This window comes from Mesorhizobium sp. WSM4814, from assembly GCF_055811595.1.
This window is the reverse complement of sequence record NZ_JBVVQT010000001.1, coordinates 57,672-115,071: the sequence shown is the minus strand read 5'-3', so window position 1 is coordinate 115,071 and position 57,400 is coordinate 57,672. Positions and strand designations below refer to the sequence as shown.

The 57,400-nt window shown below is 63.2% G+C and carries 47 protein-coding genes and 1 pseudogene (2 of these 48 only partly in view); 15 read left to right on the top strand and 33 right to left on the bottom strand.

Going from position 1 to position 57,400, the window contains the following annotated elements; all coding sequences use genetic code 11:
- The 8 genes from amaB to AC0L2V_RS00440 all read right to left on the bottom strand — a co-directional run.
- On the bottom strand, positions 1-679 hold the 5' portion of the coding sequence (gene amaB / locus AC0L2V_RS00475; protein WP_473491036.1) for an L-piperidine-6-carboxylate dehydrogenase. 833 nt of this gene lie to the left of the window's left edge; the window shows 679 of its 1,512 coding nt (coding positions 1-679); it begins with the start codon at positions 677-679; its stop codon lies beyond the left edge, outside the window.
- Between the two features lie 232 nt (positions 680-911).
- The gene (locus AC0L2V_RS00470; protein WP_091594781.1) at positions 912-2,183 is read right to left on the bottom strand and encodes an RNA polymerase sigma factor; all 1,272 of its coding nucleotides are present in this window, start codon (positions 2,181-2,183) and stop codon (positions 912-914) included.
- A complete protein-coding gene (locus tag AC0L2V_RS00465) occupies positions 2,180-2,554 on the bottom strand; it encodes a YciI family protein (RefSeq protein WP_473508169.1) in 375 nt (124 codons plus the stop codon). The genes AC0L2V_RS00470 and AC0L2V_RS00465 overlap by 4 nt, the downstream gene beginning before the upstream one ends.
- A gap of 116 nt (positions 2,555-2,670) precedes the next feature.
- Positions 2,671-3,777, bottom strand: a complete 1,107-nt coding sequence (locus AC0L2V_RS00460; RefSeq protein WP_473508168.1) for a DNA topoisomerase IB — start codon at positions 3,775-3,777, stop codon at positions 2,671-2,673.
- A gap of 157 nt (positions 3,778-3,934) precedes the next feature.
- Complete coding sequence (locus AC0L2V_RS00455) at positions 3,935-4,819, bottom strand: transglutaminase family protein (RefSeq protein WP_091594789.1); 885 nt, start codon at positions 4,817-4,819, stop codon at positions 3,935-3,937.
- Positions 4,820-4,840: 21 nt separating this feature from the next.
- Positions 4,841-7,246 (bottom strand): circularly permuted type 2 ATP-grasp protein, encoded by a 2,406-nt coding sequence (locus AC0L2V_RS00450; protein WP_473519146.1) that lies wholly within the window; start codon positions 7,244-7,246, stop codon positions 4,841-4,843.
- Between the two features lie 6 nt (positions 7,247-7,252).
- On the bottom strand, positions 7,253-10,648 hold the full coding sequence (locus AC0L2V_RS00445) for a transglutaminase family protein (RefSeq protein WP_473519145.1): 3,396 nt from the start codon (positions 10,646-10,648) through the stop codon (positions 7,253-7,255).
- A gap of 123 nt (positions 10,649-10,771) precedes the next feature.
- The gene (locus AC0L2V_RS00440; protein WP_023798013.1) at positions 10,772-11,977 is read right to left on the bottom strand and encodes an acyl-CoA dehydrogenase; all 1,206 of its coding nucleotides are present in this window, start codon (positions 11,975-11,977) and stop codon (positions 10,772-10,774) included.
- Between the two features lie 185 nt (positions 11,978-12,162).
- On the opposite strand from AC0L2V_RS00440, the gene AC0L2V_RS00435 reads away from it, so the two are divergent.
- Positions 12,163-13,059: a LysR family transcriptional regulator gene (locus AC0L2V_RS00435; protein ID WP_473519144.1), complete on the top strand. Its 897-nt coding sequence runs from the start codon at positions 12,163-12,165 to the stop codon at positions 13,057-13,059.
- On the opposite strand, the gene AC0L2V_RS00430 is transcribed toward AC0L2V_RS00435, so the two are convergent.
- From AC0L2V_RS00430 to AC0L2V_RS00395, 8 genes are all read right to left on the bottom strand, one after another.
- Positions 13,060-15,366, bottom strand: coding sequence for a Tex family protein (locus AC0L2V_RS00430; protein ID WP_473519143.1), 2,307 nt, complete (start codon positions 15,364-15,366; stop codon positions 13,060-13,062).
- A 233-nt stretch (positions 15,367-15,599) separates the two neighbouring features.
- Positions 15,600-16,781: a serine hydrolase domain-containing protein gene (locus tag AC0L2V_RS00425; protein ID WP_473519142.1), complete on the bottom strand. Its 1,182-nt coding sequence runs from the start codon at positions 16,779-16,781 to the stop codon at positions 15,600-15,602.
- Positions 16,778-17,983 carry a serine hydrolase domain-containing protein gene (locus tag AC0L2V_RS00420; RefSeq protein ID WP_473519141.1) on the bottom strand — a complete coding sequence of 402 codons (1,206 nt, stop codon included), beginning with the start codon at positions 17,981-17,983 and terminating at the stop codon, positions 16,778-16,780. Before AC0L2V_RS00420 ends, AC0L2V_RS00425 begins: the two co-directional genes overlap by 4 nt.
- Before the next feature lie 237 nt (positions 17,984-18,220).
- On the bottom strand, positions 18,221-19,255 hold the full coding sequence (locus AC0L2V_RS00415) for an ABC transporter substrate-binding protein (RefSeq protein WP_091594805.1): 1,035 nt from the start codon (positions 19,253-19,255) through the stop codon (positions 18,221-18,223).
- A gap of 29 nt (positions 19,256-19,284) precedes the next feature.
- Positions 19,285-20,088, bottom strand: coding sequence for an ABC transporter permease (locus tag AC0L2V_RS00410; protein ID WP_473519140.1), 804 nt, complete (start codon positions 20,086-20,088; stop codon positions 19,285-19,287).
- Positions 20,081-21,001 carry an ABC transporter permease gene (locus AC0L2V_RS00405; protein WP_091594809.1) on the bottom strand — a complete coding sequence of 307 codons (921 nt, stop codon included), beginning with the start codon at positions 20,999-21,001 and terminating at the stop codon, positions 20,081-20,083. Before AC0L2V_RS00405 ends, AC0L2V_RS00410 begins: the two co-directional genes overlap by 8 nt.
- A complete protein-coding gene (locus tag AC0L2V_RS00400) occupies positions 21,001-22,095 on the bottom strand; it encodes an ABC transporter ATP-binding protein (RefSeq protein ID WP_287240468.1) in 1,095 nt (364 codons plus the stop codon). The genes AC0L2V_RS00405 and AC0L2V_RS00400 overlap by 1 nt, the downstream gene beginning before the upstream one ends.
- 144 nt (positions 22,096-22,239) lie before the next feature.
- Positions 22,240-23,907 carry an amidohydrolase gene (locus AC0L2V_RS00395; RefSeq protein ID WP_473519139.1) on the bottom strand — a complete coding sequence of 556 codons (1,668 nt, stop codon included), beginning with the start codon at positions 23,905-23,907 and terminating at the stop codon, positions 22,240-22,242.
- A 169-nt stretch (positions 23,908-24,076) separates the two neighbouring features.
- On the opposite strand from AC0L2V_RS00395, the gene AC0L2V_RS00390 reads away from it, so the two are divergent.
- Positions 24,077-25,108, top strand: coding sequence for a histone deacetylase family protein (locus AC0L2V_RS00390; RefSeq protein WP_473519138.1), 1,032 nt, complete (start codon positions 24,077-24,079; stop codon positions 25,106-25,108).
- A 117-nt stretch (positions 25,109-25,225) separates the two neighbouring features.
- Here the strand turns inward: AC0L2V_RS00390 and AC0L2V_RS00385 are convergent, their stop codons facing one another.
- The 3 genes from AC0L2V_RS00385 to AC0L2V_RS00375 form a co-directional block, all read right to left on the bottom strand.
- The gene (locus tag AC0L2V_RS00385; protein ID WP_473519137.1) at positions 25,226-25,774 is read right to left on the bottom strand and encodes a dihydrofolate reductase family protein; all 549 of its coding nucleotides are present in this window, start codon (positions 25,772-25,774) and stop codon (positions 25,226-25,228) included.
- Positions 25,775-25,994: 220 nt separating this feature from the next.
- A complete protein-coding gene (locus AC0L2V_RS00380) occupies positions 25,995-26,921 on the bottom strand; it encodes an SRPBCC family protein (RefSeq protein WP_473519136.1) in 927 nt (308 codons plus the stop codon).
- Positions 26,918-27,262 carry an ArsR/SmtB family transcription factor gene (locus AC0L2V_RS00375; RefSeq protein ID WP_128183512.1) on the bottom strand — a complete coding sequence of 115 codons (345 nt, stop codon included), beginning with the start codon at positions 27,260-27,262 and terminating at the stop codon, positions 26,918-26,920. Before AC0L2V_RS00375 ends, AC0L2V_RS00380 begins: the two co-directional genes overlap by 4 nt.
- A gap of 408 nt (positions 27,263-27,670) precedes the next feature.
- Here AC0L2V_RS00375 and AC0L2V_RS00370 point away from each other — a divergent pair, with 408 nt between their 5' ends.
- Positions 27,671-29,314, top strand: a complete 1,644-nt coding sequence (locus tag AC0L2V_RS00370; protein WP_473519135.1) for an MFS transporter — start codon at positions 27,671-27,673, stop codon at positions 29,312-29,314.
- A 68-nt stretch (positions 29,315-29,382) separates the two neighbouring features.
- On the opposite strand, the gene AC0L2V_RS00365 is transcribed toward AC0L2V_RS00370, so the two are convergent.
- The gene (locus tag AC0L2V_RS00365; RefSeq protein WP_473519134.1) at positions 29,383-30,384 is read right to left on the bottom strand and encodes an NADP-dependent oxidoreductase; all 1,002 of its coding nucleotides are present in this window, start codon (positions 30,382-30,384) and stop codon (positions 29,383-29,385) included.
- A gap of 108 nt (positions 30,385-30,492) precedes the next feature.
- Between AC0L2V_RS00365 and AC0L2V_RS00360 the strand changes: the two genes are divergently transcribed.
- Both AC0L2V_RS00360 and AC0L2V_RS00355 read left to right on the top strand, forming a co-directional pair.
- Positions 30,493-31,095 carry a TetR/AcrR family transcriptional regulator gene (locus AC0L2V_RS00360; RefSeq protein ID WP_473519133.1) on the top strand — a complete coding sequence of 201 codons (603 nt, stop codon included), beginning with the start codon at positions 30,493-30,495 and terminating at the stop codon, positions 31,093-31,095.
- 2 nt (positions 31,096-31,097) lie between these two features.
- Positions 31,098-31,958, top strand: a complete 861-nt coding sequence (locus AC0L2V_RS00355) for an alpha/beta fold hydrolase (RefSeq protein ID WP_473519132.1) — start codon at positions 31,098-31,100, stop codon at positions 31,956-31,958.
- Positions 31,959-32,151: 193 nt separating this feature from the next.
- Here the strand turns inward: AC0L2V_RS00355 and AC0L2V_RS00350 are convergent, their stop codons facing one another.
- Both AC0L2V_RS00350 and AC0L2V_RS00345 read right to left on the bottom strand, forming a co-directional pair.
- On the bottom strand, positions 32,152-33,573 hold the full coding sequence (locus AC0L2V_RS00350; RefSeq protein ID WP_473519388.1) for a coiled-coil domain-containing protein: 1,422 nt from the start codon (positions 33,571-33,573) through the stop codon (positions 32,152-32,154).
- A 273-nt stretch (positions 33,574-33,846) separates the two neighbouring features.
- A pseudogene (locus AC0L2V_RS00345) lies at positions 33,847-34,949 on the bottom strand (TauD/TfdA family dioxygenase).
- 482 nt (positions 34,950-35,431) lie between these two features.
- Between AC0L2V_RS00345 and AC0L2V_RS00340 the strand changes: the two are divergent.
- Positions 35,432-35,716 (top strand): SCP2 sterol-binding domain-containing protein, encoded by a 285-nt coding sequence (locus AC0L2V_RS00340; RefSeq protein WP_473517363.1) that lies wholly within the window; start codon positions 35,432-35,434, stop codon positions 35,714-35,716.
- 62 nt (positions 35,717-35,778) lie between these two features.
- Here the strand turns inward: AC0L2V_RS00340 and AC0L2V_RS00335 are convergent, their stop codons facing one another.
- Together AC0L2V_RS00335 and odc2 are read right to left on the bottom strand one after the other, a co-directional pair.
- Positions 35,779-36,453 (bottom strand): GNAT family N-acetyltransferase, encoded by a 675-nt coding sequence (locus AC0L2V_RS00335; RefSeq protein WP_473519131.1) that lies wholly within the window; start codon positions 36,451-36,453, stop codon positions 35,779-35,781.
- A gap of 157 nt (positions 36,454-36,610) precedes the next feature.
- On the bottom strand, positions 36,611-37,744 hold the full coding sequence (odc2, locus tag AC0L2V_RS00330; protein ID WP_091594841.1) for an ornithine/lysine decarboxylase: 1,134 nt from the start codon (positions 37,742-37,744) through the stop codon (positions 36,611-36,613).
- 544 nt (positions 37,745-38,288) lie between these two features.
- Here odc2 and AC0L2V_RS00325 point away from each other — a divergent pair.
- From AC0L2V_RS00325 to AC0L2V_RS00310, 4 genes are all read left to right on the top strand, one after another.
- Positions 38,289-39,488, top strand: coding sequence for an amidase (locus tag AC0L2V_RS00325; RefSeq protein WP_473519130.1), 1,200 nt, complete (start codon positions 38,289-38,291; stop codon positions 39,486-39,488).
- Position 39,489: 1 nt separating this feature from the next.
- Entirely contained in the window at positions 39,490-40,389 is a 900-nt protein-coding gene (locus AC0L2V_RS00320) for a LysR family transcriptional regulator (protein ID WP_473519129.1), read from the top strand.
- 84 nt (positions 40,390-40,473) lie between these two features.
- Complete coding sequence (locus AC0L2V_RS00315) at positions 40,474-41,142, top strand: DUF1007 family protein (protein ID WP_473519128.1); 669 nt, start codon at positions 40,474-40,476, stop codon at positions 41,140-41,142.
- A gap of 4 nt (positions 41,143-41,146) precedes the next feature.
- Positions 41,147-42,295, top strand: a complete 1,149-nt coding sequence (locus tag AC0L2V_RS00310; protein ID WP_473519127.1) for a nickel/cobalt transporter — start codon at positions 41,147-41,149, stop codon at positions 42,293-42,295.
- A 264-nt stretch (positions 42,296-42,559) separates the two neighbouring features.
- On the opposite strand, the gene denD is transcribed toward AC0L2V_RS00310, so the two are convergent.
- From denD to AC0L2V_RS00290, 4 genes are all read right to left on the bottom strand, one after another.
- The gene (denD, locus tag AC0L2V_RS00305; protein ID WP_473508141.1) at positions 42,560-43,531 is read right to left on the bottom strand and encodes a D-erythronate dehydrogenase; all 972 of its coding nucleotides are present in this window, start codon (positions 43,529-43,531) and stop codon (positions 42,560-42,562) included.
- A gap of 1 nt (position 43,532) precedes the next feature.
- Positions 43,533-43,739: a hypothetical protein gene (locus AC0L2V_RS00300; protein ID WP_027153224.1), complete on the bottom strand. Its 207-nt coding sequence runs from the start codon at positions 43,737-43,739 to the stop codon at positions 43,533-43,535.
- Positions 43,740-43,802: 63 nt separating this feature from the next.
- The gene (locus AC0L2V_RS00295; RefSeq protein WP_473519126.1) at positions 43,803-44,780 is read right to left on the bottom strand and encodes a cation diffusion facilitator family transporter; all 978 of its coding nucleotides are present in this window, start codon (positions 44,778-44,780) and stop codon (positions 43,803-43,805) included.
- A 114-nt stretch (positions 44,781-44,894) separates the two neighbouring features.
- Entirely contained in the window at positions 44,895-45,581 is a 687-nt protein-coding gene (locus AC0L2V_RS00290; protein ID WP_473519125.1) for a GNAT family N-acetyltransferase, read from the bottom strand.
- An 83-nt stretch (positions 45,582-45,664) separates the two neighbouring features.
- On the opposite strand from AC0L2V_RS00290, the gene AC0L2V_RS00285 reads away from it, so the two are divergent.
- Together AC0L2V_RS00285 and AC0L2V_RS00280 are read left to right on the top strand one after the other, a co-directional pair.
- On the top strand, positions 45,665-46,849 hold the full coding sequence (locus tag AC0L2V_RS00285; RefSeq protein ID WP_473519124.1) for a pyridoxal phosphate-dependent aminotransferase: 1,185 nt from the start codon (positions 45,665-45,667) through the stop codon (positions 46,847-46,849).
- A gap of 34 nt (positions 46,850-46,883) precedes the next feature.
- On the top strand, positions 46,884-47,264 hold the full coding sequence (locus tag AC0L2V_RS00280; RefSeq protein ID WP_023798044.1) for a YciI family protein: 381 nt from the start codon (positions 46,884-46,886) through the stop codon (positions 47,262-47,264).
- Positions 47,265-47,456: 192 nt separating this feature from the next.
- Here the strand turns inward: AC0L2V_RS00280 and AC0L2V_RS00275 are convergent, their stop codons facing one another.
- From AC0L2V_RS00275 to trhO, 3 genes are all read right to left on the bottom strand, one after another.
- Positions 47,457-48,212 (bottom strand): SDR family oxidoreductase, encoded by a 756-nt coding sequence (locus tag AC0L2V_RS00275; protein WP_091594856.1) that lies wholly within the window; start codon positions 48,210-48,212, stop codon positions 47,457-47,459.
- A 278-nt stretch (positions 48,213-48,490) separates the two neighbouring features.
- Entirely contained in the window at positions 48,491-49,243 is a 753-nt protein-coding gene (locus tag AC0L2V_RS00270) for a tellurite resistance TerB family protein (RefSeq protein WP_473508137.1), read from the bottom strand.
- Between the two features lie 247 nt (positions 49,244-49,490).
- Positions 49,491-50,414, bottom strand: a complete 924-nt coding sequence (trhO, locus tag AC0L2V_RS00265) for an oxygen-dependent tRNA uridine(34) hydroxylase TrhO (RefSeq protein ID WP_473519123.1) — start codon at positions 50,412-50,414, stop codon at positions 49,491-49,493.
- 192 nt (positions 50,415-50,606) lie between these two features.
- Between trhO and AC0L2V_RS00260 the strand changes: the two genes are divergently transcribed.
- Both AC0L2V_RS00260 and AC0L2V_RS00255 read left to right on the top strand, forming a co-directional pair.
- Positions 50,607-51,245, top strand: coding sequence for a 2-dehydro-3-deoxy-phosphogluconate aldolase (locus AC0L2V_RS00260; RefSeq protein WP_473519122.1), 639 nt, complete (start codon positions 50,607-50,609; stop codon positions 51,243-51,245).
- A gap of 233 nt (positions 51,246-51,478) precedes the next feature.
- Positions 51,479-51,634 carry a GIY-YIG nuclease family protein gene (locus tag AC0L2V_RS00255; RefSeq protein ID WP_473519121.1) on the top strand — a complete coding sequence of 52 codons (156 nt, stop codon included), beginning with the start codon at positions 51,479-51,481 and terminating at the stop codon, positions 51,632-51,634.
- A gap of 274 nt (positions 51,635-51,908) precedes the next feature.
- On the opposite strand, the gene mepK is transcribed toward AC0L2V_RS00255, so the two are convergent.
- Entirely contained in the window at positions 51,909-53,792 is a 1,884-nt protein-coding gene (mepK, locus tag AC0L2V_RS00250; RefSeq protein ID WP_473519120.1) for a peptidoglycan L,D-endopeptidase MepK, read from the bottom strand.
- 376 nt (positions 53,793-54,168) lie between these two features.
- Positions 54,169-55,698, bottom strand: a complete 1,530-nt coding sequence (locus AC0L2V_RS00245) for a sigma-54-dependent transcriptional regulator (protein ID WP_473519119.1) — start codon at positions 55,696-55,698, stop codon at positions 54,169-54,171.
- A 191-nt stretch (positions 55,699-55,889) separates the two neighbouring features.
- Here AC0L2V_RS00245 and AC0L2V_RS00240 point away from each other — a divergent pair, with 191 nt between their 5' ends.
- A protein-coding gene (locus AC0L2V_RS00240) for a M3 family oligoendopeptidase (RefSeq protein WP_473519118.1) crosses the window boundary here: on the top strand, positions 55,890-57,400 show its 5' portion. 328 nt of this gene lie beyond the right edge of the window; 1,511 of the gene's 1,839 nt are visible here — the first part of the coding sequence; the start codon lies at positions 55,890-55,892; its stop codon lies off the right edge, out of view.

Below are 57,400 nucleotides of genomic sequence, written 5' to 3'. Positions count from 1 at the left end.
CAGGATGATCGACCAGAATTTCGCCGACGGCGCGATCGCCGATCAGCACCGAAATCAAGCCTTCCGGAGCATCGCCGAAACGTTCTGCCGCACGCTTGAAGATCGCCTCGCAGGCGAGCGCCGTCAGCGGTGTCTTTTCCGACGGCTTCCAAACCACCGCGTCGCCGCAGACCAGCGCCAGCGCGGCGTTCCACGACCACACCGCGACCGGGAAGTTGAAGGCCGAAATCACGCCGACGACGCCCAGCGGGTGCCAGGTTTCCATCATGCGATGACCCGGGCGCTCGGTGGCGATGGTCAGGCCGTACAATTGCCGGGAGAGGCCGACGGCGAAATCGCAGATGTCGATCATCTCCTGCACTTCGCCGAGCCCTTCGGACGGGATCTTGCCGACCTCGATCGACACCAGCCGGCCAAGCTCTGCCTTGTGCGCGCGCAGTTCCTCGCCTAGCAGCCGCACCAATTCGCCGCGCTTCGGCGCCGGCACCAGCCGCCATGCCTGGAAGGCTTTATGCGCCCTGTCGATGGTCTCTGCCGCACCGGCCGGTGAGATCGTCTTCAGCGCGGCGATCTGCTCACCCGTCACCGGGCTGCGCACGATGAGATCGCCGCCTGAAAGCGCAGCCTCGGCAACGCCCAGTTTCGCCAGCAGCCCGGCTGTTTCCTTCGCAATCGTCATTTTCTTTCCCTTTCAGACCCGTCGCTCAACTATGCATGTCGCCCAAAAGCATGCCCTCGGGCCTGACCCCAAAGTGCGCAGCGGTTTTGGGACATGCACCCTTGCACCATGCCGTCCCTGCACCGATCGGCACATCAGGCGCTGTCATGGCGTGGCATTACTCGTTTCAGGGAAAAATCGCCACCCCGGCATGGTCTAAGCCAAAGGCAGACCGTTGAACCAGCGAGTCGTCTCAGCGCGCTGCCTGCGCGCCCCGCACGGCGCCTTCCTTCATCAGGCGGTCGATGTGCATGCGGATATGGGCGGCCTCGGCGGCCGTATTGGCAAGCGCAATGGCGCGGTCGAAGGCGATGCGCGCCTCCTCACCACGACCGAGCTGCATCAGCAGGCCACCCCTAAGGCCGAAGAAGTGGAAATAGCCGGAAAGCCTTTGTTCCAACGGCTCGATCATGGCAAGTGCGGCTTCCGGCCCGCGCACCTTGGCGACCGCGACGGCGCGATTGAGCGTCACCACCGGCGACGGCTGCATCTGCTCGAGCAGGCTGTAGAGCAGCTCGATCTCGTTCCAGTCCGTGTCCTCGGGCCTTTCCGCGCGCGCATGCAGGGCGGCGATCGCCGCCTGCACCTGGTAGGGACCGGGCTTGTGGTGGCGCAGCGCTTTGTCGACCAGCGCCAGCCCCTCGTCGATCATCTTGCGGCTCCACAGGCTGCGGTCCTGGTCTTCGAGCAGCACGATTTCGCCGTTCTCGTCGAAACGCGCCGGCGCACGCGCATGCTGAAGCAGCAAGAGCGCCGTCAGGCCCATGATCTCCGGCTCGGTCTGGAACAGCCTGAGCAGCAGCCGGGCCAGCCGGATCGCCTCTTCGCAGAGCGGCGCGCGCGCCGGCGCCTCGCCGCTGTTGGTCGAATAGCCTTCGTTGAAGATCAGGTAGACCATGGCGGCAACCGCGGCGAGCCGTTCGGAGCGCTCGACCGCGCCGGGCGTCTCGAACGGCACGCCGGCATCGGCGATGCGCGCCTTGGCACGGGTGATGCGCTGCTCCATGGCGCTTTCGCCGACGAGAAAGGCGCGGGCGATCTGCTTGACGCTCAGGCCTGAAACGATGCGCAACGCCACGGCGATCTGCTGCGTCGCCGGCAGGTCGGGATGACAGCAGATGAACAGCAGCCGCAATATGTCGTCGCGGTAGTGCGCGCCGTCCAGCCGTTCGGCGATATCGGTTTCGGCATCTTCCAGATCGGAGATCTGGTGCTCTTCCGGCAGCGGCGCCTGCTTGGCACGCTTGCGCACCGCGTCGATGCCGCTGTTGCGGCCAACGAAGATCAGCCAGGCCGCCGGGTCGCGCGGCGGGCCGTTTGTCGGCCAGTTCTTCAGAGCGCGCAGGCAAGCGTCCTGGAAAGCTTCCTCCGCCGCGTCGAGATCGCGGAAGTAGCGCAGCAGCGCGCCCATCGCCTGTGGGCGGGCGGTGCTGATCGCTGTGCTGATCCAGGTAAGGTCGGTCATGCTGAAACCTTGGCGGGATTGAAGAGCGAAACCGGCCGTATCTCGTAGGAGCCGCCGCTCGGGTTGACCTCGGAAAGCTCGCGCGCAAAGTCGACGGCCTCGTCGAGATCGGCGCATTCGAGCGTGTAGAAGCCGAGGAACTGTTCCTTGGTCTCGGCAAACGGGCCATCGATGACGACCGATTCGCCTTTGACCTTTCTCAGCGTTGTCGCAGCGGTCGTCGGCAGCAGCCGCGCCACCGGGCCAAGCCGGCCGGCCTGAGCGTATTTTTCCTGCACGCCCAGGAGTTTTTCCATGACGGCATCGTCCTGATCCTTGCTCCACGAGCAGACGACGTCTTCGGAGGCATAGCAGAGGATTGCGTAGAGCATGGGTGCGTCCTTTTCTCTGTCAAAGGACGAAACAGTAGGACCGATCCCGACACAACGTCGATAAAAAAAATCACGTGCTGCGAGCACAATGAAGGCCTGTGGCTGCTCTGTTCGGTTCAGCTTTCCTGCACCTTCAGCCATCTCAGAACGACGGCTTCTTCGTCATCAAGGCCGGCTATCGATCGCTTCCGCTTGTTCGCATCCGCCATTTCGCTGAGCAGCCGACCTTCGGACCAGGCTTCGAAAACCTGTGGGTGGATGTAACAGCTGCGGCAGATGGCGCGCGTGTTGCCCAGCCGCTCGGCCACCTTGTCGATGACGCCGTTCATCACCCGCTTCTGTTGTGCCTGGCTTTCGGGTCGTTCGGTTTGCGCAAACAACGACGCCGCATGGATGGTGCCGCCCCAGGTTCGGAAATGCTTCGAGCTGACATCTGCCCCTGCCGTCTCCCTGATATAGCGGTTGACGTCGTCGGAGCGGATTGGTCGCCTGCTTCCGTCCTCGTCGAGATACTGGAACAGCTTCTGGCCCGGCAGATCCTGCGCCCCGCGCACAATCCTGGCGATCCGGCGATCGACGAGCTTCAGCTTCCATTCCTTGCCGGACTTGCCCTTGAAAGCGAAACGCAGACTCGAGCCTTTGATGTCGACATGGCGGTCGCGCAGCGTGGTCAGCCCAAAGCTGTTGTTGTCGCGAGCGTAGGCGGCATTGCCGACGCGAATCATCGTGTTGTCGAGCAGCCAGACCACAGCGGCGACAACGCGTTCCAAGGGCAGGCCGTGACGGCGCAGGTCGGCGTCGATCTGGCGTCGCAGTTCAGGCAGACTCTCTGCAAAGGCAACCAGGCTCGAATATTTGACGCCGTCGCGCTCCTCGGCCCATTGCGGATGATAGCGATACTGCTTGCGTCCGCGCTGGTCTCGGCCGGTCGCCTGGATGTGACCGTCAGCAACGGGCGAAATCCACACATCCGTCCACGCCGGTGGGATGGCGAGCGCCTTGATGCGGGCCATGGTGTTCTCGTCGACGCCCTGCCCGTCAGGTCCTTTGTATGAAAATCCCCTGCCGGTCCTGAAACGGCGGATACCGGGCTCGGTATCGGTGACATAGGTGAGCGAGGCTCGATCGGCCGAGGCCTCTCCGCCATTCTTCGGCGCCCCGTTTTTTGGTGCACCCTCCTTGGCAGCCGACCGGCCAGTCGACGATCCGGATTTGTCCAGCATGTCCTCTCCACGAGAAATTTTCCCGTAGATAAGCGCAGCAACGGCTGCTGGTTCCGCGTGTGGCTTTCAGAATGATGTCAGCGCACCGCAGGTGCGTTCGACGGGCCGTCTCTGTCTACCTTCGGCGCCTACAAATCGATCGCTGCCTCGCTTGCCGTCATGCCTTTTCCAGCACGACCGGAATGACGTCGACCGCCTGCTCGCCGACCTGTCCGCCCGTCGTCTTCAGGACGCCGACGATCGGCGCTACATCCGAATAGTCGCGGCCGTGGCCAACGGTGATGTGGTCGTTGCTTGCCCGCATGCCGTTGGTTGGATCGAATTCCTGCCATCCGGTGTCGCGCCCGCACCACACCTTGACCCAGGCATGCATGGCGTCGGCCCCTTCCAATCGCGGTTTTCCGGGCGGCGGAATGGTGCGCAGGAAGCCGCTGACATAGCCGGCGGGGATACCGAGGCCGCGCAGGCCGGCGATCATGATGTGCGAAAAATCCTGGCAGACGCCCCGCTTCAGGCTGAAAGCATCGCTCGCCCGGGTCTGCACCGTGGTCGCCTCGCCATCGTAGGTGAAATCGCGATGAATGCGGTTGCACAGGTCCATGGCGGTACCGACGACAGAACTGCCGGCACTGCTCCGCGCATACCCCGTGATATCAGCGTCAATGCCGACATGGTCGCTGGCGGCCAGAAAGTGATGCGGTGTATCAGGCGACAGCGACCGCACCGCTTCGAGTTGGCTCCGCAGCCGGCGAATGTCGGGCGACACGTCAAGCCCGGGTTCCGGCCGCGAGACGGCGACGCGCGCGCTCATCCTGATGTCGAGCGCATCATGGGCATCGCGAAAGGCGATCGACGTGACATTGTTGCCGAAGAAATCGGAAAAGTCGGAGCGTTCGCTCGGCGCCGGCGCGAAGGACAGCGAAGCGGCGATCACCCGCTGCACGCCCGATATCGTCGGCGGCAGCACGCGCACCTGATGGCGGCCGCCGCCGGCTGCAGCATCATAGTCGTAACGCAGATTGAGTCTGATGTCGTAGAGCATGCCAGCCTCCGGGTCCCGTCCTTAGCCGAAATAGGCCTTGGCGAGGCTGTTGTAGAGGCCGCCGATCTCGGTGGCGAGATCGTCCAGGGCCTTCGCCGTCATGTCCGAGGGCTCCTTGATGGCGATTGCCGTATTGAGCTGCAGTATCTCTTTCGCCGCCGGCGACATATGCCCCTCGCCACCGACAGCAGGCAACAACGCGATCTCGGCCTTCAGCCGCTCGAGCTGGAACAGGATGGAGCGCGGGTTGAGCGGATCGAGCACCAGGAGGTCGATCACCGTGCGCCTGCCGGCCTGCACCGGATACTGCCGCCGGTGGGTCATCACGCTGTCGCCGATCTCCAGCATCATGTCGAGCGCGCCTTCGGGCGCCGCAGCCCCGGTCAGCCGGGCCAGCGTGCGGGCGATCTGGATGCCGCGTTCCAATCGCCGGCCGATCTCCAGGAAGCGCCAGCCGGTGAAGCGATACATATTCTCATGCAGCAGGCCGGAAAACCCGGCGAGCTTGCGCAGGATGACCGTCATCGCCCGCGTCGCATCATCGCCAGGCGCCACCGTTGTCGCGAATTGATGGATGGTCTTCGACAGATCCTTCAGCGCCAGCCAGCCGTCGGGCGAGAAGCGGTCGCGGATCTGTCCGGCGCTGTAGACGGCGCTGTCCAGCGTGCCGATCAGCCCCGGCGGGATCGCCGCCGCGACGTCGATGCCGAACGGTTCGAGATGGTCTCTGATATCGGCAAGCAGCGGCATGTCCGGGTCGGAGGCCTCGGCCAGCCGCACGTGATAGGCGCGCAGGATGCGCACCGTGCCTTCCGATCGCTCGATATAGCGGCCGAGCCATGTCAGGTTCTCCGCTGCGCGGCTGGGCAGGCTGCCTGGCGAGGTGCGGATGAAGCTGTCGTGCTCCTGGGGCAGCAGCGTCTCGCGTTCCACCGGCCTGTCGCTGACCACCCATACATCCGCAGCCTGGCCGCCGCGCTGCATGGCGATTGCGGTCGGGTCGAGCGAAAAGCCGACGCGGGCAAAACCACCGGGCATCACCGTCCAGCCTTCCGGCGTTCGCGCCAGATAGACGCGCAGCGCTGCCGGCCGCGGCTCAAGCCAGCCGCCGACATAGACCGGCGTGGTCGAAAGCGTCACCGCTTCCTGTCCGACGAAGGCGCCGCCGTCCCGTTCGATCCGGGCTATCAGTTCGGCCCTTTCCCCGGCAACCAGCGCCGAGCCCAGCCTGGTGCAATCGTCATCCTCGAAGGCAAGCCGCGTCGACAGCGCTGGACCGATCACCATGCGGTCGAGGTTGGCCAGCACATGGTCACGGTCCGCGTCCCGCCCGCACCACCATGTCGCGACGCTCGGCAAGAGAAGCTCCTCGCTCCGTAATTCGCGCGAAATTTTTGGCAGGAAGGCGAACAGCGCCCGCGTTTCCATCAGCCCCGAGCCGAGCGCGTTGACGGCTGAGACGGCTCCCCGGCGGATCGCCTCGACCAGCCCTGGCGTGCCGATCTGCGATTCCGGCCGCAACTCCAGCGGATCGGCGAAGGCGGCGTCGAGCCGCCGCCACAGCACGCTGACCGGCATCAGCCCGGAAACCGTGCGCACCATCAATCGACCGCCGGAGACGGTCAGATCCTCGCCTTCGAGCAGCATGATGCCGAGATAGCGGGCGATATAGGCATGCTCGTAATAGGTTTCGTTGAGTGGCCCCGGCGTCAGGATGGCGACACGACCGCCCGATCCCTTGGCCATGCCGTTAAGCGCGTCGCGAAAGCGACGGAAGAAGCCGGCAAGGCGGTGCACATGCATCTCGCCATAAACGTCGGACAGCGCACGGGTGGTGGCGACGCGGTTTTCCAGCGCAAAGCCGGCACCTGACGGGGCCTGGGTGCGGTCGCCCAGCACCCACCAGCGGCCATCCGGTCCACGGCCGAGTTCGAACGCGCAGAAATGCAGGAAATGGCCGCTGGCCGGTCTGGTGCCGACGACGGGGCGCAAATATTCCGGGCTGGCCGCGATCAGCCCCGCCGGCAGGATGCCTTTCTCGACCAGGCGGTTCGGCCCGTAGATATCGGCAATCGTCTCCTCGAACAGCTCGGCCCGCTGGACCAGGCCGGCACTGATCGCGGCCCATTCCTGCTCCTCTATCAGGAGAGGCACATGCGCCAGCGGCCATTCGCGCTCATTGGCGCCGGCCTGATCGTAGAGACGGTAATAGACGCCGGCGTCGCGCAGATACTGGTCGGCGCGGGCGAAGCGCTGGGCGAGCTTTTCAGGCCCCAGATCTTCCAGCGCCTCGATGAACTCCTTCCAGACCGGACGGGGATTGCCTGATGCATCGACCATCTCGTCGAGGACGCCGTCGATCGGCTGGTAGTGCTCCAGCAGGTTATGCGGCCTGCCGCGTATTTCCTGGTGATTCCCCTTTGCCATTGCTGATCAGAGTCTTGCAGGCCGCCGCAGGTCAAGGGTCATCGGGAAATCCTCAGAGGCTTGTTCGTCGCGCAGCACGTAGGCGGACGGCGTATGGCCGCGCGGCTCGAAGCGGGCGAGCCGCCGCGCCTCCGCTTCGTTGCCGTTGACCGGGAAAGTGTCGTAGCTGCGCCCGCCGGGATGCGCGACATGGTAGACGCAGCCGCCGATGGCCCGGCCCGACCAGCGATCGTAGATGTCGAAGACCAGCGGCGTGTTGACCGGCAGTGCTGGATGTAGGCCAGATGACGGCTGCCAGGCCTTGAAGCGGACGCCGGCCACCGCGATCTCTCTGGTGTCGGTCACCTTCATCGGCACGATACGGCCGTTGCAGACGACCGCATGACGCTCCGGATTGAGCCCTTCGGTCTTCACCTGCAGCCGCTCGACCGAGGAATCGACGAAGCGCACGGTGCCGCCGATCGCGCCCTGCTCGCCCATGACATGCCACGGCTCCAGCGCCTGCCGCAGTTCCAGCTTGATGCCGGCATGCTGGACCTCGCCGCAGAACGGGAAGCGGAATTCAAGCTGCGCGTCGAACCATTCGGGACGGAACTCGAAGCCGTTCAGCTTGAGGTCGTCCAGCACGTCGAGAAAGTCAGCCCAGACATAGTGCGGCAGCATGAAGCGGTCATGCAGCGACGTGCCCCAGCGCACGAAGCGGCCATCGAGCGGGTTCTTCCAGGCGCGGGCGATAATGGCGCGCACCAGCAATTGCTGCGCCAGGCTCATGCGCGCATTGGGCGGCATCTCGAAGCCGCGGAACTCGACCAGCCCCAGCCGGCCGGTCGGGCCGTCGGGCGAAAACAGCTTGTCGATGCAGATTTCCGAACGGTGGGTGTTCCCCGTCACGTCGGTCAACAGGTTACGGAACAGCCGGTCGACCAGCCACGGCAACGGGGCGCTGCCACTGTCCGGATGCGGCACCTGCGCCATGGCGATCTCAAGCTCGTACAGCGAATCGTGGCGCGCCTCGTCGAAACGCGGCGCCTGGCTGGTCGGGCCGATGAACAGGCCTGAGAACAGATAGGACAGCGACGGACGGCGCTGCCATTGCAGGACCAGGCTCTTCAGCAAATCGGGGCGGCGCAGGAACGGACTGTCGTTGGGTGTCGCGCCGCCGACGACGACATGGTTGCCGCCGCCGGTGCCGGTATGACGGCCGTCGATCATGAACTTGTCGGCGCCGAGCCGCGTCTGCCGCGCCTCCTCGTAGATCGCTGTGGTCGTCGCCACGCAGTCCTGCCAGTTTGCAGCCGGATGGATGTTCACCTCGATGACGCCGGGATCCGGAGCCACGCGGATGACGTTGAGGCGCGGATCGTGCGGCGGGCCATAGCCCTCGATATGCACCGGCAGGCCGATAACCTTTGCCGCATTCTCGGCCGCCGCGACCAGTTCGAGATAGTCCTCCAGCGCCTCGACCGGCGGCATGAACACACAAAGCCGTCCGTCGCGCGGCTCGACCGACAGCGCGGTGCGTACCGCGCCACCGATCTCGGTAATCTCCTGTTCGACACGGTCCTGCTGGCCGGTCGCTGCGGTGAAGGACGCCGCCTGCTGCCGGCGCGCCATTTCGTCAGCGCCTTCAAGTTCGGCCGGTGCAGCCTCCGGCAAAGGAGCGGCTTCAGGCAAAATAGCCTCGCGCGCCGGCAATGGTCCGCGCGGCAGCGAAGGATCGACCGGCACGATGTAGGGGAACTGCGCCGGCGGCACATGGGGAAGCGTGCCGAGCGGCAGGCGGTAGCCGACCGGTGAATCGCCCGGCACCAGGAACAGCCTGCCGCGCCGCGTCTTCCACTTCTCCGAACGCCAGCGCGGTCCCGACGCCTGGCTGTTCCAGCGCTGGACAGGCAGTACATAGCCCGACGGCTTGGTCAGGCCGCGTTCGAACACCCGCGCCATGCGGCTGCGCTCCTCGGGGTCGTCCAGCTTCGAATTGGACGGATCGACATTCTCCGGCAGCTTGCCTTCCTTGAGCAGCCACTCAGCCGGGTCCTCATAGGCTTCGCTGACCATTGACTTGTCGATGCCGAGTTCATCGGCAATCGCCGTCAGCAGGCTTTCAGCCTGCTTCGGCCCAACATCTGCTTCGCCTGCTTCATCTGCTTCGCTGTTCTCCCGCGCGATCAGCGACGGGTCGCTCCACACCGGCTCGCCGTCGGCGCGCCAGTACAGCGAGAAGGTCCAGCGCGGCAGGCTTTCGCCCGGATACCACTTGCCCTGCCCGTAGTGCAGGAAGCCGCCGGGCGCGAAACGCTCACGCAGCCGGCGGATCAGCGCATCGGCCTTTTCGCGTTTTGTCGGGCCGACGGCGGCGGTGTTCCACTCCTCCGCCTCGAAATCATCGATCGACACGAAGGTCGGCTCGCCACCCATGGTCAGCCGCACGTCCCCGGCTTCGAGTGCGGCGTCGACCTGCCTGCCCAATGCGTCAAGCGCCTGCCAGCTTTCGTCGGAGAATGGCTTGGTGATGCGGGGGTGCTCGGCGATGCGGTCGACCCGCATGTCGAAGCCGAACTCGACATTGGCGAAGCTCGCCATGCCGGAAATAGGCGCGGCGTTGCGGAAATGCGGCGTGGCCGCCAGCGGCACATGGCTTTCGCCGGTGAGCAGGCCGGAGGTCGGGTCGAAGCCGATCCAGCCGGCCCCCGGCAGATAGACCTCGCACCAGGCATGAAGATCGGTGAAGTCGATCGCCGTGCCGGGCGGTCCGTCAAGCGCGACGAGGTCGGGCTTCAGCTGGATCAGGTAGCCGGAAACGAAGCGCGCGGCGATGCCGAGGTTCCTCAGGATCTGCACCAGCAGCCAACTCGTATCGCGGCACGAGCCTTTCTTGGCGGCCAGCGTTTCCTCCGGCGAAAAAACGCCGGTTTCCATGCGCACGATATAGGCGACCTCGCGCTGCAGCCGCGCATTGAGGTCGACGACGAAATTGACGGTGTTGGTTGGGTGGCGATCGATGGTTTGCAGGAACGCCGACAGCAGTGGTCCAGCCGGTTCCGGCGTCCGGTAGATGGCGAGATCGGCGCTGATCTCTTCCGGGTATTCGAACGGAAAGATCTCGGCCGCCGGCTCGACGAAGAAATCGAACGGATTGTAGACCGTCATGTCGGCGACGAGGTCGACCTCGATCTTCAGTTCCGTCACCGGTTCCGGAAACACGAAGCGCGCCAGGAAATTGCCGTAGGGATCCTGCTGCAGATTGACGAAGTGGTTCGCCGGCCCGACCTTCAACGAATGGCTGAGCACCTTGGTGCGGGAATGCGGCGCCGGCTGCAGCCTGATGACCTGCGGGCCGAGGACGACCGGCCGGTCATATTTGTAATGGGTCAGGTGGTAGACGGCTGCCAGAATTGCCATGGGACCCCGAAAGTCGGCGTTTCAAACGAACTCGCCGAACCCTGACACAAATGCTGGCCATTCTCCAAGCAGAGATGTTGCGGTGCAACTAATTTAAGCAGCGTTGCTGGCCTCGGGGCCGGCTTAGAAAAACGCCTGCAATCCGGTCTGCGCTCGTCCGAGGATCAGCGCATGCACGTCATGCGTGCCCTCATAGGTGTTGACCGTTTCCAGGTTCTGCGCATGGCGCATCACGTGGTAGCCGATCTGGATGCCGTTGCCGCCATGCATGTCGCGGGCCTGGCGGGCGATGTCGAGCGCCTTGCCGCAATTGTTGCGCTTGACGATCGAGATCATCTCGGGCGCCATCTTGCCCTCATCCATTAGCCGCCCGACCCGCAAGCTGCCCTGCAGCCCCAGCGCGATCTCGGTTTGCATATCGGCGAGCTTCTTCTGGAACAGCTGCGTGCCGGCCAGCGGCTTGCCGAACTGCTTGCGGTCGAGGCCATATTGGCGGGCCCGGTGCCAGCAATCTTCCGCCGCGCCCATCGCCCCCCAGGAAATGCCGTAGCGCGCCCGGTTGAGGCAGCCGAAAGGCCCCTTCAGGCCCGACACGTCAGGCAGCAGCGCGTCCTCACCGACCTCGACGCCTTCCATCACCACTTCGCCGGTGATCGACGCGCGGAGACTGAGTTTGCCGTCGATCTTTGGCGCCGACAGCCCCTTCATGCCTTTTTCCAGCACGAAGCCGCGAATCTCGCCGTCATGCGCGCCCCCACTCTTGTCGGACAACTTTGCCCAGACGACGAACACGTCGGCGATCGGCGCGTTCGATATCCACATTTTCGAGCCCGAGATCCTGTAGCCGTTCGCCGTCTTCTCGGCCCGCGTCTTCATGCCGCCAGGGTCGGAACCGGCATCCGGCTCGGTCAGCCCGAAGCAGCCGATCCATTCGCCTGACGCCAGCTTCGGCAGGTATTTTTTGCGCTGCGCCTCCGAGCCATAGGCATGGATCGGATACATCACCAGCGACGACTGCACGCTCATCATCGAGCGATAGCCAGAATCGATGCGCTCGACTTCGCGCGCCACCAGGCCATAGGTGACGTAGTTGGCGCCGAGCCCGCCATATTCTTCCGGAATGGTGATGCCGAGCAGACCCGCTTCGCCCATCTCGCGAAAGATCCCGGCATCTGTCTTTTCCTCGAGATAGGCTTCCTCGATCCTGGGGGCGAGCTTGTCGGCGGCGAATGCCGCTGCGCCATCGCGCACCATCCGCTCGTCTTCCGACAGCTGGTCCTCGATCAGGAAAGGATCATCCCAGACGAATGCGTTCTTGTCGGCGGCCATGGCCTCGGTCTCCCAACTCTTGCATGTCGCCCAAAAGCTTGCCCTCGGGCCTGACCCGAAGGTGTCCGGCGGTTTGGGATAACGACATGCACAAACAACAACATGAATTGGGCGGCTTATCGGCTTCCGGTTCGAAAAAATCAAACGAAATTGCTTCGCCAACCAATGAGCGTTAGTAATGAATCATGAACGTGCAGCGCCGCCTTTTGCCTGGTATCAGCGCCCTTGCCGCCTTCGAGGCGGTGGCTCGGCTGGGCAGCTTCACCGCCGCCGCAAGGGAGCTCGATCTGACCCAGGGCGCCGTTAGCCGCCAGATCAGACTTTTGGAGGACCAGTTCGGCCGCCAGCTGTTCGAACGCGACAGCCGCAATGTCAGGCTGTCGACGGCCGGTGAGATCTATGCCGAAGCCGTGCGCGCCGCCTTGGGTCAATTGCGCGACGCAGCGCTTGGATTGATGAGCAATCGGCATAGTGGTATCTTGAACCTTGCGATCCTGCCGACCTTCGGCACACGCTGGCTGATGCCGCTCATCCCGGATTTCGTCGAAAACAACCCTGACATCACCATCAATTTCGTCACCCGCATCGGCCGCTTCGACTTCGCCCGCGAGAGGCTCGACGCCGCCATCCATTACGGCCTGCCCGACTGGCCCGATGCCGACTCGACGCTGCTGGTGCGCGAGACGGTGTTGCCAGTTGTCTCGCCCGAATTTCTGGCCGGCCGCGCCATTGCCACGCCTGCCGATATCGGCCGCCTGCCACTGCTGCATATGGCGACGCGGCCCGGCGCATGGACCGAGTGGTTCGAGCATCAGGGTTTGAGCGCACCGACCGGGCCCGGCATGCAGTTCGAGCAATTCGGCACCGCCGCCCAGGCCTGCATGGCCGGGCTCGGCGTGGCGCTGCTGCCGCAGGTCCTCATCTCAGGCGAATTGCAACGGGGCCAGTTGGTGCCGGCGCCGGGCCGGCCGATGCAGAGCCGCAGCGCCTATTACCTCGTCGTGCCGCATGACAAGCGCGGCCATCCGCCGGTCGCCAGTTTTCGCGACTGGCTGCTACGCCATGTGCCGCCGGAGAAGTAGCTACTTACGCTTCAACGCATCGGCCAATGCGGCGCCGAACGCGCCTTGTTGCACCGGCCTTTCCGCCTGACGCAGCGGCGCCGGCGCTCGCGGCGCCGGTCTGTTGCCATTGTCGCGCGGCTTCGGTGTGCCGCCGTCACCATCCCTGCGCATCGACAGGCCGATGCGCTTGCGCTTGATGTCAATGTCGACGACGCGCACCTTGACCACGTCGCCGGCTTTCACCACCTCATGAGCATCCTTGACGAAACGGTCGGCCAGTTGCGAGACATGCACCAGGCCGTCCTGGTGCACGCCGATATCGACGAAGGCGCCGAACGCGGCGACATTGGTGACAGTGCCTTCCAGCAGCATGCCTGGCTTCAAATCCTTGATGTCGTCGACGCCGTCGGCGAAGGTCGCGGTCTTGAAGCCGGGGCGCGGATCGCGGCCGGGCTTTTCCAGTTCCGCCAGGATATCGCGCACCGTCGGCAGGCCGAACCGCTCATCGACGAAGACACGCGGATCGAGCGCCTTGAGAGCGGCACTGTCGCCCATCAGCGAGCGGAGGTCGCGTCCGCAGGCGGCAACGATTTTTTTCGCCACGCCATAGGCTTCCGGATGCACGGCCGAGGCATCGAGCGGTTCGGTGCCGTTGGCAATGCGCAGGAAGCCGGCGCATTGCTCGAAGGCCCGGGGTCCAAGGCGCGAGACCTTCAACAGGTCACGGCGGCTGGCGAAGGGACCCGCCGCGTCACGGTGCGCAATGATCGCCTCGGCCAGCGATGCGCCAAGACCCGAAACCCGCGCCAGAAGCGGCGCCGAGGCGGTGTTGAGGTCGACGCCGACGGCATTGACCGCGTCCTCGACCACCGCTTCCAGCGAGCGGCCGAGCCGGTACTGGTCGACGTCGTGCTGGTATTGGCCGACGCCGATCGACTTCGGCTCGATCTTGACCAGTTCGGCCAGCGGATCCTGCAGCCGCCGCGCGATCGACACCGCGCCGCGCAGTGACACGTCGAGGCCGGGGAATTCCGCCGCTGCTGTTGCCGAGGCGGAATAGACCGAGGCGCCCGCCTCGCTGACGATCACCTTGAGCGGCTTCGGCCCAGAATCCGACGGCATGTCCGACAGCATGTCGGTCACCAGCCTTTCCGTCTCGCGGCTGCCGGTGCCGTTGCCGATGGAAATCAACTCGACCTTGTGCAGGCGGATGAGTTTTGCCAGTTCGGCCTGCGTGCCGCGTACGTCATTCCTTGGCGGAAACGGATAGACCGTCGTCGTCGCCAGCAGCTTGCCGGTGCCGTCCACCACCGCCACCTTGACGCCGGTGCGGATGCCGGGGTCGAGCCCCATCGTGGCGCGCGAGCCGGCCGGGGCAGCGAGCAGCAAGTCCTTCAGATTGCGGGCGAAGACATGGATCGCCTCCTCCTCGGCCCGCTCGCGCAGATCCCGCATCAAATCGAGCGTCAGATGCAGCGACAGCTTTACGCGCCAGGTCCAGCCCGCCACCTCCATCAGCCAGCGGTCGCCCGGCAACTGGCGGCCGATTGCGTAGGCATCGGCGATCATCCGCTCGACCGGCTTCACCGGCGACGCGTCGTCGGCATCGACTTCGATATCAAGCGACAGCACCTCTTCATTGCGGCCGCGCAGCATCGCCAGGGCGCGATGGCTCGGCACATTGGCCCAGCGCTCGACATGGTCGAAATAGTCGGAGAATTTCGCGCCGGCTTCCTGCTTGCCGTCGACGACGCGCGACCGCATGAAGGCGCGTTCCTTCATGTAGCTCCGCAGCCTGCCGACCAGATCGGCATTCTCGGCGAACTGCTCGGACAGGATGTCGCGCGCGCCCTCGAGCGCCGCCTTGGCGTCGGCCACCTCTTCAGTGATGTAGGCCAGCGCCAGTTCGCTGGGCGCCGCCGCGCGGTCGGCAAGGATGGCCTCGGCCAGCGGTCCCAGCCCACGCTCGCGCGCGATCTCGGCCTTGGTCCGGCGCTTCGGCTTGTAGGGCAGATAGATGTCTTCGAGTTCCGCCTTGGTGACGGCCGCCGCGATCTTGGTTTCAAGCTCTTCGGTCAGCTTGCCCTGCTCGCGGATGGAACCGAGAATGGTGTCGCGGCGCGCATCGAGCTCGCGCAGATAGGCTAGGCGCTCGGCCAGCAGGCGCAGCTGCGTGTCGTCCAGACCGCCGGTGACCTCCTTACGGTAGCGCGCCACGAACGGCACCGTCGCGCCTTCGTCCAGCAGTCCGATCGCCACCGCGGCCTGTTCGGGCCGCGCCGTGATCTCGGCTGCGATGATTGCTGCGATGCGCTCGGATGCCATGTCGTTCCTGCTGTCCAGTCGAAAAGAGCGGCGACCATAGGCGCAGAGCGTCGCCCCGCCAACCTCGCTCTTTTCGACCGATCAAGAGTTCCACAGGAAAGCACGTTGGAAATTCGCATGGCAGAATGCGCCCACGCCTGGATTTGCCCGTGCCCTTCAGACGTGCGCGCTGCCCTCATTGCCCTGCCGATGAGGGGCAGCGCTGACATTGCCAGTCGGATACGATTGCCCTGCTAGACCATCCGGCTCAGCGCATCGAAGAAGGTGACCATATCGACATCGAGCGGCTCGTCGACCGGCTCAGGCTGCGACGACATCTTGGCGATGGCGACCTCCGCCTTGGGATCGACGTAGAGCCACTGGCCGTGGATGCCGATACCGCAAAAAGCGCCGCTGGCCGCGCCGAGCTGGTACCATTTGTTGCGGTAGCGGCCTTGCGGGAAGAGGAACGCCATCGCGCCACGCTGCCAGGCGTCCGTGTCTCCGCCTGTGCTGACAGTGTCGCGCACCCAGGCTTCCGGCACGATGCGGCGGCCATGGGCGATGCCGCCCTGCCGCATCATCTCGCCGACCCGGGCCAGATCGCGCGGCGTCACCGAAATGCCGCCGGCCGTGCGCGCAGTGCCGGCCATATCGACTGTCACCGAGGCTTCGCTCATTGCATCAAGCGGCAGCCACAATTTCTCGTGCATCAACTCGGCGAAGCGCTGGCCGGACGCGCGTTCGAGCAGGATGCCGAGCAGGTCGGAATTGGGCGAGCGGTAGCGGAACGTCCGGCCATGCGGCTCGGCAAGGCGCTGCAGCGTCAGGATGAAGTCGGCCAGGCTTTCCATGCCGCCGCCCGGATTCCACAGCGTCGCGCGGCGATAGCGGGCAAAGGCGCTTTCCGGATCGAGATAGGCTTCTTCGAAGTCGAGGCTGACGCTCATGTCGAGCACATGCCGCACGCTGGCATCGCCATAAGCCGAGCCGGCAGCTTCCGGCAGATAGCGGGTCACCGGCGCCTGCGGGTCGAAAACTCCTTCGCCTTCCAATATGCCGGCCAGAATGGCGGTCAGCGACTTGCTGATCGAGAAGATGATGTGGCGCGCGCCGAACTCCATATGCGGTGCGAACCAGTCGCCGACGAATTTGCCGGCTTTCATGATCGTCAGCGCGTCGGTGTCGGAACGCGTGAGAAAGGCCACAACGGTCTCCGCGCCGCCGGTCAGCGCGACCTTTTCGTCAAGCAGCCCGTCAAGATCCTGTGCCGGCGCCTCACTGCCGCTTGACGCTGCAGCGACACGTGCGCTCGGCACCAACTCGCCGACATTCTGGAACGACCACCGGCTGAACGGGCTTTCGCGCCAGTTGCCGAGCAGCACCTTGTTGCGGGCAAAGCCATGTCTGGTCCCGAACGCGGTCTTGCCGGTCATGGCGTGTTCCTCAACGCGGCAGCGATCGCGTGGACGGCTTTCAGCGTCGCCACCGAAAAGGCGATGCTGGTGAAATCGGGGTAGCTCGAAAGCTTCACCACAACCATTCTCGTGTTCCAGTCGATATGGATCAGCTGCCCGAACACCCCCCGGCACATCAGCGCGCGCGAACGCGGGTCCTCGATCCAGAACTGGTTGCGGTAGCTGCCTTGCGGCAGGCTGGGATTGAAGTCCGGTCCATGCCTGCCGGTGCGCGTCGCCTCGATCCAGTCGGCCGGCACGACGCCGCCGCCATTGTCGAGGATCAACTGGCCGAAACGGCCATAGTCGCGCAGCGTGGCGTTGAAGCCGCCATCGGCGATGGCGTAGCCGGCGCTGTCGACGGTGAAGCAGGCGCTTTCATCCGCGCCGAGCTTTTGCCAGAGTTCTTCCGAAACCAGTTGCGCCAGCCGCTTGCCGGTCACCCGTTCCATGATGAAGGCGAGCACGTCAGTCTCTATCGAACGATATTCGAACGCAGCGCCATGCGGCCGGCTTTTCTTCTTGAGCCGCAGGATCAATTCGAACATATGCGATGGCCACTCGAAGGCCGGGTCGCTGTCCGGCGGCACCGGTTTCCAGCCGCTGGCGACATCGACCTGACCGATATCGGAATAGCGGTCGGTGTATTCCTCGGAAAAACGCACGCCGGACGTCATGTCGAGCACATGCTGCACGCTGGCGCCGGCCCAGCCGGTAGCTTCCAGCTCCGGCAGATAGGTCGTCACTGGCATGGCGGGATCGATCAGGCCGCGCCCGGCGAGTATGCCGAACACCGAGCCCGTGACCGGTTTGGCCATCGACTGCGACAAATGCAGCGTGCGCTCGGTCATGCCGTTGCAATAGCGCTCATAGGCGATCTTGCCATCCTTGAGCACGAGGAACCCATCCGTATAGGTTTCGTCCAGCAGCCCGGCCAGCGTCGTAGGCTTCCCCGTGCTGTCGCTCACCGGCAGCGCGTCGAGATCGACCTCGGTCCGCTCGAAGCGGCGGCGATGGCCATTGCCGCGCCAGACTTCGACGGTCGGCAGAATTTCGCGGATGTGCTGGAATGCCCAGCGATTCCAAGGTCCCCTATCCCAGTCGAGCTTCGGCGGCACCATCTTGGGCGGCGACCCCTGCATGATCGGCGGCCGCGGATCGGAGTTGCGGTAAGACTGCATGAAAATTTCCCTGCCGCCGCATGCCGCTCTTCGGTTCACTTGGATGAGGAGCGGTCTGCACAGCGGACGAAAAGCCCCCGAATGGGCCTTTCGAGTGACGAACGCCCGACGCCATGGCGAAGGGCAGTGCCGGCAGGCCAGGTGAGGGGCGGCGCGAACGCTGCGAATTCAGCGCTACCCCTCATCCGGCCCTTGACCCGCCTTCTTCCCGCTCGCGCGGAAAAAGGCGGAGTGCCGCTATTTCTGAACGTCCGTCCAGATGCGCGTGTAGAGTTGCTGCACATCGGGCGAGCAAGGGGTGAGGAACTCGCCCGCTTTCTCCAGTTCTGGCGGTACCACCAGTTCGGGCGCATCCTTCATGTCGGCTGGCATGAATGTCTTCGAGCCCTTGATGCCATTGGCATATTTGGCGAAGGCGGAGATCATGGCGGCGTTCTCGGGATCCATGATGAAGTTCATGAACAGCTTGGCGTTGTCGACATTCTTGGCATCCTTGAGGATGGCAACACTGTCCATGAAAAAGGGGAAGCCCTCCTTCGGGTAGCCGAACTTGATGTCGGGGTTCTTGATGCGCGAGCGCATGATGGCGCCGTTCCAGTAGTAGACGGCCGAATAGTCGCCGGCCGGTAGCTTCTCGGTCACGCTATAATCCATGGCCAGCCACTTCGGCTTGGCCTCCACCAGCTTGTCGCGCACTTTCTTGAGCAGTTCCTTGTCGTCCGTGCACCAGTCGCCGCCCAGATACTTGATGGTGGCGAACAGCACGTCGTTCATTTCCGGCGCGACATTGATCTTGCCAACCAGTTCCTTCGGCGGATCGAGAAAGATGGCCGAGGTGTTGATGTCGCCGTCATAGACCTTTGTGTTGACGCCGATACCGGTCACGCCCCACTGCCACGGAACCGTATAATGACGGCCCGGATCCCAGGGAACGTTCACCCAGCGCTCGTCGACATTCTTGAAGTTCTCCATCTGGTCGGGCCGGGCCTCAAGCAGAAGCCCTTCCTTCACCCAGATCGGCACGTAGTTGGCCGACGGCACCACAATGTCGAAGCCATGACCACCGGCGCGTACCTTTGCTAGCGCGGTGTCGTTGGAGTCGTAGTCGGTGATCGTCACCTTGACCTTATAGGTATCCTCGAACTTCTTGATCATCTCGGGGCTGGTGTAGTCGCCCCAATTAAAGATGTTGAGTTCGCCTTCCGCATACGCGCTGCCCGCAAAGGCAAACATTGCGAATACCGCCGTGGCAGCCGTGGTCTTCCATTTCATTGCTATTCTCCCGTTTTGGCAATCGTTGGTCATGGCTTGCGCCGATTGACGAAGTAGAACGCGGTTACGAGCACCACCGACAGCGCCAGGAATACCGTGGCGATCGCATTGATTTCCGGGCTCGTTTCGCGCCGCAACTGGCCGAGCATGTAGGTGGGCAGCGTATCCTGGCCGCCGGACTTGACGAATTCGGTGATGACCACATCGTCGAGCGAAATGACGAAGGCGAGCATGAAGCCCGCGATGATGGCCGGCCTCAAGAGCGGCAGCGTCACGAAACGGAAGACTTTCCAGGGCGTGGCGTATAGGTCAGCGGCTGCGCGCTCCAGCGTCAGGTCCATGCTCTCCAGCCGCGCCCGGATCGGCAAGTAAGCGAACGGGATGCAGAAGGCGGTGTGCGCGGCGATCAGGTAACCGAGTCCTGAGTAACCGGTCCAGACCTTGATGCGCGAGAACACGATCAGGAGCGCGACGCCGGTGACTATCTCCGGCACCATCAGCGGCTGGTTGATGAAGGCGTATTTGAAGGTAAGGCCGGGATAGGGCCGCGTGCGGGTCGTGGCCAGCGCAGCCATGGTGGCGGCGATCGTCGACAGCGCGGCGGCCGAGACCGCCAGCACGAGCGAGCGGACGGAGGCGTCCTGCACGGCCGAATTGTGCCAGGCCGAAAAAAACCAGCGCAGTGAGACGCCGTCCCAGCGCGAAAGCGAATCCGCCGTGTTGAACGAATAGGTGACGAGCGCCGCGATCGGCAGATAGAGCGCGAAGAAGGTCAGAAGCGCCATGAACCCGAAGCCGGGTTGCGCCTGGATGTCGAACGGACGCTTAGCCATGGGCGCCCTGCGACCCGGATGCGTTGCGCACGTAGAACAGGAGCGCGATCATCACCAGCACCATGAGCGTAATTGAGATGGCCGCGCCAAGCGGCCAGTTACGGCCCGCGCCGAACTGCAGTTCGATCAGGTTGCCGAGCATCATGTTCTTGCCGCCGCCCAGCACCCGCGGAATGACATAGGCGCCAAGCGAGGGGATGAAGACCAGTATCGAGCCGGCTATGACGCCGGGCTTGATCAACGGGAAGATGATGCGGCGCAGAACCTGCCAGCGACCGGCGTAGAGGTCATATCCGGCCTCGACCAGCCGGAAGTCGAGCTTCTCCATCGAGGCGTAGATCGGCAGCACCATCAGAGGCAGGTAGATATAGATCATGCCGAACAAGATGGCGGCGTCGGTATTCATGATCTGCAGCGGTTGCTTGATGATGCCGAGCGCCATCAGCGCCGTGTTGACCAGCCCTTCGTTGCGGATCACCTGCTGCATGGCGAAGGTGCGGATCAGGAGATTCGTCCAGAACGGAATGGTGACGAGGAAAACCCAGACCTCGCGCGTCTTCGGCGGTCGCGTGGCGATGAAATAGGCTGTGGGGAAGCCGAAGAACAACGTCAGCACGGTGGTGTAGAACGACAGGCTTATCGAACGCCAGAAGATCGACAAATGCGCATCTGCGAAGGCCAGAGTGTCGTCGAAGATGTCACGCTGCATCAACACCGACAGCCAGCCGTCGGTAGAAAATTTCCACACCACGTCGCCATAGGGCCCCGGCGTCAGGAAGGAATAGATCACGACGATCAGCAGCGGTCCGCTCGCGGCGAGAAAGATGATGATCAGCGCCGGCGCCGACAGCAGCCAGCGATCGCGGATCTCTCGGCGCTCGGCCTCCTCAGCGACTTGTTCCGCGCTCGCCATCAGTCCCTCAGCACTTGCGCGGCGTCGTTGCCGATCGAGATGCCGACCTTGTCGCCCCGCTCGAAACCGCAGCCGGCGCTGCGCGTGTTCTGCTGGCGCACGGTGAAGCTCTCGCTGCTGTCCAGGCGAACATGGATGTGGGTGTCGGTGCCGAAATAGACGATGTTTTCGACCGTGCCCGACAGGTCGCCCTTGCCGCTGGTCAGCTTGGCATGTTCGGGCCTGACCACCACGGTGGCATTGTCCTTCGGCTGGAAGCCTTCAGCCACGGTGGCGTCGATGGTCGCGCCGGATTTGAGCGTTGCGCGAGCCTTGCCGTTGCCCATTCCTGATATGGCCGCCGTCAGGAAATTGGTTTCGCCGATAAAGTCGGCGACGAAACGCTCCGCCGGCTTGTCATAGATATCCCAGGGCGTGCCGACCTGCAGGATCTTGCCCGCCGACATCACCGCGATGCGGTCCGACATGGTCAGCGCTTCTTCCTGGTCGTGAGTGACGAAGATGAAGGTGATGCCGGTCTCGTGCTGCAGCCGCTTCAGCTCGATCTGCATCTCCTTGCGCAGCTTGAAGTCGAGCGCCGACAGCGGCTCGTCGAGCAGCAGCACTTTCGGCTGTGGCGCCAGTGCCCGCGCCAGCGCCACGCGCTGCTGCTGGCCGCCGGAAATCTGGCTGGTGCGGCGGTTGCTCAGCGCCTCCATCTTGACCAGCTTCAGCATCTCGGCGACGCGCGCCTTCACTTCGGCCTTGGGCTTGCCGAGCATTTCGAGGCCGAAGCCGATGTTCTCGGCCACCGTCATATGCGGGAACAGCGCATAGTTCTGGAACACGGTATTGACCGGCCGCTTGAACGGCGGCAGCGGCGCGATGTCCTGGCCATGCAGCAGGATCTCGCCGGCGCTGGGGAAATCGAAGCCGGCGATCAGCCGCAAAAGCGTCGTCTTCCCGCAGCCGGACGGACCAAGCAGCGTGAAGAATTCATTTTCGCGGATCGACACCGAAACCGTGTCGAGGGCGGCGACCTGTGACTCCCCGCTACCGAAGACCTTGCGGACGCCACGAACTTCAATTGCACTTTTACCCGGTTGTTCCGGCACGATTACCCCATTCTTGCGTCCGCTCTTCTGGCGGATCCAGTTCCCACTCGATTGTCAGCACACGGCGCATGGCTTGGCAAGCACACATCTGAATGTCGATCATACATCTGAACGTCGATTTAGGACGCAATTCCCGTGCCACCGTCAGGCCTGGTAGGTGATCTTGCCGCCGCAGATCGTCGTCACCGGCCGCACCGTATGCAGCGCTTCCGGCGCGGTCGCCTCGATGTCGTCTGAGAGCACCAACAGATCGGCCATAAAGCCTGGCTTCAGGCGGCCCTTGCGGTGCTCCATGAACTCGGCATAGGCGCCTTCCACCGTGTAGCCCGCTAGCGATTCATGCAACGAAAAGCTCTGGTCGGGATCGCTTTCTGCCCAAGGTTTGCGCAGCACCGCCGCCTGAATGCCCAGGATCGGATCGATCGGCGACACCGGCCAGTCGGAAGCGAAGACGACATGCGCGCCCGCCTGCTTCAGCGTCCGCCAGGCATAGCTCAGCGGCCATCTTTCGCGGCCGATGCGCGAAAGCGTCGGCTCCAGCGGGAAGTCCATGGCGCCGGGCGGGTGCGGCGGCTGCATCGAGGCGATGACGCCAAGCTCTGCGAAGCGCGGTATGTCGGCGGCAGTGACCACCTCGATATGCTCGACCCGGTGCCGGCTGTCGCGCCTGCCGTTCTTCCGCCGCGCCGCCTCATAACCATCGAGGACCGCGCGCACCGCGCCGTCGCCGATCGAATGCACGGCGACCTGCAGCCCGCGCCGGTCGGCCTCCACCGCCACCTCGGCGAGATGCTCCGGCGTAAACAGCGGCTCACCGCGCCAGCCCGGCCGGTCGGCATAGTCGTCGACCATCACCGCGGTCCAGCCTTCCAGCACGCCGTCGTAAAACATCTTGACCATGCCGGACGACAGCCATTCGCCCGCGTATCGCTCAGCCATATCAGAGGCTTTGTCGAGCATGTCGAGCGTCATGAAGTTCTTGTAGTGGAACGGCACCTGCACCCGGCACAGCAAGTCGCCCTCGGCCTCGATCTCGGACAGGAGTTCGAGCTGGTGCAAATTGCCGTCCATGTTCTGGATCGAGGTGATGCCGTGCCTGGCGCACCATTCCAGCCCGCGGCGCATGATCGCCCGGTCGGAGGCCTGCTCCGCCGGCGTCGGCTTCGGGTCCGGCTCGCCGCCGGTGGCCAGGCCGAGCCGCACACGCTCCTCGCCGGCCAGCGCGATCAGCGGCCCAAAGGCCTCGCCCTCGCGCAATTCGCCACCGGCCAACCCGTCGTCGCCCATGACGATCTCGTTGCCGGGACCAAGCCGCTTGCCTCCAAGCAGGCCGGCCAATTCCAGTGCCTTGGTGTTCGCCCACATTGTGTGGTGGTCGGGCGCCGCCATAACGAAGGGCCTGTCCGGAAGGATGCGGTCGAGGTGATGGCGGCTGACCCGTTCCGTCGCCGACAGGATGGTATAGTCGGCGCCTTGCGCCTGCAGGACGGATAGATCCGGCCGCTTTGCGGCATAGTTGCGCACAGCATCGCAAAGCGCATCGAAACCGTGGACGCCCATCAGTTGGAGATGATCGAGTTCGGCCGCGCCGCCGAAAAGATGCATATGCGCTTCGATGAAGCCGGGAACGACGGAGCCGCGCTCGGCGTCTATGACGCGCGTGCCGGATCCCTTGTGCTCCAGCACGGTCGCGCGATCTGCGATCGCAATGATTTCGCCGCCCTTGATCGCTATGGCTTCGGCGCGGGGAGTATCGGGATCCATCGTCAATATGCTGGCGTTCTCGACGATCAGATCGGCCGATGGCGGCATAATTTTCTCCCGTTTGGGCTAAGGCTAGCAGAGTATTGGCGTCTGGCAAGCCGCCGCTGCCACTCGCAACAACGATCCGGGAAAGCCTCTTGGCGGGGCTGAAACTCTCTGTCACAAAGCAATTCGTCAATGACGGATACGCAACCCGAAGAGCGAGCCGGCCGCCAAAATGAAGACTGTTTTCTCCCCTCTTCACGCCGGTCATGCCGGCAATTTCGAGCTCATTTCGGGCGCCATCGTACCGGCCTTCGAGAAGCCCTCGCGCGCCGAGTTCATCAAGGCGAGGGTTGAGAGCGAAAATCTCGGCCCGATCCTGCCATCCGAGACCCACGACCTCGCTGCCGCCAAGCAGGTGCATAGCAGCGACTACATCGATTTCCTGCCGACCGTATGGCCGCTCTGGGAAGCGTCGGGCCGGACCGGCTCGGCCCTCCCCTTCACCTGGCCGACGCGCGGCCTGCGCGGCGATGTGCGCCCGCAAACCATCGATGCGCTGCTTGGCTTTTACTCCTTCGACGGCGGCGCCAGCTTCGTCAAAGGCACCTGGGAGGCGATCAAGTCGTCCTATGACGTAGCGCTGACTGCAGCCGCTCTGGTCAAGGGCGGCGAGATATCAGCCTTCGCGCTCTGCCGCCCGCCCGGCCATCATGCCGGTGCTGGGTTCATGGGCGGCTATTGCTACATCAACAACGCCGCGGTTGCCGCGCAATGGTTCCGCGACCAGGGCGCCAGGCGCGTCTCGATCCTCGATGTCGACTACCATCACGGCAACGGCACGCAGGAGATCTTCTACAGCCGCGACGACGTGCAGGTGCTGAACCTGCATGGCGACCCGATGACCGAATATCCGTTCTTCCTGGGCCACGCCGACGAGCGCGGCACTGGGCCCGGCGAAGGCTTCAATGTCAACTACCCCATGCCGTTCGGCACCACATGGGATGCCTGGAATGCTTCGCTGGAGGACGCCTGCGCGAAACTTGCGGCTTACGCTCCCGATGTCGTTGTCGTCTCGCTTGGCGTCGACACGTTCGAGAAGGACCCGATCAGCAGGTTCAAGTTGAAAAGCGCCGACTATCCCAAGATTGGCCGTCGCATCGCCAAGCTCGGCCTGCCGACGCTGTTCGTCATGGAAGGCGGCTATGCCGTCGAGGAAATCGGCATCAACGCGGTCGGCGTGCTGACCGGATTCGAGGATCGGTAATGCATGTCGCCCAAAGGGCTGCCCCGGGCGTTCGACTCGAGAGCGCAGCGGTGATGGCAGCTACGCCCCTTGGCCGCCGATCGTCTGGAGCGCGCCACTTCCCCAGGCCCTCGATCGTCATTGTCTGCTCTCCGGCGCGTAATGGAGGATGACAACACCTGACTTGAGCGTCCTCGTCTCGAGATGCTTCAGGGGTATCCGATTCGGGCCGCCCTTGAAGAGCGGCGTGCCTCTCCCGAGAATGACGGGGTTGATGCCGAGGTGATACTCGTCGATCAGGCCATGCTCCATCAGGGTCGCCGTGAGGTCGGCGCTGCCGAACACGAAGATGTCTCCGCCGTCCCTGGTCTTCAGCTTGGAGATTTCTTCCGCGACATTGCCGTTGAAGAGCTTCGTATTGTTCCAGTCGGCGCTTTTCAGCGTGCGCGAGAAGACCACCTTCTCGATCTTGTTCATGAAATCTGCGATCCAGCCTTGCTCGAACGGCCAATAGGCCGCCATGAGCTCGTAGGTCACGCGGCCGAAGATCAGCGTGTCGGCCTTTTCCTGGGTCTTACGAATGTAGTCCTCGAGTTCTTCTTCGAAGACGAACCAGCTGATGTCCCTGTCAGGACCTTCGAAAAAGCCGTCGACGCTCACCATGTCCCATATGATCAGTTTTCTCATAGAACCCTCCTCTTCGTGTATCCCTTTGTGAATTCTCGGCCTATCCCGTGAAGCGGAAGCGCATGTTGGTGATCTGCCCCGCTTCCCGAGCCCTCGGTCTTCTCCAGCCTGATCGGCACCATGCCGTTCTGACTGAAGCGGCGGATGCCGACGAGGACAGGCGCGACATGGAGACCTCGTCGACAAGCCCTGATTCGGGCCGACGGGAAGTCGCAGCATTTCAGCGGGATGCGACGAAGCGTTCCAGTTTGCCGAGAGTTTGCAGTCCCAGTTCCACGGCACCGAAGCCCTTCGCCTCCTGGAACTCGGCAGCCGTGCTGAATACCATGCCCAGCGTCACCTTCGTTGCCCCGTCCTGATCCTCGAACGAGGCCCAGGCGTCGGCATGTTTCGGCCCGTTCTCGCCCCAATGCAGCGTATAGCCGATCCTCTCCTCGGGCCGGACCTCGTTATAGAGATGGTGGTTCGGGAAAACCGTGCCGTCAGACGCGATCATGTCGAATACCCACTCGCCGCCCGCTCGCAAGTCGATCCTCTTCGTTCGACAGGAGAAGCCTTCCGGCCCCCACCATTGCGGCAGCGTTTCACGGTTCATCCACGCGCCCCAGACGATGGACCGCGGCGCCTGAATCACCCGCTGCAGCACCATGGTTCGTTCGGCCGCGCCCGCGAGGTTGTCCAGACCGGCACCGAAGCCCGCCCGGTAGCCTGCTTCCATGTCCTGCGCCAGCGAGGAAAGTTGCACCGTCACGACCAGCCGGCTGCGCTCGTGCGTGCCTGAGAGATCTGCCGTCACCAGCGCTGCTGATTGCGTCACGCCTTCGCACGAGATCACCTCGTAGTTCACACTGCACAGCGCTGGCTGCAACACCAGCCAGCCATTCTCGCAGCGGATTTCCGGCTGGCCCTCTACCTTGCAGAGCGAGATCTCGCGACCACCCACCCTGGTGTCGGCCTCCAAAAACTCCACGGTAACCGAGGGTGATGGCGCAGCCCAGATCGCCCGCGCGGCTGGGGCCGTCCATGCCTCCCACAGCACGGCCAATGGCGCGGCCACGTCTCGTTCGAAGGTCAGCGTCGCAAAACGGCCCTTCCTATCATCGGGCACCGCACGGGACGCACTGTTTGTAGCGAGGTTCTGTGTCATTCTGCGCGCTCCTTCTTCATCACGTTCATCACAAATGCGTCCAACCGGTCGAGCCGAGCTTCCCAGATGGCCCGCTGTTCATCGAGCCATGTCCGCGCTGGATCCAGAGCCTCGGGTACGATGGCGCAGGTGCGTATGCGCCCGTCCTTGGACGTGGTGATCAACCCTGCCTCCTCCAGCACGGAAAGGTGCCGCATCACCGTGGGCAGCCGCAGTCCCGTCGGCCCAGCCAGATCCGTTACCCGCGCAGGTGTTTCGGCGAGCCGGGTCAGGATCGACCGGCGGGTCGGATCAGCGAGCGCGTGGAAGAGCAGCGAGAGATCAGGATCATGCTTAGCCATATCGCTAACTATCGCCCAATTTGCCGGTGGCGCAAGCAAAAACTTCGTCAAGTCGCTAAGTATTTTTTGCGCAACGCGCCGAGTTGTTGGAGCAGGCGGATTCTGTTGCTGGCTTGCTGGAGAAAGTCGTTCACAGCGATGCTCGCACAGGCCGATGCCTTCAGTCGAAGACAAAATCCTGAAGCCGCCAGTCCGCTTCCCGGACGGAAGGTCGGACACCTCACCGAAGCGCTTCACGCGGCCTGCAAGAATGGCCACCGACCTGTCGCAGCCACGGCTATCTTGTTGTTGGACCATGATCTTCTTTGAAAAGGCGTTCGCCCTCTGCGAGGTCTTGCTCTACTTCTAGGGACGGCATGAGGGCACCGATTCTGGAAGAACGCAGCATTTGAAATCGGGGAAGCATCGATGATCGACGACGAGCCGGACAGCGAACGCGTCTCGGCGCTGGCGCCGTTCCGACACGGCATTTTCCGCGCCGTATGGTCCGCCAGTCTGGTTTCGAATTTCGGTGGCTTGATCCAGGGCGTCGGCGCCGCCTGGATGATGACCACGATCGCCACCTCGTCCTATCAGGTTGCGCTGGTCCAGGCTTCGACCACCTTGCCGATCATGCTGTTTGCGCTCGTTGCCGGGGCCATCGCCGACAGCTTCAACCGGCGCAAGGTCATGCTGATTGCCCAGATCTTCATGCTGGTCGTCTCGGTTCTGCTGGCCGTGTTCACCTATCTTGGCTTGATGACGCCGTGGACGCTGCTCGCCTTCGCCTTCCTGATCAACAGCGGCACGGCGCTTTACAACCCGTCATGGCAAGCTTCTGTCGGCGACATGGTGCCGCGCGCCAAGCTGCCGGCTGCCGTCGCGCTCAATTCGTTGGGCTTCAACCTAACGCGCAGCGTCGGCCCGGCGATCGGCGGCATCATCGTTGCCGCCGCAGGTGCCGCAGCGGCCTTTGCCGCCAACGCATTGAGCTATGTCGGGCTGATCATCGTGCTGGCCCGCTGGAAGCCGGACCTGCCGGCCTCGACACTGCCGCGCGAGACGCTTGGCGCGGCGATGGGTGCCGGCCTGCGTTACGTCGCCATGTCGCCCAATATCGGCAAGGTGCTGGTCAGGGGTGCGGCCTTCGGCTTCAGCGCCGGCGCGGTCCTGGCGCTGCTGCCGCTGGTGGCGCGCGACGTCGTCAAGGGCGATGCCTTGACCTACGGCATCATGCTAGGTGCTTTCGGTATCGGTGCCGTCGGCGGCGCGCTGATCAGCGTCCGGCTGCGGCAGATCCTGTCGAGCGAGACGATGGTGCGCATGGCATTCGCCGGCTTTGCGCTCTGCGCCTTCAATGCCGCCGTCAGCGACCAGGCTTGGCAAACGTCGCTCGGGCTGCTCATCGGCGGCGCCTGCTGGGTGATCGCGCTGGCGCATTTCAACGTTACCGTGCAGATGTCAACACCGCGCTGGGTGGTCGGCCGGGTGCTCTCGGTCTATCAGACGGCGACCTTCGGCGGAATCGCCCTCGGCAGCTGGATCTGGGGTGTTGTCGCTGATGCGCAAGGCGCCGAATTCGCTCTGACCGCGGCCGCCGTCACGATGCTGGCGGGCGGCGCGATCGGCCTGTTGCTGCCCTTGCCGCAGCAGGCAGTGCTCAACCTCGATCCGCTGAACCGTTTTAAGGAGCCGCATCTTGCGCTCGACCTGAAACTGCGCAGCGGGCCGATCGCCATCATGATCGAGTACATCATCCGCGAGGCGGACGTGCCGGAATTCCTGGCCACCATGGCCGAACGCGGCCGCATCCGCCGCCGCGACGGCGCCCGCAACTGGACGCTGGCCCGCGATCTCGAAAATCCCGCAATATGGATCGAGCACTATCACACGCCGACATGGCTCGAATACATCCGCCACAACAAGCGGGCCACTCATGCCGACGCCGTTGTCGGCGAGCGCCTGCGGGCGCTGCACAGCGGCGACGAGCCGCCGCGCGTCCGCCGCATGATCGAGCGTCCGACAACCGCCGGCACCGCGATCGTCATGCCGAAAGGACCAATCGAGCATTAGGTTGGCGGAAGCCCTGTCGGAGGAAGCACGCGCAAGCTCATTCGCTTGTGCCGCGTTGCGCCGAGAAGCTATTTGACCTTGATGATGACCTTGCCCTTGGCCCGGCCCTGTTCAATGTATGCCAATGCCTCGTTGGTCTGCTCAAGCGGAAAGACGCGATCTATAACCGGGCGGATGACGCCCGTTTCGATGAGCGACGTGATTTTTGCCAACTGCTCGCCATTGGCCGCCATGAACAGGAACGAGTATCGGACATCTGTGCGTTTCGCCCGTCGCCTGATGCCTGCGCTCAAAACGCGCATGACCAGGTTCAGCACCCAGTTCAGCCCTTTCTCCCTGGCAAACCCAGGATCGGGCGGACCGGAGATCGAAACCGCGACGCCACCTGGCTTCAACACACGCAGGGACTTTTCGAGGGTCTTGTTGTCCTGGCTATTCAGGACGACATCGTAGCCCGAAAGGACTTTCTCGAAGTCATCCTTCTTGTAGTCGACAATGACATCGGCGCCCAGCTTCCTGACCATATCCATGTTCGAGGCGCTTGTTGTCGTGGCGACCGTCGCGCCGAGGTGCTTTGCCAATTGGATGGCGAATGTTCCCACTCCGCCGGAGCCGGCCTGAATAAAAACCTTTCGTCCTTTCTTCAGGCTCGCTCTTTCGACCAGCGCCTGCCAGGCAGTCAGCCCCACCAGGGGAATCGACGCAGCCTCTTCCATGCTGAGGTTTTTTGGCTTCAGCGCCACGTCCGCATCATCAATCGCGATGTACTCGGCGAAAGCCCCGATCCGACCGTCGCGCGGTCGCGCATAGACCTCGTCGCCCGGTTTGAACTGTCGGACCTTCGAGCCGACGCGAATGACCGTTCCAGCCACGTCATGGCCTGCAACGAAAGGCCGGCGATAGGGCAGGATGAGCTTGAACTCTCCATCCCTGATCTTGGAGTCCAGCAGATTGACGCTGGCGGCATGGATCTGCACCAGCACGTCCTTCTCCCCGACTTCCGGCTCCGGAACGTCTCGGAGCCGCAGGGGAGCGTTCTTTGCGTATCGATCGATGATGAAGGCCTTCATGGCAGCTTTCCCAAATTGAGGGACCCGGTGTGACGCGCCCCTATTGCATTACGCCCATTTACTGATATTATGATCATAATGCAATAGCTGACCGAAGGAGAAAGCAACATGCGCTACGAGAAGGGCAGGAAGGACGCATCGCGGCAGCGGATCATGGATGTGGCGACCGAACGGTTTCGCTCCGACGGCATCGCTTCATCAGGTATCGCCGGCATCATGGGCGAGGCGGGACTGACCAATGGAGCTTTCTATCCGCATTTTCCATCCAAGGCGGCGCTCGTGCGTGAGAGCGTGGCGGCGGCCCTGGAGATTCAGGCGACCCAGATTCAGGAGGCGGTGGCTGCCGGTGGCCTGCCAATGGCCATCGACGCGTATCTGTCGGCGGAACACCGAGACAATCCAGGCCACGGTTGCGCTTCAGCCGCGCTGTTGCCCGAAATTGCGCGTGAGCCGGTCGAGACGCGCCAGGTTTACGCCGAGCACCTGCTCAAGCTCGTACGTCCAGTGGCGGCCGAACTGACACCCGACGCCCGCGACCCCGAAGATGTCGCGTTCGGCGTCTTCGCGACCCTGATCGGCACGCTTGAGCTATCGCGCGCGGTGAACGGGACCGAACTATCCGATCGGATCCTTGCGGCTGGCGCGGTGGCGGCGAAGGCGCTGCTCCAGCCCCGCGACAACGACAAGCCGGAAGAAAGGAAACCATCATGAACGTGCATCATCTGTCGCGACCTGCCGCGATCGTCAAACACAGGGACGTGCCGACGAAAACGGTCGACGTCGGCGGTACGAAATTCGCCTACCGGGAGCTCGGGCCCACAACCGGGGTACCGGTGATCTTCCTTACTCATCTGAGTGCGGTACTCGACAATTGGGATCCCCGGGTCGTCGATGGCATTGCCGCAAAACGGCACGTTATCACCTTCGATAACCGTGGCGTTGGCGCATCAGGCGGGTCCACTCCCAACACGGTGGAGGCGATGGCCCGTGACGCGATCGCCTTCATCCGGGCCCTCGGCTTCGAGCAGGTCGATCTGCTCGGCCTATCTCTTGGCGGCTTCATCGCCCAGGCGATTGTTCAGCTGGAGCCTGATCTGGTTCGCAAGATCATCCTCGCGGGAACCGGCCCAGCCGGGGGTACCGGCATCGACAGGGTGACATCAGTCACCATCTTCGACATGATCCGCGCCGCGCTGACCATCAGGGACCCAAAGAACTACCTCTTCTTCACCCAAAGCCCCAACGGCAAGAAGGCGGCGCGCGCGTTTCTGCAGCGCTTGAAGGAACGGACCAATGACCGCGACAAGCCCATCGCCCTCGGCGCTTTCAGCCAGCAGCTCAAGGCAGTCCGTGCCTTTGGCCTTGAGCGCCCTGCCGACCTATCGCGTGTCCGGCACCCGGTGCTCGTGGTGAATGGCGATCACGACAGAATGGTGCCCACCAGCAATTCCGTCGACCTGGCACGGCGCTTTCCCAATGCCGAGCTGGTCCTGTACGAGGACGGCGGGCATACGGCCATTTTCCAGTATCACGGCGCCTTCGTGGAAAAGGCCCTGGACTTTCTCGAGGCCTAATCCGGCCGTGCCGGTGTGGCCAGTTGGTCGGCAAATGACGCTTCGATCCATGCGCTAACCTGACGGGCAACACCGTACACTAGATCGGGGAAGCCCTGAGGAAGGAAGCGCACGCAAGCTAATTCGCCGAATCTGCGTTGCTTCGACAACGGACCTTCAGTCTGTTCCCGTAAAGCCAAGTGACACCCGTGCGTCAGGATGCGGCGCGCAGGCTCGTACGGACGCGCCGCCTGCTTGTGGCGCGGGACTTCTCCGCCACGACACCGGTGATCTCGACCACGCCGTTCTCATGCGGTTTGGCGTTTGTGACCTTGTGGAGACGCTCATAGGGCAACAGTTCCTTGACCCGGGCGTCGAGCACCGCGACTTCGGCTCGCAGGTCTTCGCATTCCTGCCTCTGGACATCGAGTTGTATCTGTTCGGATGCCTGCTGCAGGGAAAGCTGCGAAAAATTCGCGCTCACGGTCGAGAGGTGCATCTTGTCGTTTTCGTTCTCCTTTCTGAGAACCGACAACCTTTCCTCCGCAATTTGCTTTTCGGCGACAGCGTCGCTCCATTGAGCCTTGAGTTTGGCGATCTCGCTCGCGGCTTGATTGTTCTCGTTCGAGGCGACTTCAAATCGTGATTGGAGGTTGCGAATTTCAGAACGCAGGCCGCCGATCTCAGCGAAACTACGCGCACGCTCGGCTTCCCTGTCACCTTCCATGATACGGGCCGCTTCCGTCATTTCCGACAGCTTCGCTTGCGCGATATCGAGCGATTTCTGCAGCCGCATCTCCTCTTGTTCGCTCTTGCCGAGCGCAGACAGCAGTTCCGAAAGTCGCGCCGCGTCACTGGCATGAATCGTCGAGAGCTCGTCCAGCCGGTGCCGCGCCTCAGCTTCCCGCTTCAGCGCCTTGTCGAAGTCGATCGACAGGCTGACATGCTTTTCCCGCAATATCTCGTTCTCGCGCGCGCATCGGTTGGCCTCGGCCGTTCTGGCCGAAAGCGTTTTGACGAGGTCGCCGAACTCCGCTTCGCGTTCTGCGCTCGCATTGCCTGCCACGACGAGTTCCAGCTTTGCTGCAGCCAGCGCACTGCGAAGTGCCTCCTTGTCCTCGGCCAGGCTTATCTCGCGCTGCTGCAGGGCCTCGACGGCGCTTTCGCGCTCGCGCTGCTTTCTGGTCGCATCGTGGAACTGCTCCGATAGCACTCTTTGCTGCGTGGTCAGGCTGCCATTTGCCAGTTCCAGTTCGTTTGCGCGAAGAATGTCCCCGTGCAGCAGCTTCAGGAATTCGCCTGTCAGGTGATGCGAGGTCGTGATCTCCGACAGTTTCGTGTTGATCTCCTGCAGATACTCGCGCGCATCGTCAAACAGCCCCTCAACGGCATCTAGCGCAGCCAGGCGGGTTTGTGTGTGGGAGGTCAGCCGCCGTGCGATCTCGGGAGCGTCGGCATCGTCCTCGGGCTGAGAGTTGTCATTCCTTGCCGCGAGATTCTCATCCAGAACGTTGTCCAACGGCGATTGGTCGTCCAGGTTGAGACACTCATCGAACGCATCCGCCAAATCGGCTTCGAGTTCCTTGAATGCCCTGTCCACCGTCTCGGCACGCTTGATCAGACTTCTTATTTTCATGACTGAACATCCCCTACTGTAACGCCATCTGGGGTCTTGATCCTCGCCTCCCGGATACGGGTTCATCCCCTTCCCCCTGATCGCGCGGTGGCGCATGAGGCGAGCCCACGCTAGGGACAGGCTTGGCCACTGTCCTCGTCTGTTTGAATGATGCAAACCTTGTAACTGCCCTGATTGCCGCCGGCTTTCGGGCAAACAACCACCGTCGGAACGTCCGCCGGAGGCCTTGCACCGACAGCAACTGACCGTACGTCAGCGATCATCGTCGTGCCGCTATCGGGAGAGGACGCGAATGCGGCTCTGAAACTCACCCCGATCGACATAGCATCCCCGCAGATGTCTCAGCCCCGTATTTGGGTTGAACGATTGGCGGCCGTGAAGCACCCGGCGATTATCGAAGACCGCCATTTCGCCGGCTTGAGGCGGTAGGCTATTTGAAAACGCGAGCTGCGGATCATCATCATCAGCTTGCGATAAGCCGCATAGAAGGGGGTGCATATCTCGGAGGGAAGGTCGATGACATCGACAAGATGGGCGTTGAACCGCAACTCTGTCACGTCTCCATTGCGTCGAGTTACGATCACAGGAAACCGACCGCGCAGATCGTAGTTTTCGTCGTGAAAACGATAGGGGATATCGACCTCGCACAAGAGACGGTATGCTTCCGGATCTTCCGCCTGTAATGCGGCCACAACCGCAAACCCGTCGGCAAAGACCGATCCACCGCCCTCAGCATCATTCGCGATACAATGCAGGAATTGATAGCCGGGCGGCACCTCCTGGTTCGCGAGATCGGTGTGTAACGGCAAGGCGACAGGGGTGTAGGCCAAGTTGTTCGGGTTCGGCATCGACACGACTTCGAACATAGTGCCGAAATTTGTCTGGCGCAGGAAACCTACCCGATCGGCCGCACGCCGCCCGGCGTCGGGATCATCGCCAAGCCCCTCGACGATGGAGAGCCCGTATGCAGCCGTCGCCCTCAGCCAGGCAAGCAGATCGGCATCGCTTTGAAAAAGGCCCCCGGCAGAGTAGCGCGGTATGGTTTCAAGATCGATCGAGCCGTCCCAGAGTTTCGGAGCGATCTCGGCCGGATCGTCCCGCTTTCTGCCTGGGCGGTAGGATTCAAAGAAATGGCCCGGGATTTCCTCCTCAGCCAGGCCGTTCGGCCAGACAATGCTCACAGCGCCGCGTCTGTCCTGGACGTTGAGGGGTCTGAGCGAGGCGTCAACATTGGTCAGGTCGAATATTCGTTCTTGGGTCTGTGGGTGAAACGCCGATGGCGCATTATCCTTTAGCCAAAGCCAGGGATAGCAGACTGTTTCGCCTGACGAGAACGTCACGGCAAGCTCGGTCTCCCGGGCTTCCACGGAAAGCATGGTATTCATGATTGTGTCTCTGAACACGAAATTAAATCTTCAGATTGGATCGGGCCCGCAAGCCATCAACCCAGAGGTGGTGGCCACCACAAGCTCGGCTTCCCATAACGATGGGATCCGGGTTTTCTGTTCGGTTCTTCGAGCACTCGATCTCCAGGTTAAACCTGGCTCCAGCTGAAATCTGGTGCACACAGCGATGGTAGCGGTCATTTGCCGGCGGTGTCCAGCTAAATGCAATGGGATCGCCATCCCCCTCTGGGCTGCCCTCGCCGACAACCCAGCTTCACTGCGGCGATAAAACCATCATCATATCGGGAACCGCGTTGACGTAAACGTCAACCCGAAGCTATATGCGCCGGCGACCTTGATCGCGAAATGCGCAAGACGGCGACTTCGGGCCGGATCAAAGTGCCCCAGACCGAAGTGCCCCAGACCGAAGTGCAATGGGGTGCGACAAACGCAACGAGACGAGGAGAACGGCCATGGGCGTTCAGGAAATTGCCGACAAGATCAGCGCGCGCGTGGCGAGTGCCGGGTTCGATCGTTCCGTGAAATTCGACACCGGAGGCGACGGCGTCATCGTCATCGACGGCGCTCAAGTCTCGACCACCGACGCGCCGGCCGACTGCACGATAAAGCTTTCGCTCGACGATCTGGAATCGCTGATATCAGGCGATCTCAACCCGACCATGGCGTTCATGTCCGGCAAGATAAAGGTCGAAGGCGACATGAGCGTCGCCATGGCGCTGAGCCAGTTGATCGGCTGACCCATTCCAATCCTGGATGGAAACAAGCCGCCGCCCGATGGCAGCGGCTTGTTTCCGATCCGTCAGGCAGCGAGCGACAGCCGCTGTGCCTTCAGCTTGCGCCCGGCCGCCTTCAGCGTGCCCTGCGCGCCGGCGAGCACGCCTTCCACCAGCTCCAGCGCCAGCAGGCGGTGCCGCTCATAAGGTCCCGGCATGGCCAGCGAGCCGGTTTTATCGGCCGAGAACCCGAAGCGCTCATAATAGGGCGCATCGCCGACCAGCAGGATCGCCGCATGGCCGAGGCGCGCCGCTTCAGCGATTGCAAGGCGCATCAGCGCCGAGCCGATGCCGGCATTCTTGATTGTGGGATCGACGGCGAGCGGGCCAAGCAGAAGGGCGGACCTACCGCCCTCGCCCAGCACGACATCCCACAGCCGCACGGTGCCGGTGACAGCGCCCGACGCGTCGCGTGCGACAAAGGCCAGGCCTTCCGAAGGCCGGCGGCCGCGCCGCAGCTTTTCCGACGATTTTCTCCGGCGCTTCGGCCCCATGGCGCGATCGAGCAAGGCCTCGCGCGCCGGGACGTCGGCAGCGGTTTCGGCGGTGATGACGAAAGCGCTGGCAATCTCCCCCCCCGAGGGGGAGATGTCGCCAAAGGCGACAGAGGGGGTCGGCACGTCCTGACGCGACACCCTGTCGTGGGCGAAGGACGTCGGCGCTTCACGCGAGACGACCCCCTCTGGCCACTTCGTGGCCATCTCCCCCTCAAGGGGGGAGATTCCGCGCGCGGCGCCATCAACGATGAAATCCACAATTTCCATTTCCGCGATCCTTCACGAGCGGATTGTTCCACAGGCGAGCCCGGGCGGGCGACAGGCGCCCGCGCCGGATGATCTGACCGGCTCTTGCGAGCCGTCAGATCACGTAGGATCGGAGGGGCTCGAAGCCGTTGAAGGCGACCGAGGCGTAGGTCGTCGTGTAGGCGCCGGTGCCCTCGATCAGCACCTCGTCGCCGATGGTCAGCGACAGGGGCAGCGGATACGGCGTCTTCTCGTACATCACGTCGGCCGAATCGCAGGTCGGGCCGGCGAGCACGCATGGCGCGGTCTCGGTGCCGTCATGCGCGGTGACGATCGGGTAGCGGATCGCCTCGTCCATCGTCTCGGCGAGACCGCCGAACTTGCCGATGTCGAGGAAGACCCAGCGGACATTGTCGTTGTCGGCCTTCTTCGAGATCAGCACGACTTCCGACTTGATGACGCCGGCATTGCCGACCATGCCGCGGCCCGGTTCGATGATGGTCTCGGGAATCGCGTTGCCGAAATGCTTGCGCAGCGCCGAGAAGATCGCCTGGCCATAGGCCTGTGCCACCGGCACGTCCCTGAGGTAACGGGTCGGGAAACCGCCGCCCATATTGACCATCTTGAGCACAATGCCTTCGTCAGCGAGCGTAGCGAACACCTTTTTGGCGTCGCCGAGCGCGCGGTCCCAGGCGGTCAGGTCGGTCTGCTGCGAGCCGACATGGAACGACACGCCATAGGCGTCCAGCCCGAGCGCCCTCGCGTGGCGCAGCACGTCGACCGCCATCGCCGGCACGCAGCCGAACTTGCGCGACAGCGGCCATTCGGCGCCTTCGCCGTCGGTCAGCACGCGGCAGAACACACGGGCGCCGGGTGCAACGCGGGCGATCTTCTCGACCTCCTCGACGCAGTCCACCGCGAACAACCGGATGCCGAGTTGATAGGCGCGCTGGATGTCGCGCTCCTTCTTGATGGTGTTGCCGAAGGAGATGCGGTCCGCCGGCGCGCCGGCGTCCATCGCCATCTCGACTTCGGCAACGGAAGCTGTGTCGAAGGACGAGCCCATCGCAGCAAGCAGGCGCAGGATTTCCGGCGCCGGATTTGCTTTCACCGCATAGTAGATTTTCGAATCGGGAAGCGCCTTCTCGAAGGCGCGGAAATTGTCGCGCACGACATCGAGATCGACGACGAGGCAAGGGCCGTTCGGACGTCGGGTGGCGAGGAAGTCAAGGATGCGCTGGGTAGCCATCGGGGTCTCTCCATAGCGCCTTTCGGCGCGCACAAAGGCTGCGGGACACGGGTCATCGACCTCGCGAACACGCGGTGGACAAAGGCGGGACGTCAATCCATGGAACCAGCCGGTGGAGACCCCGGAACCATGAAGCGCCGTCTCGCGGCGGTGAACCTTGGCCTTGCCCGGCCTCGGTTCGCTTTGTCTGCCTTGGCTTGGATTGGGAGAACCCGTTCCGCACTGCCGGCAATGAAGGTGTGCCTCTTCAGTAACCCCGGTCTTTGGACGACCGGCAGAACACCAGAAAGGCCCGCACCGTCGTTGCTTCAAGGTGTCCTCGGTCTGGCGGTTGGCCGCTAAACCGACTGGAGGGGTTAGCTCCAGTTACCTTACCGATATCCCTCACCATTTTGAGGATCGGCGGACACCCACAGGCACGTGCGACTTTGGGCAAGCGCGATATAAGGTCGATGGACTTCACAATCAATAAAAATCGTACGCCAGGTTGTAAAATTCCTGGCGTCGAACAATGTTGCAACAACTGTATCCGGATATCGAACGCATGGCAGGCACTCGCGGCCCTCTGAACGCTTTTCTCGACCTCGATGATATACCTGTATCCAATGCGCAGTCCGGCCCGCTTGCCGGCCTGCGACTGGCCGTCAAGGATATTTACGACGTCGCCGGCTACCGCACCGGCTGCGGCAATCCGCAAAAATACCAGCAGGCTTCACCCGCCTCGGCGACGGCGCCGGCCGTCCAGGCGCTGCTTGATTCGGGCGCGCGCTTCGTCGGCAAGACGCAGACCGACGAACTGGCCTTCTCGCTGATGGGGCTGAACGCGCATTTCCCGTCGCCGGTCAATCCGGCAGCACCTGATCGCGTCACCGGCGGCTCGTCCTCCGGTTCCGCCGCCACGGTCGCCGGCGGGCTGGCCGACATCGCCGCCGGATCCGATACCGGCGGCTCGATTCGCGCCCCGGCAAGCTTTTGTGGGCTGATCGGCCTGAGGACCACGCATGGCGGCATCTCGCTCGAAGGCGCCATGTCGCTGGCCCCTTCACTGGATACGTTCGGCTGGTTCGCCAGGGACACGGCCACCTATGAAAAGGTCGGCGCGGTGCTGCTCGGCGACGATCTGCACAACCAAGAATTGCAGCGCCCCCTCGCGCTGGATGCGCTGGACGGGCTCGTGCTCGGCTCGCGGGAAGCTAACGAGTATCGCGCCATGGTCCGCGCTGTCGCATCGGTGCTGGGCGCACCGCGCACCGTTGCCCCGCTGTCGCATTCCACCGACGATCTCTATTGGTGCTTCCGCAAACTGCAGGGGTACGAGGCGTGGCAAAATCATGGTGCCTGGATCGCCGGCGGCGATCGGATGCTCGGCCCCGGCGTTAAGGAGCGCTTCGAGCATGGCGCAGCCATCGACGCGGCAACCGCGCAATTCGAAACGGAACGTCGCGTTTCGTTTCGTCTTGAGCTTGCCGACCTGCTTGGCGAGGACGGTGTCCTTGTGCTGCCGACCGCTCCAGGTGCCGCCCCGCTCAAGGCCGCCTCATTCGACGATTTGCAGACCTATCGCGAACGCGCGCTGAGACTGTTGTGTCTTTCCGGTCTGTCCGGCTTTCCGCAGATCACCCTGCCGCTGGGCCTGGTTGACGGCGCCCCGTTCGGCCTCTCGCTGCTCGGACCGAAAAACAGCGACCGGCAGCTGATGGCGCTCGCCGCGCGCATCCTTTCAGCCCAGCAAAGGAGCGCATGACATGGATACACTGACCCGCATGCGCGCCTTCATCGACGTCGTCGAGGCCGAAGGATTTTCGGCGGCGGCGCGCAAGATCGGCCGCTCCAAGGCGCTGCTGTCGAAATATGTGCGCGAGTTGGAGGACGAGCTCGGCGCGCTGCTGCTCAACCGCACCACCAGGCAGTTCTCGCTGACCGAGGCCGGCCACACCTATTACCGCCGCGCCTCGGAGATCGTCCGCGAGGTCGACAGCCTGGCCGATGCGGTGCGCGAATCCTCTGGCGACGTGCGCGGCAGGATCAAGCTGTCGGCGCCGCGCACCTTTGCCGACGCGCCGATCGGCCTATCGTTGATTGACTTCGCCAAGCAGCATCCCGACATCGTGCTCGACATTCATCTCGATGACCGCTTCGTCGATCTGGTCGAGGAAGGCTTCGATCTCGCCGTGCGCATTTCGCGGCTGGAAAGCTCCTCGCTGATCGCCAGGCGCCTGGCGCCGTTCTCGGTGCGGCTGTGCGCATCACCCGAGCTGATCGCCAGGCACGGCATGCCGACGCGGCCGCAGGACCTTGGCCGCATGCCCTGCATCATCGACACCAATGGCCGCTGGCTGACCAACTGGCCGTTCAAGGGCGACAGCGGCGACACGGTGACTGTTTCGGTCTCCGGTCCGATCGAGGTCAACAGTCCGATGGCGGCAAGGGCGGCGGCCGTGGCAGGATTGGGATTTTCCATCCTGCCGGATTTCATCGCAGCGCCCGATATCGAAAGTGGCCGGCTGGTGACCGTGCTGGATGACCGCATCCTGCCGGGTGGCGGCATTTTCGCCGTCTATCCGCACCGGCGCTATTTGCCTGCGAAAGTTCGCGTCTTTGTCGATTTCCTGGTGCAGTGGTTCAAGACGATTGACAATGCATGAGCTTTTGGCCGCCCGGGGTCCCATTTTCGCCCGCTTTCTGGTAACTCTCGACAGTCACCGAAGTCGATGGAATCACCACCCAGAATGAACCTGAAGCGGCAAGCAATCATGATGGCTTCGGCCATGGCGGCGACTTTTGCCACGGTCGGGCCAGCCGACGTGCATCCCCACGTCTTCGCCGAGGCTCGCCTCGAAGTGATCCTCAGCCCGGATCACCAAAGCGTGAAGGCCTTGCGTCATGTCTGGCGCTTCGACGATTTGTTTTCGAGCACGGTGATGATGGAGTTCGACAAGAATTCCGACCTGAAGCTTGACGACAAGGAGCTGAAGGAAGTCGCCGACACCGTCCACGCTTCGCTGGCGGAGTTCAATTACTTCCAGCTCGTCACCGTCGACGGCAAGGATGAGGCGATGAGCCCGCCGCCGCAGCTGATGGCGAATTTCGACAACGACCAGCTCATTATCCTGTTCGAATCCGAACCCAAGGCGCCAACCAGGCTGGCCGGCAAGATCGATATCGGCGTCTATGACCCGACCTTCTACACGGCGATCGATTTCACCGAGGATGCCAATATGCAGGTCGCCGAATTGCCGTCGACATGCACGAGCAAGGTCGTTCGTCCGAACCCCGACGAGGCGATCGCCGCGAACCAGAAGAACCTGACGGACGCCTTCTTCAATGATCCGACAGGCACCGATATGAGCAAGATATTTGCGACCAAGCTTGAACTGAACTGTCAGGCAAAAGGATAATCCGGTGACGAAACCGTCCCTGCGTTTGGCTTTCGGCCTTTTGGCCGCCGCCCTTGTCATGACGCACGTCCTCGGCTCAGCCCACGCCCAGAGCTCGCTCGGCATCGGCACCAATGACGGGATGGCTCCCACCACCGGCCCGTTCGCCCAGATCCTGATGTGGATCAATCTGCGTCAGCAGGAATTCTACCGCGCGCTTGCCGGTGCGATGAAGGCGATGCGTGAGGACGGCAGCAAGCTGTGGCTGCTTATCGGCCTGTCCTTCGCCTACGGTATTTTCCATGCCGCCGGCCCCGGTCACGGTAAGGCGGTGATCTCGTCCTACATGGTCGCGAACGAAGTCGCGCTCAGGCGCGGCATCATGCTGTCCTTCGTCTCGGCCCTGTTGCAGGCGGTGACGGCGATCCTGGTGATGATGCTCGCCTACTTCGTCCTGCGCGGCACCACCATATCGATGACCGACGCGGCATGGTTCCTCGAAGTCACGAGTTTTGTCTTTGTCACCCTGTTCGGCGCCTGGCTTTTGTGGCGCAAGGCCGGCCCTGCCATCCTTCGCCTGTTCGGTGCGAACCCTGCCTATAGCCTTTCGGCGGCCCATGCCGGCCATTCGCAAACAGGCCATCCTGCACATGCGCATTCGGTGCATGCGCTTCACGCACATGGCCATGACGGCCACGATAACCAGGATCATGGCGCACACGACCATCACCATGACCATGGCGCACACGACCATGGCCATGGCGGGCACCATCACCATGCGGCGGGCGAAGTCTGCGAGACATGCGGACATTCACACGCGCCCGACCCGGCGCTGCTTTCCGGCGACCGCTTCGACTGGCGCACTGCCTGGTCGGCGGTGGCTGCGGTCGGCATCCGGCCGTGTTCGGGCGCGCTGATCGTGCTGAGCTTTGCCGCGCTCAACGGGCTGTGGTTCGGCGGCATTCTGTCGGTGCTGGCGATGGCACTCGGCACCGCGATCACCGTCTCGATCCTGGCGACGCTGGCGGTGACGGCCAAGAACTGGGCGGTGTATTTCGCTGGCGACGGCCGCATGGGCAACCGCATCCATTCAATCGTCGAGATCGGCGGCGCCGCCTTCGTCTTTTTGTTCGGGTTGCTGTTGTTGTCGGCGAGCCTGACTGGTGGTGGATAGCGCCTCGATCAGACGGGCAAAACTGTTGGTGTTGGCGCCGCCCCTCATCGCCCTGCCGGGCACTTCTCCCCGTATAGTGACGGGGAGGAGGGCGCCTTCGCAGAGGATTTCGCCAATATCCAGCGCTGCAAAAAAGCGCCGAGGGTGCGGCCAGCCCCCTTCTCCCCGTCACTATACGGGGAGAAGGTGCCGGCAGGCGGATGAGGGGCGGCGCCGAGGTCGACAATTGGCGTAGTACTGGAAAGACCCGAATATCAACGCAAATTAAAACTTCCCGTCCAACTCGTCCTCGATATGCGCGCGGATGATGTCGTCGAAGCTGGTTTCGGCGGCAAAGCCAAGCTCCCTCGACCGCCGCGCCTCGAACCGCGTCGGCCAGCCCTTGACGATCGCCCAGATCGTATCGTCAGGCTCCTCGCGGATCAGTTTCACCGCCTTGGCGCCGGCAATGCGTTCCAGGGCCTCGATCTGCTCGCCGACCGTGACGGCGACGCCGGGCATCGTCAGATTGCGGCGCGGCCCGACGGCGTCGCCGTCGATCGCTGCTGCGTGGATCAGAAAATTCACCGCCGAGCGCGGGCTGGCGTGGGTGTGTACGACAGAGCGCGGTACCGGCAATATTGCTTCCTGGCCGTTCAACGGCTCGCGGATGATGCCGGAGAAAAAGCCTGAAGCCGCCTTGTTGGGCTTGCCCGGCCTGACGCAGATGGTCGGCAGCCTGATGCCGATGCCATCGAAGAAGCCGCGCCGCGTATAATCGGCGAGCAGCGCTTCTCCCATCAGCTTCTGCGTGCCGTAGGAGGTCAATGGCGTCGGGTGGAATTCGTCTGATATAATGTCCGGAAACGGTGCGCCGAACACGGCGATCGACGAGGTGAAGACGACGCGCGGCGCAAACCCCGCCAGTCTTATGGCATCGAACAGCGCCCTTGTGCCGTCGAGATTGACGCGATAGCCGAGATCGAAATTGGCCTCCGCCTCGCCCGACACGACGCCGGCGAGATGAAAGATCACGTCTGGGCGCGACGCGACCAGCCGTTCCATCGCGCTCGCCGCGGCGAGATCGCCTGTATGGATGGTGACGTCGACGCCATCCAGTGTCGGCGCCTGCGGCGGCACGATGTCGTGAAGGTCGAGCGCGGCGACCTTCCGGCCGCTGAGCGTTCCATCCTTCGCCAGCCGGGCGATGAGCTTGCGGCCGACCATGCCTGCCGCGCCGGTAATCAAAACACGCATATCAATGATCCTTTTTGCGCTGGCTGCGGCCACGCAACCAAAACACGACGAAAATGGCCACCATGAAGACAGCCGCAATAATAGCGGCAAGAATGGTCGAGACGCGGCCGACCGCCAGCATCACGGTTGGCAAATAGTAGGCGGCGATGCCGAACAGCAGCAGCACCCACAGTGCGCCGATCGCCGCATTGCGCGTGTCACGATCCATCACGCGGCCCTGACACGGCGGGGATTCATCAACTTCGTTACCAATGCCTTGGAACTCCTGGGATCAGTGATAGTGGCGATGATGCGGAGGCGCATCATGCGCGTGGTCGTGCTCGCCATCGTGCTTATCATCGGCGCAATGGCCGAATTCCGGTTCTACGGTGGCGTGGGCAATGCCATGCGCGGCGAGCCGCTTCTTGATGGCGCTGACCGCTTTGTGGGCATCGACGCCATCGTTGAGGCAAGCATGCAAGGTCGCCATGTTGCTTGACCCGTCAAGCGACCAGACATGCATGTGATGCACCTCGCGCACGCCGTTCACCGTCCCTTCTATGTCCCTGGCGATCAGGTCGCGATCGAGGCTCGCCGGCACGCCTTCGAGCAGGACATGGGCCGCTTCGCGCATCAGCGACCAAGCGGTGGACAGGATCAGCAGCGAGACAAGGACGGACAGGATCGGATCGATAGGCGTCCAGCCGGTCGTCATGATGATCAGCGCAGCGATGATCGCCGCCGCCGAGCCAAGCAGATCGCCGAGCACGTGCAGGATGGCACCGCGCATGTTCAGGCTGCCGCGGTCGCCGCCATGCAGCACGAAGAAGCAGCCGATATTGACCAGCAGGCCGGCGATCGCAACGGCCAGCATCGGCCCGCCGAGCACGGGCGCAGGCGTCAGCAGGCGTTCCCAGGCCTCATAGAGGATCCAGAGCGCAATGGCGAAGATGGCGATGCCGTTGGTATAGGCGACCAGCGTCTTGACCCGGCCGAAACCGTAGGTGAGGCGAACCGTGGCCGGCCGGCCGGCCAGATGAAAAGCATACCAGGCAAGCCCGAGCGCGATACAGTCGGCGAGCATGTGGCCGGCATCCGCCAGCAGCGCCAGCGATCCGGTGACGAGACCGCCAAGCGCTTCCACGACCATGAAGCCGGCGGTCAGGCAGGCTGCGATCATGACCCGTTTCTTGTCGGTCGAGCCATGCACATGATCGGCGCCGTGGCTGCGGTCATGCCCTTGCGAACCATGGTCGTGGGTATGCGCCACCTGCGAACTCCTGTTAGAGCCTGATCCATCCCGGCAGAATCGGGATGGAGGCTCTGTGTTCCTGTTTGACCATGATCTTGCCCGAAAACCGGCTTCCACGTTTCGGGGTCATGGTCAGGCGCCGAACTCGGCGCGGAAATCCTCGAGCCGTCGCTTCTGCTGGCCTTCGCCGTCGAAATTGCCCGGATCGAGCCATGCCTCATAGGCTCTGCGCAGTGCCGGCCACTCCTTGTCGATGATCGAGTACCACGCGGTATCGCGGTTTTCGCCCTTGACCACAAGATGCTGGCGGAAAATGCCCTCGAACTTGAAGCCGAAACGCTCCGCCGCGCGCTTCGACGGCTCGTTGCGGTTGTTGCATTTCCATTCGTAGCGGCGATAGCCAAGCTCGTCGAAGATGTATTTCATGAACAGGAATTGCGCTTCCGTCGCCGCCGGCTTGCGCGAGATCAGCGGACCCCAATAGATGTTGCCGATCTCGATCACGCCATAGGCAGGGTCGATGCGCATCAGCGTCTGGCGTCCGGCGACCTTGCCGCTGGCCTTGTCGATGACGGTGAAGAACAGTGGGTCCTCGCTGGCTTCGGCCTTGTCCAGCCACGGCTGGAAGGCGGCGCGGGTCTGCGGCGGATAATCGGGCAGCCAAGCGAAGCGGCCGTCGACATCAGGCACCGACGACGCCTCGAACAGGCCGTCGCCATGGTTTTCGGAACTCAGCGGCTCAAGCCTGACAGTGCGCCCCTCCAGCACCTTGCGCTCCGGCCGCGGGCGCGGTTGCCAATTCTTGAGATTTTCCGACACCCAAAGCTCCAATCCGTTTGACTTTTGCGAAAGGACGCTCACAAAAACGCTCGCTCGGTGAAAGAACCACAGGGACGGGAAAAATGCTCCACACGATTTCGGCCTTCGATCGTCTCGGCGAGGAAAACGCCTTTGCGGTGCTGGCTCGTGCCACCGCGCTCGCCCATCAGGGCCGCGATATCGTCAATCTCGGCATCGGCCAGCCCGACTTCAAGACGCCGCAGCACATCGTCGAGGCCGCGATCAAGGCGCTGCGTGACGGCCACCACGGCTATACGCCGGCCAACGGCCTGCTGGCGACACGCGAGGCGGTGGTGCGCCGCACGCTGACCACAACCGGCGTCGAGGTGTCGCCCGAGGCGGTGATGATCCTGCCCGGCGGCAAGCCGACCATGTTCGCCGCTATCCTGATGTTCGGCGAACCGGGCGCCGAGATCCTCTATCCCGATCCCGGCTTTCCCATCTATCGCTCGATGATCGAGTTCACCGGTGCTGCGCCGATACCGGTGCCGATGCGCGAGGAGAACGGCTTTGCCTTCTCGGCGCAGGAGACGCTGGCGCTGATCACGCCGAAGACCAGGCTGCTCATCCTCAACTCGCCGGCCAACCCGACCGGCGGGGTCACCCCGCGCGCCGAGATCGAGAAGCTGGTCAAGGGGCTGGAAGCGCACCCGGACGTCGCCATCCTCTCCGACGAGATCTACGACGTGATGACCTATGACGGCGAGACGCACTTCTCGCTGCTCAATTTCCCCGAAATCCGCGACCGACTGATCGTGCTCAACGGCTGGTCGAAGACCTGGGCGATGACCGGCTGGCGCATGGGCTGGTCGATCTGGCCGAACGGCGACAAGGGCGCCCACCTCTACGACAAGGTGCGCAAGCTGGCGGTCAATTGCTGGTCCTGTGTCAATGCGCCGAGTCAGTATGCCGGCATCGCGGCCATCGACGGTCCGCAGGACGACGTCGACAAGATGATGCGCGCCTTCGACCGCCGCAGGAAGCTCGTGGTCGAAGGGCTGAACGCTTTGCCGGGCGTTTCCTGCATCACGCCGAAAGGCGCTTTCTATGCCTTCCCTAATGTCTCAAAAACTGGTTGGAAGGCCAAGAAACTCGCCTCGGCTTTGCTTGAGGATACCGGCGTGGCGCTGATCGGCGGACCTGATTTCGGCGTTCTCGGTGAAGGCTATATCAGGCTGTCCTACGCCAATTCCGAAGAGAACATCCTGCGCGCGCTGGAACGGATCAAGGCGTTTCTGGGCAAGTGAGGGCGGGTACGCGACCGACGAAAGGAGATGTCAGATGTTCTATGCCATCCTTGCCTATCACGTGGAAGAAGTGATCACGGCGCTGACGCCGGAGGAGGACGCGGCGCTGATGGCCGACCTGCTCAATATCCACGAACGGCTTTACCGGGATGGCAGCCTCGGCCCGGCGGCGCGGCTCGGGGCGACCCAAGACGCGTGCACCTTGCGCGGGCCAGGCGCCGGAATGGTCATTGACGGACCCTTCGCCGAGACCAAGGAGCAATTGTTGGGACTATACGTCGTCGACTGCGCCACGCGCGACGCCGCGATCGCGATTGCGCGCGACTTTCGCCGTGTCAATCCGACGGCCGTCTACGAAATCCGCCCTATTTCGTTATATCTTCCGGGCGTGCCGCTTTCGGTGACGCAGTCCTAAAGCGCATCGCGTTTGAAGGATGCGACGCGCTTTAGTTCTTGTTTTATGCATGTCGTTATCGCAAAACCGCTGCGCACTTTTGCGCGACATGCATTAGCCAAAATTGAACGCCGTCCGGCCGGGTCCGCCCGGCGTTCGCCGGCCTTTCATCGTGCCAGTGGCACGATGAATTCGCTGACGCGAACCGGCCGCTCACCCTCGCCCGACATACGGCATCTTCGTCGCCATCACGGTCATGAACAGCACGTTGGCGTCGAGCGGCAGGCTGGCCATATGGAGGACGGCATTGGCGACCTGCTGGACATCCATCACCGCTTCGGCGGCGATGGAGCCATTGGCTTGCGGTACTCCGACCGTCATCGCCTGCGCCATGTCGGTCAAGGCGTTGCCGATGTCGATCTGGCCGCAGGCGATGTCATAGGGCCGGCCGTCCAGCGCCAGCGTCTTGGTCAGCCCGGTAATGGCGTGCTTGGTCGCGGTATAGGGCACTGAGCCCGGACGCGGCGCATAGGCAGACACCGAGCCGTTGTTGATGATGCGGCCGCCCATCGGCTGCTGCCTGCGCATGGCGCCGAAGGCGGCGCGGGCGCACAGGAACGAGCCGGTGAGATTGACCCCGACAATTTCGTTCCACACCTCGACGGGGATCTCGTCGATCAATGTCGACTTGTAGCCCGTGCCGGCATTGTTGAAGAGCAGGTCGACACGACCGAAAGCCGCCGCCACCGTCTCGAACAGATCGTCGACCTGGTCGGCCTTGCTGATGTCGCAGGCGACCGCCAGCGCCTTGGCTTGTGTCGATCCGGCATCAGCGATTGCCTTGTTCAGCACCGGCTTGCGGCGTCCGCAGAACACCGTATTCCAGCCGGCCCTGAGCAGCGCCGTGGCGACGGCTTTGCCGATGCCCGTGCCGGCGCCAGTGACGATGGCTGTTTTGTAGTCTGTCATAACTGTCCTCCTATAGCGCCGCATGCCCGCGAGGACGCTATAGCACCATGATTTTGAGCAATTTTGAATTTGCGCATGATCGCCTGCAAAAATCGATTCCGATTTCGGCTCATGCGCTAACCGGCTCTGACGAAAAGGGCGGCCATTGGCGGCCGCCCTGATCTGAACCGGCTGGGAGGAGGAAAGCCGATCCGACTGCTTAAAATCATGCGCTTCCTGGGTAAACGAGAGATTAACGCGAAAGCACGCCGGATTGCCGCTCTCCGCGGCCCTGAAGCCTACCAGCGCGAATTGACGGTTGCCTTGCCCGATCCCGGCACCTCTGGCGCCGGCACTTTTGCCGCCGACACCGTCGCCTCGACATGGTCGAGCAGTGCATCGGGCAAGCTGAGGCGGCCGGCGAGCAGATCGAGATAGCCGCGTTCGGCACGTGTATTCGGATCGATGGCGAGGCGCGAGGCGGTGTAGAGCTCGAGCTTCTGGGCGTCGGTTTGGGCGCCGGCGACCAGCGTATCCAGGTCGAGCGGCCTTTCCAGTTCCGACAACAGGAATTTCTCCGCGTCGGCGTCGATGCCCGCGAGGCTGAGCTTGCCGGCGATCTTTTGCCGTTCGTCGTCATCGATATGGCCGTCGGCCTTCGCCGCCGAAATCATCGCGCGCACCAGCGTCAGGGTGAATTCGTCCTCGCCTTGCGGCGCCTGCGAGGGATGAAAGCTGGTGTCGGCGGGCGGCGGCAGCAATTCCGGTTCACCGGCAACTTGCGTTTCAGCCGGGGCCTTGCCGTTCTTGTAGTTCTGGTAGGCCTTGTAGGCGAGGCCGCCGACGACGGCCAGGCCGCCGAGCTTCACCGCCGTGCCGGCGACCTGACGGCCAGCGCCGGTTCCGAGCAGCACCGCGGCCAGCGCGCCAGCGGCCAGCGGATTGTCCTTAGCCATCTGCACCGCCTGACCCCCTTTGTCGCGCACGGTCGACCCGGTTCCGGGAATTTGCGAGCCGAGCAGATCGTTGAGGAGCTTCTTGGGATCGAACATCAATGCCTCCAGAATTGGCCGGCCGAAAGCGCCGGGCAGGTTTTCGGACGTTGAACAGGTAGGCCCCGCATATGGACATTACAATGACGGATGGGTGCTTTGCCGGTGATGGCACAAACGAGATGATGTCAGGATCTGCCTTGTCCAGCGCGTTGGGCCGAAAATCGGAATCGATTTTCGGAAGGCACGATTTATGGATTCAAAATGTTAGAGCGTACTTTGTGCGTCCAAGCGGACGCACGTCGCTTTAACGTCCGATGTGCGGAGCCCTGCCTTGCGCTTGCGCCAGCTCGACCTGGCGTTGACGCTCGGCGTAGCGGGCGCGATCCTCGTCGGAACGGGCATCGTAGCAATGCGGGCATGAGATACCGGCGGCGTATGTCGACGACAGCAGGTCCTGCCCGGTCAGCGGATGCCGGCAGGCGCGGCAAAGTTCGGCCTCACCCTCGATCAAGCCGTGCGACACCGAGACGCGTTCGTCGAAGACGAAGCACTCGCCCTGCCAGAGGCTTTGCTCGGCAGGCACCTCTTCGAGATATTTCAGGATACCGCCCTTGAGATGGAACACATCCTCGAAGCCGAGCGACTTCACATAGGCCGTTGCCTTCTCGCAGCGTATGCCGCCGGTGCAGAACATGGCCACCTTGCGGCCGACGAGCTCGGCCCGATGCTGCTCGACCCAGGCCGGGAATTCGCGAAAGCTCGTTGTCGCGGGGTCGACCGCTCCCTTGAACGTACCGATCGATACTTCGTAGGCGTTGCGCGTGTCGATGACGATCGTGTCCACATCCGATATCAGCGCATTCCAGTCGGCCGGTGCGACATAGGTGCCGGCGCTTGCCGCCGGATCGAGATCCCCAACACCCATGGTGACGATCTCGCGCTTCAGCCGCACCTTCATGCGGTGAAACGGCATCTGCGCGGCGCGGCTGTATTTGACCTCGAGACCGGCGAGACCTTCGATGGATTCGAGATGATCGATGAGCGCGGCTATGTCAGCTTCGCTGCCGGCGACCGTGCCGTTGATGCCCTCATGCGCCAGCAGCAGCGTGCCCTTGATACCGCGTCCGCAGCAAAAGGCGGCGAGCGGCACGCGCAACGCCTCGAAGTCGTCGAGCCGGGCAAACCTGTAGAGCGCGGCAACGCGCACGGCTTGATTGGGCAGTGTCATCGCCGAAGCCACTAAACGCTCATGAAAGCCGATTCAAGGCCGCTGCGCGGAGCAGCTTCTCCTTTGGTGGCCTTGACGGCCGGTCTGACGGACTTGCCGGCAGTGCGTGACATCGCGACACGCCTCGCTTCGTGGACAGAAAACCGGCCTTCTGCTAACCGATTGAACGGATCAATACCGGAGAGACGACAAATGCCCAGCAAGACCGAAAAGCTCCTGTCGCTCCTCAACGGCCAACCGGTTATCCCGGTGCTGAAGATCGCCAATCTCGCCGATGCCGTGCCGCTGGCGCGCGCGCTGGCGCGCGGCGGCCTGCCGGCGATCGAGATCACGTTGCGGACCGCTGATGCGCTGGAGGCGATCCGGCTCGTGGCAAGCGAGGTCGAGGACGCCATCGTGGGCGCCGGCACCATTCTGGACATCAGCCAGTTCGACGCGGCGGCGGCAGCCGGATCGAAGTTCATCGTCAGCCCCGGCATCACCCGCGAGCTTCTGGCGGTGGCGAAGGACAGCGACGTTCCGTTGCTGCCCGGCGCCATCACGCCCGGTGAGATCATGGCCGCCCGCGAGGCAGGCCTGCGCTTCCTGAAATTCTTCCCGGCAGAACAGTCGGGCGGCATCGCCTCGCTCAAGGCATTCGCCTCGCCGCTCGCCGATGTCCAATTCTGCCCGACCGGCGGCATCACCGACAAGAACGCCAGCGACTATCTGAGCCTGCCCAACGTCATCTGCGTCGGCGGCTCCTGGGTGGCGCCGGACGATTTGGTCAAGGCCGGCAAATGGGACGAAATCGAAGCCCTGGCGCGCGCCGCGAGCAAGCTCGGGCGATAGTTCGTCTGCACAGAGGATTTGGTTCTTTGACTGAGCCTGAAGGAGGCGTGATGGTTCCCGCCGACCGATCTCCTCCTGCCAATCTCGAGGGTTTGCGATTAGCCATAAGCCACCACGTCTTCGTCATCCTAGGGCAAGCAAGGAGCGAAGCGACGCGGCGCAGACCCTGGGATCCATTCCGTGACATCAGCCGAAGAATGCAACGGCCCAGAACGGCGCCTGCATCCGCAACGGTGGCAGTTACCCTTCCAGGCACGATCTACATCGGCGTCACCAACGATCTCGGCCGCCGCATGCCGGAGCACAAATCCGGCGAAGGCTCGCGCTTCACCAGCCGCTACGGCGTGCGGCGCCTGGTCGTGACGCCATCCAGCGCGAAAAATCGCTGAAGCGTTGGGCGCGCCACTGGAAGATCGAGCTGATCGAGAAGACCAATCCAGAATGGTTTGAGCTTTCGCGGAACGGAGTGGCAGCGTTCGGTTCTGAACCGTTGCATTCTTCGGCTGGCGTAACAGCATGGATCCCAGGGTCTGCGCCGCGTCGCTTCGCTCCTTGCTTCGCCCTGGGATGACGAAGTGGAAGGATGGTTCGGCCAATCCTAGACATGCATAAAAAAAGCCGCCCAGGTTACCGGCGCGGCTTTTTTGTTGGTTGGTCGATCCGCTACTCGGTCCTGAAGCGGGCGACCGACAGGAACTTGACGGCTTTGCCGGTGAACCGGTTGGCGTCGGCCAACTGATCGTCCGCCTGGAAGCCCACGGTATAGACTTCGGTTGGGGGCGTGTGCACGATATTGTAGGCGTAGCGCTGCGCCGTCGTCGCGCTGGAGACGGTGGCGACATTCTCGCCGCTGTTCAACGCCCAGCGCGCCGCCGTCGGCTCGGCGGCGACTACCACGGACTTGGGACCAGGCTTCAGGTCACGGGCGGTTGCCCTGGCTGCCTTGCGGGTGGTCTTCACACCCGTGCCGATCGCCGCGGCCGGATCGGAGCCAGCCGGGCGGGCAAAGACAGCCTCACGCGGCGATGCGGCATTGCCCTTCGCCAGCTCACCGAGGACCGCGCTTGGCTGGGAGAGCGAAGCGACCTGGTATTCGTCGGTTGCGCTGACCCGTTCAAGGACGGCTTTGACCGCGTCAGACTGGACTGCGGCAGACTGGACCTGGTCAGGCTGGGCCAATTCGGGCTGGGCCAGATCGGGCCGAGCCGACGGCAGCACCGAGAACACATCGGTAGCGGTCTTGCCGTGCCCGGCGGTATCCGCCAGCGCCAGAAGCACAGCCTTGTCCTGCGGCGCAAGGTCGGCCGCTGCAAGGTCGGCCGGCAACGAGTGATTGGGGCGCCAGGTCGGCAACGGAATGTTGTTGGCGGCAACCTGCGCCGCATCGGCGACAACGGACGGTTCGGTCATGCCGAAGGGAGCGTTCGCCGGCGCTTGCGCGGTCGTCACCGCCTGTTCGGTGGTGGCGGTGGCATCCGCCACGCCGAACGGAACGTTTTCGGGCGGCTGAGCGACATCGGCCTTCGGACGCGGGGCGAAATCGGGCAGCGGCACGCTGCGCGCCGGCAGCGCCGCGATGATCGTTTCCGGCGTGTCCTCCTCCGGTTCGGGAGCAGGCGCATCGGCGATTTGCGGAATCTCGGCGCGCTTCGCATTCTCAGGCGACACGATGGCAATGCCCGGAAGCTTGCTGTCCCTGGCGGCCGGCGCCGGCTTCGCGGTCGCCAGCTTCACATTCGCCGGCTTGACGATTGACTTCGGCGTTGGCGCGACTGCGACATCGGCGCTGTCATCGGCCTCGTCTTCACCGCCGCCGAAGAAAGCCGCCAGCAGACCGCCGGATCTTTTGGCACCGCCACCTGCGCTGGCCATTTCGATGGCGGGAGCGCCGGCGCCCTTGCGCGCCTTGTACGAGGCGAGCGCCTGTGAATAGCCGGGCAACGGCTTGCCGTCGCTCGGCACATGCAGCGTCTTGCCGTTGGGGAACACGCGCGCCAGTTCCTGGCGGCTGATGCCAGGCCAATGCCGCACATTGCCGACATCCATGTGGACGAACGGCGAGCCGGACCTCGGATAATAACCGACGCCGCCACCCTGCATCCGCAGACCGATGTCGCGCAGTTTCTTCAGCGGCACGCCGGGAATGTAGAAATCCATGGCCCTGCCGAGCGTATGCTGGCTTTTCTTGGCAACGCCCCTGCTGCGGCTGCGCAGCATCGAGTTCGTCGACGACGAACGGTAACCGCACACGACCTGGATGTAGTCGCGGGCGCCGCTCTGCCGGTAAGCCTCCCAGACCAGGTCGAGCAGGCGCGGATCCATCTTGGTCGGTTCGTTGCGGCGCCAGTCACGCAGGATGACGTTGATCTTTTTCAGACCCGCCTGATCGTAGCGGCCGCCGCGCTTGAAGACGATCTCCGCCTTCTCTTTGGTGTGCAGGTTGTAGAGTTTCAGCGAACGTGTCTGGGCGCTGGCGCCGGTCGCAGCCGCTGTAAGGAAGCCTAAGGCGAGAATCACCGCTGCCAGCCATCTCGGCCAGGCGCTCATGTGATAGTGCCGCCCGTCTGTGTGTCGTTCGACTTTGTTCAAATCAAAAGGCCTTGCAGGCTGCCGTTTGTCCCCGGATTTGACCAACGGATGCGGTGGTGTTCGTATCCGAATATCGATCCTAATGGTTAATCATCGCTTATTGAAGCCGAAATGCGGTAACACCGTGGCGATATCCCGTCAAAAATATTGCACGGGGTTTCTTGGTAAACTGCTGGTTTAGATCATGTTTCTGGCTTTGCCTGAACACGATCTGTTACCAGACGCCTCAATGCGTGAATACTGCCGGCAAGCGCGTCGCCCGACCGCGTCACGCCCGATTCGCGACTGTCGATTGTCCTGATGCCAGGTTGGCAAGCTGGTCCAGACTTGCCTGTCAGGAAGCAAGCCGGTCGATACGGCCCGTTTCCGGATCGATGCCGTATTCCTTGAGCTTCCTGTAGAGCGTCGAGCGGCCGATGCCGAGGCGGCGGGCAACTTCGCTCATCTGGCCGCTATAGTGGTCGATGGCGAGCTTGATCATTTCGAGTTCGACATCGGCCAGCGCCCGCACATTGCCGCGTTCGTCCAGCGCCCGCAGCGTGCCGAAGCGAGGCTGCTGCCTGGCAGGCGGATCGGGCTCGGTCACAGCGATGCCATTATTGGCGCCCTCGCCCAGCGGCTCGGTGACCAAAGGCAACGCGGGCAACCAGTCATGCGCATCGAGGTTGACGGTGCCCTCGACCTGCGCCCGAATCTGCGGAAACTCCTCTTCCGTCAGCAGATCGCCTTCGCAAAGCACCGAGGCCCGGAAGACGGCGTTTTCAAGCTGGCGGATGTTTCCCGGCCAGTCGTAGGCCTGCAGCATGGCGAGCGCCGCAGCCGAAATGCCGTGCAGGCGATGACGTGGACCGGTGGGCGCAACCTTGTCCAGAAAATGCTCGACCAAATACGGAATGTCGTCGCGACGGTCGCGCAGCGGCGGCACGAAGATCGGATAGACGTTCAGGCGGTAGAACAGATCCTCGCGGAACTTGCCGTCCTTGACCTGCTGCAGAAGATTGCGGTGTGTCGCCGAGATCAGCCTGATGTCGACCCTGACGGTCGAACGCCCGCCGACCGGATCGACCTCACCGTCCTGCACGGCGCGCAGCAGCTTGACCTGCACGTCGAGCGGCAGGTCGCCGATCTCGTCGAGGAAGAGCGTGCCCGAATGCGCCTCGACGAACTTGCCGGTGTGTTTTTCGGTGGCGCCGGTGAACGAGCCCTTCTCGTGGCCGAACAGGATCGATTCGACCAGATTGTCGGGGATGGCGCCGCAATTGACGGTGACGAACGGTTTTGAGCGGCGATCGCCGCTGCCCTGGATGGCGCGCGCCACCAACTCCTTGCCGACACCGGATTCGCCCTCGATAAGGATCGGGATGTTTGACGCGGCCGCCTTCTGGCCGAGACGGATCACCCGGTCCATTGCCGGGCTGTGCGTGATCATGTCCTTGAAGGTCAGATGGCCGCCGCGCCGCCGCGACGTGCGCTTCACCTCCCCCTCGACCGCCTCGACTTTGAGCGCGTTGCCGATCGATGCCTGCAGCCTGTCGGGAGATGCCGGCTTGACGACGAAATCGAAAGCACCGTGACGCATGGCCGAAACGACGGTTTCGATGCCGCCCTGGGCGGTTTGTACGATGACCGGGACCTGGATGCCGCGCTCACGCATCGCCTTCAGCACGCCGATGCCGTCGAGGCCCGGCATGACGAGGTCGAGGATGACCACCGACACGTCGCGCGCCTTGGGCCCGTCGAGCGCATCGAGACCGGCCTCGCCGCCATCCGTGATGATCGCGCTGTGGCCGAATTTCGTCACCGCCGCCTCGAGCAGCCTGCGCTGCACGGGATCGTCATCGACTATGAGTATGGAACCTGTCATGACTGGTTCAACGATGCTCGCCCAATATGCCCACCCCACTGTGCCCACCCAATGGGGAACCCTATGGATCATCCTGGCACAGGGTTCTAAATAAGATTTCAAAAAACCCGGTGAACGAATTGCTTAGGATTTGACCGGCTTTCTCATCCCCTTGATTCTTTGGCCCTTTGACAAACTGGAAAGTGTCGGCAATGAGCATGGTTTTTAGTCGGCAGCTTGCGGCGGCGGCGTCCGGTCAGGGCGCGGCGGAGCTCGGTGATCTGCCGGAATGGGATCTCGCCGATCTCTATTCGGGCATGGGCGCCCCCGAGCTGAAACGCGACATTTCAAAGGCGATCGCCGATGCCATCAGCTTCGAGAGCCGCTGGAAAGGCACGCTCGCCGCCGAGGCGGAGCGTGCCGACAGCGGCAGGCTGGGCGAGGCGCTTGCCGCCTATGAGGCGCTGGAGGAACTGATTGGCCGGATCGTCTCCTATGCCGGACTGATCTACGCCGGCAACACCGCGGATCCGCAGCGCGCCAAGCTCTATGGCGACATTCAGGAGAAGATGACCGACGCCAGCGCGCATCTTCTGTTTTTCGCGCTCGAACTGAATCTTGTAGACGATGCCGCGATCGAAACCGCGCTTGCTGCCGATCCTGCCTTCGCTCACTACCGGCCGTGGGTGCTTGATCTGCGCATGGACAAACCCTACCAGCTCGAAGACCGGGTCGAGCAGCTTCTCCACGAGAAGTCGATTACCGGACGCGGCGCCTGGAACCGCTTGTTCGACGAGACGATGACCGATCTGCGCTTCGACATCGATGGCGAAGAGCTGACCCTGGAGCCGGCGCTGAACCGCCTCCAGCACGCCGATGGCGAGGTGCGCCGCCGGGCTTCTGAAGCGCTGGCCGCAACCTTCCGCAAGAATCTGCGCACGTTCACGCTGATCACCAACACGCTGGCCAAGGACAAGGAGATCTCCGACCGCTGGCGCGGCTTCGCCGACATCGCCGATTCGCGGCATCTCGCCAATCGCGTCGAGCGCAGCGTGGTGGATGCGCTGGCCTCAGCCGTTCGTGACGCTTACCCGCGCCTGTCACACCGCTACTACGCGATGAAGGCGCGCTGGCTCGGCATGGAAGTGATGAACCACTGGGACCGCAACGCACCGTTGCCGGAAACCCCGCAAGCGATCATCGGCTGGGACGAGGCCAAGAACACGGTGCTTTCCGCCTATCAGCGCTTTTCACCTGACATGGCGGAGATTGCCCGGGTTTTCTTCGACCGCAACTGGATCGACGCGCCGGTAAGGCCTGGCAAGTCGCCGGGCGCCTTCGCGCATCCGACCGTGCCGTCGGCGCATCCCTATGTCCTGCTCAACTACATGGGCAAGCCGCGCGACGTGATGACGCTGGCGCATGAGCTTGGCCACGGCGTGCATCAGGTGCTCGCCGCAAGCCAGGGCGCGCTGATGGCCTCGACGCCGCTGACACTGGCCGAGACGGCGTCCGTCTTCGGCGAGATGCTGACCTTCCGCTCGCTGCTGGACCAGACCACCGACAAGCGCGAGCGCAAGGCCATGCTTGCCCAGAAGGTCGAGGACATGATCAACACGGTCGTGCGCCAGATCGCTTTCTACGAGTTCGAGCGCAAGGTGCATGCCGAGCGCAAAAACGGCGAGTTGACATCGGACAGGCTCGGCCAGTTCTGGCTGGAGGT

What these genes read in the sequence shown, in the direction of transcription:
- AC0L2V_RS00470 (WP_091594781.1), bottom strand. Translation starts at nt 2,183, where the DNA reads ATGACCGACCTTACCTGGATCAGCACAGCGATCAGCACCGCCCGCCCA.
- mepK (WP_473519120.1), bottom strand. Translation starts at nt 53,792, where the DNA reads ATGAGCGCCTGGCCGAGATGGCTGGCAGCGGTGATTCTCGCCTTAGGC.
- AC0L2V_RS00430 (WP_473519143.1), bottom strand. Translation starts at nt 15,366, where the DNA reads ATGGCATCCGAGCGCATCGCAGCAATCATCGCAGCCGAGATCACGGCG.
- AC0L2V_RS00320 (WP_473519129.1), top strand. Translation starts at nt 39,490, where the DNA reads ATGGATACACTGACCCGCATGCGCGCCTTCATCGACGTCGTCGAGGCC.
- AC0L2V_RS00420 (WP_473519141.1), bottom strand. Translation starts at nt 17,983, where the DNA reads ATGCAGTCTTACCGCAACTCCGATCCGCGGCCGCCGATCATGCAGGGG.
- AC0L2V_RS00300 (WP_027153224.1), bottom strand. Translation starts at nt 43,739, where the DNA reads ATGGATCGTGACACGCGCAATGCGGCGATCGGCGCACTGTGGGTGCTG.
- AC0L2V_RS00270 (WP_473508137.1), bottom strand. Translation starts at nt 49,243, where the DNA reads ATGTTCGATCCCAAGAAGCTCCTCAACGATCTGCTCGGCTCGCAAATT.
- AC0L2V_RS00280 (WP_023798044.1), top strand. Translation starts at nt 46,884, where the DNA reads ATGTTCTATGCCATCCTTGCCTATCACGTGGAAGAAGTGATCACGGCG.
- AC0L2V_RS00260 (WP_473519122.1), top strand. Translation starts at nt 50,607, where the DNA reads ATGCCCAGCAAGACCGAAAAGCTCCTGTCGCTCCTCAACGGCCAACCG.
- AC0L2V_RS00285 (WP_473519124.1), top strand. Translation starts at nt 45,665, where the DNA reads ATGCTCCACACGATTTCGGCCTTCGATCGTCTCGGCGAGGAAAACGCC.
- AC0L2V_RS00325 (WP_473519130.1), top strand. Translation starts at nt 38,289, where the DNA reads ATGGCAGGCACTCGCGGCCCTCTGAACGCTTTTCTCGACCTCGATGAT.
- AC0L2V_RS00245 (WP_473519119.1), bottom strand. Translation starts at nt 55,698, where the DNA reads ATGACAGGTTCCATACTCATAGTCGATGACGATCCCGTGCAGCGCAGG.
- AC0L2V_RS00380 (WP_473519136.1), bottom strand. Translation starts at nt 26,921, where the DNA reads ATGACACAGAACCTCGCTACAAACAGTGCGTCCCGTGCGGTGCCCGAT.
- AC0L2V_RS00405 (WP_091594809.1), bottom strand. Translation starts at nt 21,001, where the DNA reads ATGGCGAGCGCGGAACAAGTCGCTGAGGAGGCCGAGCGCCGAGAGATC.
- AC0L2V_RS00440 (WP_023798013.1), bottom strand. Translation starts at nt 11,977, where the DNA reads ATGGCCGCCGACAAGAACGCATTCGTCTGGGATGATCCTTTCCTGATC.
- AC0L2V_RS00315 (WP_473519128.1), top strand. Translation starts at nt 40,474, where the DNA reads ATGAACCTGAAGCGGCAAGCAATCATGATGGCTTCGGCCATGGCGGCG.
- AC0L2V_RS00435 (WP_473519144.1), top strand. Translation starts at nt 12,163, where the DNA reads ATGAACGTGCAGCGCCGCCTTTTGCCTGGTATCAGCGCCCTTGCCGCC.
- AC0L2V_RS00465 (WP_473508169.1), bottom strand. Translation starts at nt 2,554, where the DNA reads ATGCTCTACGCAATCCTCTGCTATGCCTCCGAAGACGTCGTCTGCTCG.
- AC0L2V_RS00350 (WP_473519388.1), bottom strand. Translation starts at nt 33,573, where the DNA reads ATGAAAATAAGAAGTCTGATCAAGCGTGCCGAGACGGTGGACAGGGCA.
- AC0L2V_RS00275 (WP_091594856.1), bottom strand. Translation starts at nt 48,212, where the DNA reads ATGACAGACTACAAAACAGCCATCGTCACTGGCGCCGGCACGGGCATC.
- AC0L2V_RS00425 (WP_473519142.1), bottom strand. Translation starts at nt 16,781, where the DNA reads ATGACCGGCAAGACCGCGTTCGGGACCAGACATGGCTTTGCCCGCAAC.
- AC0L2V_RS00455 (WP_091594789.1), bottom strand. Translation starts at nt 4,819, where the DNA reads ATGCTCTACGACATCAGACTCAATCTGCGTTACGACTATGATGCTGCA.
- trhO (WP_473519123.1), bottom strand. Translation starts at nt 50,414, where the DNA reads ATGACACTGCCCAATCAAGCCGTGCGCGTTGCCGCGCTCTACAGGTTT.
- AC0L2V_RS00365 (WP_473519134.1), bottom strand. Translation starts at nt 30,384, where the DNA reads ATGAAGGCCTTCATCATCGATCGATACGCAAAGAACGCTCCCCTGCGG.
- AC0L2V_RS00395 (WP_473519139.1), bottom strand. Translation starts at nt 23,907, where the DNA reads ATGCCGCCATCGGCCGATCTGATCGTCGAGAACGCCAGCATATTGACG.
- AC0L2V_RS00450 (WP_473519146.1), bottom strand. Translation starts at nt 7,246, where the DNA reads ATGGCAAAGGGGAATCACCAGGAAATACGCGGCAGGCCGCATAACCTG.
- AC0L2V_RS00415 (WP_091594805.1), bottom strand. Translation starts at nt 19,255, where the DNA reads ATGAAATGGAAGACCACGGCTGCCACGGCGGTATTCGCAATGTTTGCC.
- AC0L2V_RS00410 (WP_473519140.1), bottom strand. Translation starts at nt 20,088, where the DNA reads ATGGCTAAGCGTCCGTTCGACATCCAGGCGCAACCCGGCTTCGGGTTC.
- AC0L2V_RS00340 (WP_473517363.1), top strand. Translation starts at nt 35,432, where the DNA reads ATGGGCGTTCAGGAAATTGCCGACAAGATCAGCGCGCGCGTGGCGAGT.
- AC0L2V_RS00460 (WP_473508168.1), bottom strand. Translation starts at nt 3,777, where the DNA reads ATGCTGGACAAATCCGGATCGTCGACTGGCCGGTCGGCTGCCAAGGAG.
- AC0L2V_RS00360 (WP_473519133.1), top strand. Translation starts at nt 30,493, where the DNA reads ATGCGCTACGAGAAGGGCAGGAAGGACGCATCGCGGCAGCGGATCATG.
- odc2 (WP_091594841.1), bottom strand. Translation starts at nt 37,744, where the DNA reads ATGGCTACCCAGCGCATCCTTGACTTCCTCGCCACCCGACGTCCGAAC.
- AC0L2V_RS00445 (WP_473519145.1), bottom strand. Translation starts at nt 10,648, where the DNA reads ATGGCAATTCTGGCAGCCGTCTACCACCTGACCCATTACAAATATGAC.
- AC0L2V_RS00390 (WP_473519138.1), top strand. Translation starts at nt 24,077, where the DNA reads ATGAAGACTGTTTTCTCCCCTCTTCACGCCGGTCATGCCGGCAATTTC.
- AC0L2V_RS00370 (WP_473519135.1), top strand. Translation starts at nt 27,671, where the DNA reads ATGATCGACGACGAGCCGGACAGCGAACGCGTCTCGGCGCTGGCGCCG.
- AC0L2V_RS00335 (WP_473519131.1), bottom strand. Translation starts at nt 36,453, where the DNA reads ATGGCCACGAAGTGGCCAGAGGGGGTCGTCTCGCGTGAAGCGCCGACG.
- AC0L2V_RS00385 (WP_473519137.1), bottom strand. Translation starts at nt 25,774, where the DNA reads ATGAGAAAACTGATCATATGGGACATGGTGAGCGTCGACGGCTTTTTC.
- denD (WP_473508141.1), bottom strand. Translation starts at nt 43,531, where the DNA reads ATGCGTGTTTTGATTACCGGCGCGGCAGGCATGGTCGGCCGCAAGCTC.
- AC0L2V_RS00375 (WP_128183512.1), bottom strand. Translation starts at nt 27,262, where the DNA reads ATGGCTAAGCATGATCCTGATCTCTCGCTGCTCTTCCACGCGCTCGCT.